We start from the raw sequence: 57,671 nt of genomic DNA, 5'->3' as shown, positions 1-57,671 counted from the left end.
TGGCCGGATCGCGGCGTCGGGATTTGCACTGATAAGTCGATCTGTCGAACCGCATTACCTTGCATGCGCGCCTGACAGAGACGCGCTAATCTTCCCGAACACCGTCGATGATCTCGCGCTTACGATCGGACCTCAAAGCTTTCGTTTGACGACATCCGCTCGCCCATTGTCCTCGGACCAATGGCGGACAAAGACCTCGCCATTTCCTTGTCGAGCATCAGGTCCGCGACGGTTGTTCAGGGCAAATCATCCCCCGGATAATTTGCTTTCCCCTCCAACTCTTCAAACGCCGGTTCTCGTCTTTCAACTCGCGCAGTTTCTTCATCTCGGACGGCATCAGACCTGCGTAATTGTTTGGCGGGAAAAACATCCACTGGACGCTTTTCTTGTCCGCCTGCACTCCAGTTGAAGTAAGTCGCCTGGCCCCCCTCTCGGCGATTGCTTTAAAATGACCTGCCGGTCAAAGGATCCCAGCCTTGCGACAGATCTCCGCAACTGGCGTGCCTTCCTCGCCCTGCTTTACAATGAACGCCTTTTGCGGGTCCTTGAATTTGGATGCTTTCATCTTCATCGCTCCTCCCCAGCCCAAGGAAAACATGAGCGAAGACTCTAATCTACAAATGGTAGGAAAATCGGGTTTCAGAGCAATTCTCTCCTGGTCGTAAACTGACGGATGTCGCCATTCTACGAAGCACTGAACATCGAGTGTCGACCTGCAGCATAGTCTGTGCATACATGGTAATTGGGGGTACAACAGCGCCCAAATATGCTTAGGATCTGCCTCATGAGGGTTCGGTAACGCAGGCTGGCGCTTGTGGTGCGGACGGGCCTTGTTCTGACGCTCGATGGCGGATGCCTGTCCGCGGAGCAGCGCGCCGAGCTTACAGTCTGTTGTGTTTTGATCGCGCGTCGCAATGTCTTTGCAGTGTGTGTAACCTGACAAGGGGATTCTGTAAGTGGTGCATTCGGCGTCGACGGTTGGCTCATTTCCCGCTTGATCGTGATTGTTTGTACCTGCAAGCTTTTTTGGAAGAAGGCCAATTTGGAGTGCCGGAGCAATTGAAACCAAACGGATTGAGTAGCGCCGTGTTCTCGCCCGCCAAAAAACGCAAAGCTGTTGCCTCTGGTGACTGCGAGGCTCGCAACGGGGAACCTGTGATTGGTCCGGACTGCGCAGTCATGGTTTCAGATGCGGTTCCACCTCACACGGAAGTCGAAACTGGCCGGATCTTGCGCGAAAGACGGACGGGGCAAAATCCATACTTAGGACATGGAGGAATGCCGGATGAGCGATAAGCCCGATCAGACCTTTGAGCTTTACAAGATTTACCTCGCAACTGCCGAGAAGGTCAGTGACCGCAGGGCTGCGGCGAATACCTGGATGCTCAGCGTCAACAGCGCGATTTCCGCGCTTTATGGCTACTTGAAGATGGGGGGCGCTTCGGTCAGCGAGTTCGAGCAGGGCTTCTGGCTTTTGGCCATTCCAGCGGCCGGCATTATCGTGTGCTTCGCCTGGGCGGTCCTGCTTGCCTCATACTCCAAGCTGAATGGCGCAAAATTCCAGGTTCTGCATGAGATGGAGAAGAGCCTGCCGGTCGCGCCTTTCGAGCGCGAACAGAAGATCTACAAGGCGATGGGCCGACGGTCCTTCACTGGGCTTGAGAAATGGGCGCCATTTGCGTTTATCGGTCTCTATGGAATTCTCCTGCTGGCCTCGGTGATCCAGGCACTGCGGTGACCAAACTCATCGAACAGGCGCATCCAGAGTTCTCTCCCAATAGGATCTTTATCTCCTACTCGCGCGCTGACGGCAGGGAATTCGCCGAGGACTTTGAAAAGCGTGTCGCGGAGCAGGGCTTGACGTCCTGGCGCGATCTCAAGGACATCGAAAGCGATGATGTTCGCTTTCAGGCATTGAGGGCGATCGAACAGGCGGAACACCTTGTGCTGGTGCTGAGCAAGCGGGCGCTCGTCTCAGACTGGGTGAAGCGGGAATACAGACATGCCTGGGCCAAGGGGAAGAGGGTCAGCCCTGTGCTGGGCGATGCCAGCCTGCGCAAGCGCGATCTTCCCCTTTGGCTGCGCAGAGCGGAGGTCTATGATCTCAGCGAGCCCGAGCGCTTCATCACGCTTCTCCGGGTTTTGGAAGGCCCTGGTGAGCGGCGGCGCGTGCCCTTTCATCAGGGCCACCTTCCGTCTTCCTATGTCCGGCGTTCGACCGAGTTCGGCGCCCTGAAGACATCTGTTATGGCATCCGGAGGCGGCTCGGTCGCGCTCGTCGGCTCCGGCGGCTACGGCAAGACCGTCCTTGCCAATGACCTCTGTCGCGACGAGGAGGTGCGCTTTCAGTTCTGGGACGGAATACTCCGCGTGGAGATCGGCAAGGAACGTCCCAGCGTACTGGGACTGGTCAACGATCTCATCGAAAAGCTAGACCCCGACGGCGCGCGTCCCGGTTTTACCGATGAGACCATGGCCGGTGAACATCTCGGAGGGCTGATCGGCGAGGCGTCACTTTTGCTTGTGATCGACGATGTCTGGTACGAAAGCCAACTGCGCCCGTTTCTCTATGGTGGACCAAACTGTGTCCGCTTGATCACAACGCGGAAACCGTCGGTTCTACCCCAGGATTGTACGCCGATCCGGATCGACGAAATGCGCCAGACTGAGGCACTTCAGCTGCTGTCCTGGGACTTGAACGTTGTACACCCCGCCACGCGCGTCGCTTTCGACAGTCTCGCGGGCCGTCTCGAGGGATGGGCGCAGCTCCTCGACATCGCCAATGGCTTCGTCCGCTCCCGGGTCGCGAAACACGAGAGCGTCGACAAAGCTCTTGGGACGTTTCAGGACCGCCTCGACCGCCGTGGCCTGACCGCCTTCGATGCGCGCGACGAGGATCAGCGAAACCGCGCGATCGGGCTCTGCGTCGACGCGAGTACCGAAGACCTCGATGATGCGCTTGAGCGGCCGAGGTTCCGCGAGTTGGCTGTCTTGCCCGAGGATGTTGCGGTGCCCATCGACATCATCGATGCTCTCTGGAACCAGAGTGGTCAGTTCGATCTGCTCGAGACCGAGGAACTCCTGGAACGCCTCGACGGGCTGTCGCTTCTTCAGGAACTGGATCTCGGCACCCGCACAGTGCGTTTGCACGATAACATGAAGTGGCTCCTGCGCGACCGGCTGGGAGAAGATGGGCTGACAGAGGCCCATAGCAAGATGGTGGAGGCCCTGGCCGCGTCTTGCGTCAGCGACTGGGCAAGTATGCCAAAGCAGGCGTCCTACGGCTGGCGTTTTCTCATCGATCACCTGCGGGCGGCGGGCCGCGGTGCGGAGGCTGATCGCCTGCTGACCGACTTCATTTGGATCAAGACAAGGCTAGCAGTGACCGGCGCACAAGGTTTATTGGCTGCATGGCATGACGAGCCGGAGGATCCCGCAGCCCAGCTCGTCGGACGCGCTGTCGCTTTGTCGATCCCGGCACTCGCGCAATCGCCGGACCAGCTGTCCCACCAGATTTGGGGCCGGCTTGCCGACGCCGGACTTCCGGCGGCTGTCGAAGTTGCTCGGTCGGCACGTAGCACCCCATCGCTGTGGCCGGTCCCGACATGCCCCCGTCTGACCCCGCCTGGCCAGCTGCGGTTCGGTTTGGTTGGGCATACTATGGCGATCCAGAGCGCCATGTTCTCTCCCGACGGATCCCGTGTCTTTGCCGCTGCGGGAAGTGAAGTGAAAGTGTGGAATAGTGCTACCGGGGTCGAGATTGCATCTCTCCCGGCCTATGGCGCTTGGTCACCGATAGTGTTCTCGCCTTTTGGCAATAGGGTGCTGACTTTGTCGAACGACGGGACGGCACGTGTTTGGGACGTCGCGAGCGGCGCTCAAATAGCGGTACTCGAAATGCCAGGGCTGACGAACGCAACTTTTTCACCCGATGGCACACGGGTCCTGAACCGCTCAGAGGACGGGACCGTCCGCCTTCATGATGCCGCCAGCGGAGTCGAGGCTGCAACGCTTGGAAAATCTGCCAAGGCGGTATTTTCCCCTTATGGCTCCCGTGTCCTGACCTTGTCGCCAGGGCACGGCAATCCGATGCTTTGGGACACGGTCACCGGAAACGAGACCGCGGTGCTTGGGGTAGGAGAGGCTTGGGTAAAGAACGCAGCATTCTCGCCCGACGGTCATCAGGTATTGACCGTTTTCGACGAAGACCTTGGTCGCCGGGAAACGGCTGACCCGGCTCTTTGGGATGCCGGCGATGGCGGTCTTGTGAGGGAGCTGAAGGGACACGCGGCCAGTGTTCACATTGCGGTGTTCTCACCAGACGGAACCAGGGTCTTGACCGCGTCCAAAGACCGGACCGCCAGACTTTGGGATGCTAACACAGGAAGAGAGACGGGCGTACTGGCATGCAAGTTCGCGGCGCAGAGCGTCCAATACTCACCGAACAACGATCGGGCGTTTGCGACGTTTGGGGATGGCACCCTTGTGCTCTGGGACACAATAAATGCCACGGAGTTAGCATCCCTGAACAGTGGGTCCAAGAGGAGCTGCACTGCGTCCTTCTCGCCTGATGGCAGATACATCCTTGCCCGTGGATGGGACTGTGCGCTGCTCTTGAATACGACCAACGGACACCCGGAAGCAGAGCTGGGCGGGCACGGGGAGCAGCTGAAAGACGCGCAGTTCTCGCCAGATGGGCGCCGCGTCTTGACGAGTTCGACCCACCTTGCGCGTCTTTGGGACGCTGACACGGGTGCATCGGTCGGGACACTGGATCGGCATGAGGGTGATTTGACAGCCGCCGTCTTCTCTCCGGACAGTCAGAATGTGCTGACGGCGGCCAATCACGGTGCCTTGCTTTGGGACGCAAACAGCACCTATCCAACGGACCGGCCCGGACACCAGCGCACAGTCAAAAGCGCAGTGTTCTCATCGGACGGTCGTTTAGCCTTGACGACGTCCGAGGATGGCACCGCGCGATTGTGGACGCCCTCAACCGGCAACCAGTCGTCGGTTCTGCAGGGAAAAAGCGGCGTCGTGCGCGCATTGATGTCGCCCGACGGCACGCAAGTTCTCACGATCTCGGACTACCACGACCGCGACCCTCGTCTCTGGGATGTTGGCAGTGGTTCTGAGGTAGCCCTTCTGCAAGGGCATGAGGTAGGCCTGCCCGATGCTCAGTTCTTGCTGGGTGGAAAGCGCATTGTCACCGTCTCGGGAGGCGTCGCAAGACTCTGGGATGCGTTCTCGCGCGAAGAGGTTAGGCGGCTAGGCGCAGGCGATGCGTCCGTTGTTGATGCCGTGTCCAGCCCAACGGGCGACCGCTTCCTGACGATCTCACAAGACCACGCCGTCCGGCTTTGGGACGCAAACACTGGATCAGAGGCTGTGACGTTACACGGTCACGGGCGCCCAATTGCGAATGCGGTCTTTTCTTTCGACGGTTTGAAGGTTCTGATTACTTCAGAGGGTGGTGCTGCGAAACTTTGGAATACAGACGTACAACAAGAGGCCGTGGTGTTTCAGCCGAATGGGGAAACGATACGCGAGGCGCTTCTCTCTCCAAAAGGCAAGCGGGTCGTGACGATCTCAGTTCCCGGTCTAGTCGCTCGGCTTTGGGACAGTGTCAGTGGTTCTGAGATTGCGGTACTGGACAGCGAACACGGCGGCGTAAAACACGCGGTTTTTTCGCCTGATGGCGCCACTGTGCTGACGATTACACTCCAGCAAGTTGCTGATCTTTGGAACGCTACCACGGGTGACAAGATTGCACAGTTGCCGCACAAGGTAGAGAGAGCGGTCTTCTCACCAGATGGCGCTAGACTTGTTACGCTACAATCCCGAGGCAATCCGGTTCTCCTTTGGGATGTTGCAAAGGGAGCAGAGGTCGTTTCATTGAGCAGACATGAAAGCTGGGTGGAGAGCGTGGTTTTTTCGCCAGATTCAAGGCATCTCCTGACGATGTCACGCGATCGCTCGGCACGTCTCTGGGATCCCATCACCGGGACCGAGACGGCAATCCTGACCTTCGACGCGATCGTGACTGCGGCGTCATTTCATGTCTCAACAATGCTGCTTGGCGACGCGATTGGTGGGGTGCATTTTTTCGACCTCACGGAAACTCCTTTGTCGGGATCGGGTCATTCGTGAGACGGACATCTGGAGAGACAAGGGTGAATGAATGGAGAAGGCCGCCCGATTGACGGCTGTGAGCCCGTGCTGCTGAGCATTCGGGAGTGGCCAGCGGCCACTTTCATCTTGAGCTGCCGGTTCATTCGGAGCAGGTTATGCGCAGGCCTTGCTCGGGCCTCCGCCCTCCGTCCGGGAAGCATCCATCATGCGGAGCCGAATTGTCTCAACTTGTCTCATTCGAGCGCAAGCATAAGGAGGGATTGCAGAAGCAGCTCGAAAGAGGAGGAAGACACATGCAGTTATCTGCTCCCATTTACGTGTTAAAGCGGAATGCCAAGCTATTGGCGCGGGACATCGATATCGCCTTGCATCAGGCTCTGGATAAGGTCGCCATAGACGAGGGCTTTCAAAGCTGGAGCCATCTCGTGTCGTCGCCGCTGAACAAAAGTCCGGCACGACCTATTTTGCGGCAACTGGAGCCCGGCGATCTGGTGCTCGTCGGAGCACGACCAGGGCAAGGCAAGACGCTTCTCGGGCTTGAGCTTGCAGCGAGGGCATCGCAACTCAGCCGCAAAGGCTATTTCTTCACGCTGGATTACCATGAGCGCGACGTAGCAGATCGGTTGTCAAGCATTGGTGTTGATCCAAGCTCAAGCGATAGTGCGGTGGTTATCGACACATCTGATGAAGTTTCTGCGGACCATGTCATCAGCCGCCTAATGGCCGAAAGTGAGCCTGCGCTCATCGTGATCGATTACCTTCAGATCCTGGATCAGAAGCGCACCAACCCAAGCCTCGATGATCAGATCAAGTCCCTCCAGAAATACGTGATCGGCTCAGGTGCAATCTGTGCCATGATCTCGCAAATCGACCGGTCGTTCGATTTGAGTGGCAAGTTCATGCCAGATATCTCTGATGTCCGATTGCCAAATCCGATCAATCTGTCCGTCTTCCGCAAGCTCTTCTTCCTGCACGACGGCAGAATTCAATTCGATCAGGCTGCTTAGCCTGATTGTAAGTGCTTCGCGCACCTTCACTGAGGTTCGCGAAGCGCCGCCTTACAGAAAAACGACTGAGTTGCAGCGCAAAAAAGAAGTGAGCCCATGTGTTGCTGTCATCGAGCTGTAGCAATCCCACTAAGTGGCGTGCGACATCGCCAAGACCCGCCAGTACGACATGTAGATGAAGATCAGAAAGATATTTGAGATCCTCTTGGCGCATCTCAAACGCATCCTTTGGTTGGAACGGCCGTCATGGGGGTGGAAGGAACCTGGGATCAAGCCGTTCGGAGTTGACCTGCGCCAGGCCTTCCATCCAGGACCCGGCCCTTACCATTGCGGTCCTCACCTATGCCTCTCGTGACTTCGGATCGTCGGCCACAGGGCCCGTACGCGCGAGCCGTGCGACGATGAGGGACTGGGTCGTTCACAATCAAGCCGCTGCGCAGGCCATGTTTTAGAAGACGATCCCCGAAGTGCCGTCGTGGGTCATCGGCTATTCGCCAGGTGCACTATGCCTGCCGTTCCAGGATGGCGCATCGCGCGTGGAACGTCTGATTGCCGCTGCATCCGGGGCGGTTCACGTGCTGATCAGGTACGGCATGTGACCGGCCTTGAACTCGGCGTAGCGCCTGGCCAGTTCCACATGATTGAGACCTATGCGGATGCGGCACGGGCTGTGCAGGACGGCGCGGTCAGCGCTTTTGCCAGTGTCGCTCGCGCGCATCAAGGCTTCCTCCAAACGAGCGTTGCCGATCGCCTCGCCGTTGTGAGCGTCCCGATTCTGGAAAGGGCTCCGGCGTTTGGGTGCTTCGCGTTCGCGCTCTCCGCAAATGACCTTCGAAACCGCATTGATCGTGTTCTGAATACCTTCATCGGTGATGCTGAGCATCGACGATTGATGAAGGCGTTCAGGTTGCAGACGCTGATGTTGATCGCGTCCTTTGACCTCAGCGAAGAGGGGATCGCCCGGGAATGCAGAACCCTTTCATATCCACCGACATCAGTCGACAACCTGATAAGCACTGGAAAGTTGAGCCAATGTCTCACGTGGGTGAATGTCGGCGAAGATTTCGATGGTGTTATGCTCCGGGTCGCGGAAAAACGATGTCCTGTGGAGCCACTCTTGGTTTGCCGGTGGCTCGATAACGTCAATCCTGTCTTTAGCCAGCGTGTCATACGGTCCGGTCGGCTATACCCAGAGGCATTGATGCCACTTTAGCGGGAGGACTAGTTCATCCACCTGTTGCATTCCATAACTTTTGAAGAACATCGGCGATCTCGCTCAGGTAGCCAAAATAATCAAGCCATTGAGTATGTGGCCTCCAACATCTTCGGAAAGTAGCTCTGAGGTAACTGCAAAAATGAAGTAAGAGGGGCTCCTCGCAGTTGAATTCCTAAAATGGGAATTCAGCTGTGGTACCGAATTCCTTTCGCAGCGAATGGACGGTTCGGCGTGCTGCGGTCGCAGTAAGAGACGCTTGCTCAGGTTCACCTGCGAAGCGCTCCTGCATTGCACGCGATTTTCGTGCTTGCGATGGTCTGTCAGTACAGTCATGTCTCCGGCCGGTTTGCGTGGCGGTTGTCACTGGCCATGCTGAGTTCCGCAAGCGAGGTTCCTATCGGCTAGAAGACCTCAATGGCAGCGACAATGGTCGGAGTGTCCTTACTCTAGGGAGACTTCGTTTCGCATTGCTGAAGGCAAAAACCGCCAGAATGACAAAGGGTGTTGTGGGCACAAACGGCAGAACCACCCCAACAATGCCGCAGGCCAGTGCAACCGCGCCAACTGAAAACCAGAATAGCTTTTCGGCGGAACGGTCAGTCATTTACTCGATCACCTGACTACGCAACCGGTCGGCGTGGAACCACTTCCCATCTGAAGCTGCAAAACCGATCATCTCGCTGCATCAGCAGGCTGCAGTCCTCTGCAGGCTTGCTTTAAGGCTGAGGTCTGCCTTGGAGTGTTTGCGCAAATCCTGCGCAGTGGTCTCTTCATTCAATATCACAAATGCGTTGTCATCGAGCGTCGCAATGCCAACCCAGCAGCCATCGGGTTCAGCGATAAAGGGCTGGTAAAAGCTCCTTTCCTCGACCATGAGCGCATCGGCTGTGTCGGCACCAACGCCATATTTCTGGTCATGTTCAATGTGACCGACAAACCTGCGTGGCAAGGACTCAGCCGTTTGTGTCCGAACAAGGGTACGCGTCTTGAGGTTATGCACGCGCTAACCTTTCCAAAGGTGAATTTGGCCTGGCCTTCATCTGAGGCGTCGACCCGTCTGGCCGTTGGTCTTAAGCGACGCCGAGAGAGGCTTATGGTTCTGTCTCCCCGCCCGTTTCATCGCCAAGAGCTGTCCAGGCAGGATAGTCATAAATCACACCCAACAGCCGTTTGCACAGATCATGCAGCTGGTCTCTGTTCGGCGAGTGTTGCAGGCGGGACAGGCTGAACAGGCAGGCAATCGTGAGCTCGTTCTGCAGCAGCATGAAGTCTGGGATGACTTTGGCGGGTGGGCTCTGCCCGAGCCGGCTCTGCAAATCATGGATCCGGCTGAGCACCTCGCGCTTATGTTCGGCCTCTAGTGCCAGCAGCTGCGGTGACGTGCTCATCGCCCACCGCAGCTTCCAGTTCTTCTGTGAGTTCAGCTCCGGTTCGGTCAACGCATCCAGGAAAACGGCGATGCAGTCTTCCTTCGAGGCGTCCGGGGCCAGACCATCGCGGATGTCATCCAACGCCGCCAAGGTACGCGACAGCCAGTCCCGGAAGAGCTCGTAGAAAATCGCCTCCTTGTTGGGAAAGAACTGGTAAAGGGTGCCGACGCTTATACCCGCTTTCTCTGCGATCTTGTTGGTGGTGATCTGATCCGCCGGACCCTCCGACAGCATGTCCATTGTCGCGTCGAGGATCTGTTCGACCTTCTTACGAGAGCGTTTTTGCTGGGCTTCTCGGCGCGGGGAAAGGGGGCTGTTGCTCATCTGTTCTAACCTGATCCTGCCGCTGTCGAGGTGGGTGTCATTTGGGGATGATGTGGGGTTTTCCTGAGTGAGGGTCGGTCAGGATGCTGCAGTCAAGCCCGTAGATCTGCTGCATGGTTTCAAGTGTGATTACTTCAGCGGGCGGGCCGTTGTGCAACAACCGTCCGTCCTTCAGTGCCATGATCCGGTCCGCGTAGCGCGCCGCGAGGTTGATATCGTGCAGGATCATGGCGACGGTGAGGCCACGTTCCTTTTGCAGTTGCTGCACAAGGGTCAGCACGTCGCGCTGGTGTGGCAGATCGAGATAGGTGGTGGGTTCATCCAGCAACAGGATATCGGTGTCCTGCGCCAGTACCATGGCGATCCATGCGCGCTGACGCTGACCACCAGAGAGATCGCTGAGCAACCGGTCGGATTGATCTGCCAGCCCGACAGCGGCGAGCGCGTCGGTGACAAGGGCCTCGTCCTCAGCGCTCCATTGCCGAAATGGGGATTGGTGCGGGGTTCGGCCATGTAGAACCAGCTCCTGCACCCGCATCCCGGCGGGGGCAGTTGTGGTCTGGGGCAACAGTGCGATACGCCGGGCGACATCGCGGGTTTTCAGGCTGTCGATGGGGGCTCCGTCCAGAAGAACACGACCATTTGTGCGGGTTTGCAACCGGCTGAGGCAGCGCAAGAGGGACGTTTTGCCCGAGGCGTTCGGACCGACGATGGCGCTGATCTGGCCGCGCGGCAGGGCGACTGTGACGTCGGTTAAAACGGGCTTTACCCCAAAGCTCAAAGATAGATTTTCGCAGGAAAGGGGAGGGGTCACAAGCGATCTCTTTTGGCAGACATCAACAAGACGGTCAGCAGGACGGGCGCACCGACGAGAGCTGTGAACACCCCTGCGGGCAGGGCCAGAGCGGCAGGCAAAGACTGGCTGGCGGCATCGGCGCACAGCACCACGAATGCGCCGACAAGAGCAGCAGTGACAAGGCTGGGACGCGGCGCGCCGTTCAGACCATGAGCAATGGGGCCCGCGACAAAGGCGACAAAAGGCAGAGGGCCGGTGGTCGCCACGGCAAGCGCCACGAGCGAGACGGCCAGAAGCAGCGTCATGACCCGCCACCTGGTCACGCGCATCCCGAGGCTGACGGCGAGGTCTTCTTCAAGGGCGGTGCGGCTCAGCGTGAACTGATGCAGCAGGGCAAGGGGCACGAGCAGGGCCAAACCGACCCAGAGCAGGCCTGCCTCCTGCCAGGTTGGCGCGGCCAAGGAGCCGACCAGCCACTTGACCGCATCGGCAGCAGAGGTCGTGTCGAGCCGTGTCATCATCAGGTCGGTCATGACCCCAAGCGTCAGGATGATGCCGATGCCGGTCAGGATCAGTTGGCCGGGCGACACACCCCGGCGCCAGCTGAGCGCGAGCACAAGGCTTGCGGCCAGAAGCCCGCCGACAAGCGCACCGGGAGCGACCATTGCGGTGCTGCCCAAGAGCACAATGGACAGTACCGCGCCACCCGACGCGCCGGCCGAGAACCCGATGATATCGGGGGAGGCCAGCGGGTTCCGGAGCAGTGTCTGGATCATCTCGCCCGCGAGACCGAGAGCTAGGCCAACGCCCAGGGCAGTGGCGAGCCGTGGCAGGCGATACTCCAGCACAATCATGGATAGGATCGGATCGCTGTCACCGGTGATTGTCGTCCAAATGTCCTGTGATGTGATGGGATAGGCGCCTCGGAATAGCCCGAGACCCGCCAAGGTCAGGACACACACCATCAGGAACGCGTTGACTGCAATGAGCCGCCAGGGCAGACGCGCGGACAGGCCGAAGCCGCGCAGGGTCAGGGCTGTCATAGGGCCACCCCTCGCCGGAGACGCACCAGAAGAACAAGTGTCGGCCCACCGATCAGCGCCATCATTGCGCCTGCTTCGATCTCCCGCCCCGGGAGCAGGACGCGGCCAAGGGTATCTGCTGTGATCGCCAGAAGAGCGCCTGCGAGGAACGACCCCAAGGCCAGCAGACGCACATCGGCCCCTGACAGTGGACGGATCAGATGCGGCACAACGAGGCCGATGAAGGCAATGGGGCCCGCCAGCGAGACCGTTGTTCCGCAAAGCCCAACAATCGCCAGTATTGTTATAACGCGCGCCAACCCAACCCGAACCCCAAGCGCTCGCGCTGTATCATCGCCCAAAGTCAGCGGATCAAGGAGCAGCGCGGCCGCAGCGGCCAACGGCAGGGCAATCGCAAAAGCTGGCCAGAGGCTGAGAAGATCCGCCATGCGAATATCACTGAAAGCGCCAAGCACCCAGAAGCGATAGACGTCGAGGCTCTCGCGGCTGAGGATCAGGATGGCCCATGTGAGGGCAAGAAAAAGTGCGCTCACAGCAGCCCCCGCGAGGATTAGTCGCATCGGGTCCGGCCCTTGACCACGTGGTGTACCGCCCAGCAGGAACACAAGGGCAGCCGCAACGCCTGCACCGCCGAGCGCGGGCAGGATCAACCCGGTCTGCGAAGAGATGCCAAGCCCCCAGATCCCCAAGACCACACCCATGGCCGCGCCCCCATTGACGCCCAGAAGGCCCGGGTCAGCCAGCGGATTGCGTGTCAACACCTGCATCAACGCTCCGGCCAGACCCAGAGCACCACCGCAAATCAGGGCTGCGAGGGTCCGAGGCAACCGCAGTTCCCACACCACCAGATGGGCTGTCGTCCCGAGCTGATCACGCCCAAGCGCCGAAAGCACATTCGTCCAGCCAAGATTGCGCACGCCAAAACCGACAGACAGGGGGATGAGCGCAAGCGTCACGAGAGCAAGGACCGCAAGAGCGATCAACCGCCGGTGTGTGTGCGATCTCATGGCGCGACCCCTTCTGCCACCATGCTGGATACCGGAGTGCTGGGGTCACCGTCCATGGCCGCGTCGATCAGCGGAACGAGGCGATCCAGCGCATAATTCAGAGACAGCGGGCTGGAGTGCGCTAGCGCGGCGGTCAGATTGTAGTCGATATAGACCTCGCGCCCTTCCCGGTAGCTGCGCATGGTGCGACGTAGCACAATCCCGTCCAATGCTGCCTTCAGGTTGCCCGTATGCACCCAGAGCAACAGGTCGCTATCGAGGGGGGACAGATCCTCCTGCGGCAAAGTGACGAAGAACGCGTTCCCGCCGGACATCGCATCGACCGCTAGCGGTGAGACAAACCCGAGATTGTGCAGAAATCGGCTGCGCAAGTCGTGGCTGGTAAAGACGCCGATCTGAGGAGGCCAGGCCACGACGGCGGTTTGCCCGGCCCAGTCCGGGTGGGCTTGCCGCAGATCCTCAAACCGGGCGTTCAGCCGATCGATCACGGTTTTGGCCTCGTCGCGTTTGTTCAAGGCAACACCCAATCTTTCGGTCACCGTCTGCCAGGACGAGCTGTAGTCGCTTTCACCCGGCTCGGGGGGCAGTGTCGGCGCAATCCGGGACAGCAGATGATACTGGCTCTCGGTCATGCCAGACCATTGGCCGACGATCAGATCCGGTTTGAGCAAGGCAATCTGTTCGATATCAATGTCGCCGTACAGCACTGTTGGTTCGGCATCGCCCAAGGCCTCTGACGCCCAGGGCCAAACGCCAAAGGGATGATCGCCGTACCAAAATCGCAAAGCCACCGGTTTGACACCGAGGGCGAGCAGGTAGTCATGGCCGATGAAGGACAGCGAGACGACCCGCTGCGGCGTGCCGTCGATTTCGGTGATCCCGTAGCGATGTTCTATCTGACGCGGCTCGGCCTGTCCCGGCGATGCGGCGTTCAATGTCGCAACCGCGATGAGAGGCAAGAGCGTGCGCCACATTGGTCAAAAGGTCCGTTGCACGGACAAGGCAATCTCGCGTCCGGCGCCATAGACGCAAGATCCCGAGAATTGGTTGAGCGGGTTGCCAGCAGGGGGCAGGCTGAAGAACGCATCACCACAAAATCCGATGTACTCGCGGTTGGCCAGATTGCGCCCCGAAAGGCTGATCTGCCAGTCATTGACCTTGTAGCTGACGGAGGCATCGAAGAGCGTGACCGACGCGACCTCAAGCTCGTTGCCGATGTCAGAGAAGCGAGAGCCGGTGTAGCGCGCGCCAACGCCAAACGAGAGGCCATCAACCTGCGGTACTTCATACTGGAGGAAAAGGGCGGCCGACAACTCAGGCGCCCGTGCAGGCCGGTTCCCGGCAAAACTGGCATCCCGCGTGATTTCTCCATCCACATAGGTCATGCTGCCGAAGAGGCTGAAGCCATTCTGGAAGTCATGGGTCATCTCCAGTTCGACCCCACGGGTCCGGACCTGTCCAACTTGCGTAAAGACCAACGGGGCGGTGGTGCTGGGATCATCGAAGGCCACATCGTTCTTGGTGATCTGGAACAGTGCGGCATTAAATCCTGTATTGCCGTCGGCAGCGGTGAACTTCAGCCCAAGCTCAGCCGATTTCGCGCTTTCCAGATCGAGTGCAGCACCGGAGGATGTGGTCCCGCCCGGCGGAAGATCGAAGGATCGCGCCAGGGATCCGTAAGCCATCAGATCAGGGGTGACACGATAGCCAAACCCGACATTCACCGAGTTGGCACTTTGCTCGACAGCCGTGTCGAAATTCAGCACGCCCGATAGGCCGGTGGTAAAACCCCGCTGTTTGAAGCTGACACGATCATGGCGCACACCGCCGGACACGATGAAGCGGTCGTCAATTTCCATATGTCCCGTTGCGTAGAGGCCCACTTGATCCAACTCGGTGCGTCGTTCTGCGGGTAGCTCTGCGGGAACGCTGGCTGCCAGGAAATTCGTGATGGCGCCCGTCAACAGGTTGCGCTCTCCCCGGTAGCCGTAGCCAAAGGCGGTGTCGCTGTCGAGGTCGAAGTAGTCCAGACCAAAGGCCATCTGCCCGCGCGTCTGACCGGTTTCGAAGCGGTAGCGCAGCGCGTTGTCTGCACTGCGCTGCCGCAAATCCTGATCCACGTCGAATTTCGTCATGATGGCCGTGTCGATGGCCTCGGGCTGGGCACCGGGCAGACCCAAAACGCTGTTCAGATTGACGAAGGCCGCAGGAAATTCGGTTTCATTGTTCCAGTCATTTTCGGAAACGCGGAGCCGCGACATCAGGCTCCAGGACGACGACAGGCGGTGATCCAGCTCATAGCCCAGATAATTCTGGGTGCTTTCGACGGTATTGGTATCAGGGTTGCCTGTGTAGGTTCCCGGCCCGAACTGCCCCGTCGGGTTGGGCAGAAGCGAGCCATATTGCGGAACAAGTACGTAAGTGTCGCCGATGTCATCCTTTTGATACTGTCCGTAAACGGTGAGCGTGGTGGCATCCGTCGGCGCGAAGGTGAGAGAGGGGGCCAGATAAGTGCGGCCCGTGTCGACCTCGTCATAGACCGTGCCGGACCGGTTCAGCAGACCAACGAAACGGTATGCCACCGCGTCTGAGAGCGGCCCGGTGACGTCCAGACCGATTTCGGTCCCCCCCTCGTTCGTCACAGTGGTTTGAACAGTGCCGCCAAAGCTGAATTGCGGGCGTTTCGTCACACCGTTGATCAAGCCGCCCGGCTGGTTTGTGCCATAGAGGTCGGACGTCGGGCCTCGCAGGATATTGACGCTTTCCAACCCGAAGGGCTCCGTTCGCCAGGCAGCCCAATCGAACGTGCGTAGCGGCATGCCATCGCGGTAGGTGCCGCCGATCTGAGCCTCAAATCCACGCAAGATGTATTCGTCGTAGCGGTTGTCCTGGCCGAAGGTCTCCGTGGCAATGCCCGGCGAATAGGCAACGGCTTCCTCCATCGTGCGCGCGCCCTGGGCTTCGAATAGTTCCCTTGGCAGGATCGTGACGGAACGCGGCAGGGCGCCTGGATCAACCGGCACGCGCGCGCCGGCGGAGTTCGCAGCCTCGACATCAGAGACACCCTCGCCGCCGTCATTGATGGCTTGTATCACGATGGTTCCAAGAAAAGCTTCGTCATCTTGGTCCTGCGCCAGCGCGGGCCAAGAGTAGGAAGCGATAAGGGTCACCATAAGCGCATGGTGCAAGCGGGCAGTGTCGCGGGTCAAAGTGGTCTCCAGCAGTCATACGAAAGGGGCCGCGCCCTCACGTGAGATCGCGGGTTTTCAATGAAAGCTGGGAGGTGAAGTCTTCGACCGACCTGGCAGGTATCGTTGATCTGCAATCCGGCTAATATGAATAATTGCTCATGTCAAGCGTGCCCAGCTGGCTCTGGCAATCCTCTCACCGGACAGCTGAAGCAGTCAGCAAAGCTTGCCTTTCTCCATGGTATCAGAAGACACTTAAGGCCATCGCGGTATCGCCAGCCTATTGCCCGCTCTGCACTGCGTGCTTCACTAAGTGAGTATGCCGCTGTCACCTAAGGTTTGGTAGATGACGTCGCTCTTGGGTGCTCTTTTGGCTTTGATTGGCTGGTCTGTCCTTCTGATCATCCCTGTAAACTTTGCAATGGATCCCTGGCTGTTCACCTTCAATCAGATGATGGTCGGTGGGATTTTTCTGATCATGGTCTCGGGCAAAGTGCAGTGGCGTTCGTCGGTGCTACAGCAGCCAGCGATATGTATTTACGGCAGTTTGCGGCTTGCGACGGCGGCTCTTTTCACGGCCGCCTTGGTGTGTGCCACTTCCACGACTGTCGCATTCCCGGCCATTTTGCCTGTGCCAACAAGTGCGCTTGTCTTTGTACTGGCTTGGTCAAAAACACCCAAAACCCCGGGAATTGTCTGGGCACGATCTCATCCTTGTTGGCCTGATCGCACGTGCTGCCACTTTGCCGGATGGATTTCGCAACCCAGCCCTTGTGTTCATGACCATGAACGAGCCCCTTCCTCTGGCCAGTGCCGGTACGATCCTATTCGCTACAATGGCTTTGAGCGGTCCGGCGCAAATCATACCGGATGCGGCGTCAACTGAGGCCAGCATACCAAAATGCGTTGAGACCCCTTTGCTGATCCTCGACCCCATACTACGGATCACGGTCATCTCGCTTGGTGTGCTCCTGACTGCGCCTTCTGATGATTGGCGGATCCCTTGTGGTCCTGGTGGCGCGCGCCGTTTGGTAAGGCGCTTCCAAATCCGTTTGCGCAGAAGCTGTGAGGCGAAATCACCCATCCTTTTGCTGGCATCCGTGATCCTTCTGCGGTTACTGAAAGGCGTGCTCACCCAGCCTTTTCAGTGTCGTATTTTCCTGCGGCACGCTTGAACAGCAAGACCCGCGGCGGCATTGGCTCGGTCAGGTCGAGAGACTGTGATCGAGGCGAGGTGGCCACAGCCGGGAACCGCAAGTCCTGCTCGATGGCTTTTCGGAGCAGCGGGTTCAACCCGCATCCGTACTGATGCGACAGCTGGTCTACTGACAAAAGATCAATCAGGGTTTTGCTCATCTCAAAAGGTACCCCGATCAAGGATCTCGAAGGCTCTTGGGGTGGTGCGAGGATCCAGAACCTTCATCAAATCAGCGAGCCGATCAAGGGCGAGCCGCGTGGAGTTACCTTCGCACAACATCATCAATTGCAATTGTGCCTGTTCAGGCCGCCCCAACCGGAAGCTCTGGATCGCACTGATCAATCGTCGTTCATGTTCGGTCAGAACGCGGGCACATCCGTCGCAGTCGGGATTGCTGAACATGAAAACAGACCGGCGGCTGCACCGAACCGCTTGCAGCAGCAAGATCAGCCTCCGCGCAATGACCGGGCCTTCGACGATACCAAAAGCATCATCTGCCTGACCTAAGGCACGCATCCAGTTTTGCGATTTCGGCTCCGCAAACGTGCTGATGAAAAGCCGCAGAATTCCGAGGCAGGCGATCTCGCGGGCATCAAGCCCGGCGTTTTCGACCAGGTCTTCTTTTCTGGCTGCGTTGCGATGGCAACCATCGCGTTTGCGGGTCAATTTCAAAAGCGGGCCCTCCTGCAATTGAAGTGTCAGTGCGTACGCCGTGCGGCTAAGCCGACAAGGCAGCAATGTGATGGAAGAACCCACATGGATTCTCACGGGATGATCACCGGGCGAATCCGAGTAGGGAGGGCTGGGTCTCCATTACTTGACAAAAATAATAAGATAAAGCAAGTGTGTGCGTCAGTAATGAAGTGATTACCGCAAAACGGCTCTCTCTAGCGCCAACAATCCGGATGCATGACGCGTCTTGTCGGCGCTTTCGAAAGTGGTCATCGGGATTGGAGCACTCTTGATCTACGCGGTCCTGCTCAGGCCGAACGACGGGTCTATCACTCAACCTTCGGAGAACCGCGTCGCGTGTATCTGATATCCTTGCAGCTTGATCCTTTGGCTTGGTCCACATTACTGTCGGTCGACCCATTGTGGAGTTGGGGGGCGCCATGGAACGTCGAGAGAGAGGGCAAATCAGCCCGCATGGCTGCTCCAGAACCGGCTGCAGCTTGGTATGACGGAGGCAAATAACTCGGTGCAAGGGGTGACATCCGTGATGCCGGGTTTCGGAGCAGAATTGGCGAACGCCTCTGTTCTGATCGTGGATGACGAACCGGGCATGCGCAATTTTCTGGACAAGACACTGTCCCCGTCCTGTGCCCGCGTCGACGTGACAGGAGATACCGAAGAAGCCTCGGCTTATCTTGATCGCAACAACTATGATGTCGTGGTGCTCGACAACATCATGCCCAATCAAAGTGGGCTGGACTGGCTTGCGGCCCAACAACGCATCGGCCTGCATTCCGATGTGATCCTGATGACAGCCTATGCTGATCTTGATACGGCGATTTCCGCAATTCGTGCCGGGGCATCAGACTTTTTGCTTAAACCCTTCCGCTCCAATCAGATCCTGAACGCCATTTCGCAAAGCCTGTCGCGCATCAAACTGCGGCGGCAGAACTCGGTCCTGCGTCACGAGCTGGAGGTGGGCAACGACCTTTTGCGTCAACGCGATGCGCTTCTGGGGCCATCCGGGCCGATCGAGGCCGCACGCCAATCGATCCAGATGGCCGCCGCCATCGAGGCCCATGTGGTGATCCGGGGCGAGGTTGGATCTGGCAAACAGATCGCAGCGCGTATGCTGCATTCCTATTCGTCTCGCGCCGCGCAGCCTTTTGTCTGGCTGCAGTGCTATGGCGTGACGGAACCGGAACTGCGCACGCGTCTGTTTGGCCATATCGGTGCTGGCCCGGATGGTCGCGAGGCCAGACAGGATGGCATGCTGCGCAATGTGGCGGGTGGTACGTTGTTTCTGGAGGATGTTGATCAACTGGACGCGCGGTGTCAGAATCTGCTGATGGAGCTTTTGTCGACGTGGCGCTACCGGCCGGTGGATGCGGAGCGCAGTTTCCCGCTAAACATCCGGCTGGCCTGCTCGACCACCCGCGCCCTACATGACAGTGTTCAGGCAAAACAATTCCGCGCCGATCTGTTCTACCTTCTCAACGTTCATGAGATCACATTGCCGCCCCTGCGGGAACGCGCAGAAGATATTCTGGAACTTGTGGCTTTCTTTCGGGACACACTGGCGTTGCGGATGGGCATCGCGCCACCCGAAATCAGCGAGCCTGAACGGCGCAAATTGATGGCCCATGACTGGCCAGGCAATGTGATGGAGTTGCGCAATACGGTGGAGCGTGCGCTGATACAGGGTAGTTTTGAAAAGGCGTTGGTCACCGCCAATACGCATGAGACGGAAACTTTGGCCTCCATGGAACAGCGACATATTCTGAACGTACCTGAGGCCTGCGAAGGAAACCGGGCGGAGGCTGCGCGCAGGCTAGGCGTTGCGCGCAAGACAATTGATCGCAAGTGTCAGGCCTGGGGCCTCTAGCCGGTGATGACCCGCATCCGGCTCAAGCTGCTGTTGCTGGCCTTGCTGCCGTTGGTTGTGCTTCTGCCGATGCTCCTCGGTATCACCATGATCCGCTGGATCAACAAGTTCGATGATCTCCTACTGTCGAAGGTGGCCAGCGATTTGCGGGTGGCCGAGCAATACTTCGAACAGATCGAAGCGGGTCAGGCAGCGGATCTTGTAGCACTCGCCAGATCGGCTGCCTTTGAGCAGGCGCTTGCAGAGAGTAGCGCAGCCCTTGATCGGCATCTTTTGTCGGAACGGGACCGGTTGGGTTTGGATTTTTTTATCTATGACACCGGGCTCGTGCCTGATTTGCCGGCGGCGGCGCAGACGATTGTGACCGCCGCCCGCCCGGATGCGCCACAAGCCGGCCTTTCAGTTTTATCGGAGGCAGATCTGGTCGCGATATCGCCTGAGCTTGCCGCCCGCGCGGCCTTGCCCCTTGTCCCAACCGAGGCCGCGCGCCCGATCTCGCGTGAGGCGGAGACCCGTGGCATGGTCATTCTCGCGGCGGCACGAACCGAAGACGGCAGCGCTGTCCTGCTTGGCGGGCGACTGCTGAACAGAAATCTGGACGTCATCGATACGATGAACGACCTGATTTATCGTGAGACGGCGGGTGGTGAGGTGCGGAGTGGAACGACCACCCTGTTTCTCGACGACGTTCGAATCTCCACAAACGTCAGGCTGTTCGAAGGGGCCCGGGCACTTGGCACCCGGGTGTCCGAAGCCGTCTGGCATCAGGTCATGGATGTGGGCGAGCCGTGGTTCGACCGCGCCTTTGTCGTAAACGACTGGTACATATCGGGCTATGTGCCGTTGACGGATGCCGATGGCGCACGCATCGGGATGCTCTACACCGGATATCTCGAGGCACCCTTCATCAATCAGCGCAACACGACCATTTTCTCTCTGATCCTCGCATTTGTCGCTGTGGTAGGCCTTTCGGTACCCCTGTTTTTGCGTCTGGCGCGCGGTGTGTTCGCCCCGTTGGAGCAAATGACCAAAACGATGGCCCAGGTCGAGGCAGGTACACTTGACGCCCGAATTGGTCCGGTGTCCGCAAACGATGAGATTGGGACCGTGGCTCGCCATCTCGACCGGCTGCTGGATCAGGTCCAAGACCGCGACGAAGCGCTGCGCGGATATGCCACCAATCTCAATGAGCTGGTCGACAAACGCACGCAAGAGCTGAGCGAGGCGAACAAGAAACTGGAGGCGACCTTCGCACAACTCGTACTGGCGGAAAAGCTCGCCTCACTGGGTGAGGTGACCGCCGGGGTGGCGTATGAGATCAACAACCCCGTTGCGGTCATTCAGGGTAATCTGGAAGTGTTGCGGGCAGGCCTTCCTGCCGAGGTGGCGGAAGAGCTCAAGACAGAGATTGAGCTTATCGACGCCCAGACGCACCGGATCAATGTGATCGTCGGCAAGCTGCTGAAGTTCTCGCGGCCCAGCGAGATTTCTGACAGTGCCAGCCGCGTGGACGTGGCCAAGGTGGTCGAGGATGCACTTGTTCTTGTCGCCGCTGATCTGCGCCAACACAGCGTCTCAACCGAAACCACCCATGATCCTGCGCCTGCCATAGATATTGTCGAGACCGAACTTACGCAGGTCCTGGTCAATCTGATGATCAACGCCAGTCAGGCTATGGGGTCTGGCGGTGTTTTGTCCCTGCAGACCCATGCCTGGACCCATGATGGTCAGTCGGGCGCCGCCATAAAGGTGCGTGACACGGGCAAGGGTATTGCGAAAGACAAGATCGAAAAAATCTTTGACCCGTTCTTCAGCACAAAGCCCGGCGAGGGCAGCGGGTTGGGCCTGTCGATCAGCCAGGCGCTGATTGCCCGTGCAGGCGGATTTATCACCGTTCGCAGCGATGAGGGCAAAGGGTCAGAATTTTTTATCTGGTGTCCTGCCGCGGACAATCTGTCCGACACGCCCGACACCCCTTGAGAAAAAGTGGACATTTTGTCCGTCGCTGTTCGAGCCGCGTGCTTGCGTCAGGGACATATTGACCTTTCCGCACTGCAGCATAAGTATTCTAACATACTGTTTTAAAACATTAAATATGTTGACAGATACAGGTTTCAAGCGTCAGACAAAAAGTTAATCCGATGCATGCGATTGTAGACAGCCGCAGATCGTATCGGAGGATCTGAGGGCGAGGAGGCCCTCTTAACTTGAAGCGGGAGGTCTTCTCATGTCGGACGCAGCACATGGCCCATTGGGGTTTCTGCGAAAGGAAAACATCGTCGCACCTGAAGGATACAACAGGTGGCGTGTGCCCCCTGCTTCGATTACGATTCACCTGTGCATCGGCTCGGTTTATGCGTGGTCGGTTTTCAACCCTGCGCTGACGCGCGAGCTGGGTGTTGTCACCTCCTCGGGCAGTGACTGGACGTTGTCATCGGTGGTCTGGATTTTTTCAGTGGCCATCGTCGTACTTGGCCTCGCCGCTGCCTTCGGTGGCAAATGGCTTGAAAAGGTTGGTCCACGTTACGTCGGCGTCGTCGCGGCGAGTCTCTGGGGTGGCGGGTTCCTGATCGGCTCTGCGGGCATCGCAACACATCAGTTGTGGATGGTTTATCTGGGCTACGGCGTCTTTGGCGGCGCAGGTCTGGGTCTTGGATATGTCTCCCCTGTCTCAACACTGATCCGCTGGTTTCCGGACCGGCGCGGCATGGCAACCGGCATGGCCATCATGGGCTTTGGTGGGGGCGCCATGATCGGAGCGCCGTTGAAACAGTGGTTATTGAACCTCTACCAAACGGCCCCCGATTTCCTGGGCGCGGCGGGCGCGGTCACATTGGTCACCGAAGGCGGGCGCCGCTTCGCTGAAACTGCAGCCGGTAAGGTCGAAGTGGTCGTTGCCTCAGCGCAGCAAGCTGCGGTGTTTGGTGGCGAGGCGGGTGTGTATGTGGTGGGCACCGGCAATACGGGTGCTGCCGCGACCTTCGCCACACTCGGCGTCGTCTACTTCTGCGTCATGGTCTTTGCGGCCTTCCAGTACCGGGTGCCGCGTGACGGTTGGAAACCCGAAGGCTGGGAGCCGAAACCGGTGGCGTCCGGCATGGTCACGCGCAACAATGTGCATATTGATCAGGCGCTCAAGACCCCGCAGTTCTGGCTGCTCTGGGTGGTGCTGTGCTTCAACGTGACGGCTGGGATCGGCGTGATTGGCGTGGCGAAGACCATGATCAATGAGATCTTTGGCGATCTGGCGCTTGTGACAGCCGCCTTTGCAGGCACCTACGTGCTGATGATCTCCGTCTTCAACATGGTGGGTCGGTTCTTCTGGGCCTCCACGTCCGACTTCATCGGCCGCAAGAACACGTACCATTGCTTCTTCATCATTGGCACGATCCTCTATTGCACCATCCCCTTCTGGGCCGCGTCTGGTGGCCTGACGGCGCTGGTTGGCTTCTACATCGCCACCATGATTATCTTCACCATGTATGGCGGCGGGTTCGCGACCATCCCGGCGTACCTCGCGGACATCTTCGGCACCATGCATGTAGGCGGCATTCACGGGCGTCTGCTTACAGCTTGGTCCACCGCTGGGGTACTTGGGCCCTTTGCGATTACCTACTTGCGCAATATCTCGACAGAGAACGCGATCGCAGATCTCGCATCAGCGGTCGATCCGGCGGCCTTTGTCGAGAAATTCGGGGCGCCTGTCTCACAGCTTGGTGATCTTGTCGCGGCAAATACGGTGACCATTGCAGGGCTCATGGATCTGGCCCCTGCGGGGACTGTCGACCCAACGGCCACGCTTTACAACACCACGATGTACTGCATGGCCGCGCTGTTGGTGATCGCCTTCTTTGCCAACCTGATGGTGCGCCCGGTGCGTGATCACCATCATGTGGACAACACGCATCCGGAAGCCGTTCCGGCGGAGTAACGCTCCCTGTTCTGTGGCCTCTTTTGATGAGGCCGCAGGCCTGGCGGGTGTCTCGTGCACCCGCCCTTTTTCCCAAACTTGAAAGCGAAGGGGACAGTGCGATGGACCAGATCGCCCCAGCCAAATTCAAGCGCCGCGACCCGTCGCTGCCCAAGGGCCGCCAGATTTCGGATGAGGATGTGGCTGAAATGGCTGCACTGCTGGGCGATATGCCGCGACGCCGCGATATGGTGATCGAAGGGCTGCATGTCATTCAGGACCGTTTCGGCCATATCTCGGCCACCCGTATCGCGGCAATGGCCGAGGTGTTTCGCCTCGCACAAGTTGAGGTCTATGAGGTGGCGAGCTTCTACCACCATTTTGACGTGGTCAAAGAAGGCGAGACCCCGCCACCACCGGTGACAATTCGTGTCAGCACCTGCGTCTCCTGCGAGCTGGCTGGCGCATATGAGTTGATCAAGGGGCTGGAAAAGGAGGTCGATCCCGCGCAAGTCCGCATCGTGCCTTCGCCCTGCATGGGGCAGTGCGATGGTGCACCTGTCGCCTGGATCGGCAAGCGCATTTACCGCCATGCAACCGTCCAGCGCCTGCTACGCGCGACGGTTGAGGACAACAGCACCCCGCAGTTGCCCGACTATGAGGGGCTGGCCCTCTATCGTGCGGAAGGCGGTTATCACGTGCTCGACAAGATCATGTCAGGCCAGATCAGCGCCGATCAGGCGACAGCGCAGATGTCGGATGCCGGGCTGCGTGGCCTCGGCGGCGCGGGGTTTCCTGCGGGCAAGAAATGGGGCTTTGTCAGGTCTTACGCGGGTCCCCGGCTGATGACCGTGAATTGCGATGAGGGCGAGCCCGGCACGTTCAAGGACCGTTGGTGGCTGGAACGGCACCCGCACCGCATGCTGGAAGGCGCGCAGATCGCGGCCCATGTGGTAGGCTGCGATCGCATCTACATCTACGTCCGCGATGAATACCCGAACGTTCTGGAAGTCCTGCGCCGCGAGATCGACGCGCTGGCCCGCGCAGGTCTGATGGTCACACCGATGGAGATCCGCCGCGGGGCAGGGGCCTACATCTGCGGCGAGGAAAGCGCGATGATCGAGAGCATCGAGGGCAAGCGTGGTATTCCGCGCCAACGCCCGCCCTACATCGCGGAAGTTGGGCTTTTCGGACGTCCGACGCTCAACCACAACGTCGAAACCCTGCTGTGGGTGCCGCAGATCGTCGAGCACGGGCCGCAGTGGTTTGCAGCGCAAGGCTGGACCGAGGAGAACAAGGGCGTGCGCTCCTTCTCCGTCTCGGGCCGCGTGAAAGAGCCGGGTGTGAAGATCGCGCCTGCGGGCATTCCGCTTATTCGCCTGATCGAAGACTATTGCGGCGGCATGGCCGACGGGCATGAACTGAAGGCCCTTCTTCCGGGCGGTGCGTCGGGCGGGATTTTCCCGGCGCATATGGCGGATCGGACCATGGATTTTGGCACCTGGGAAAAGGAAGGCGGGTTCATCGGCTCACATGCGGTGGTGATCCTATCCGATCAAGACAGCGTGCGCGCGGCAGCGCTCAACACCATGCGGTTTTTCAAGCACGAAAGCTGTGGGCAATGCACACCCTGCCGCTCCGGCACCGACAAATTTGTCCGCATGATGGAAGCGCGCGAACAGAACCGCGAGCTTTTCGATGACCTGCTTGAGGTAATGCGCGACAGCTCCATCTGCGGGCTCGGTCAGGCGGCAGGAAACTGCGTAAAGCACCTGATGCAGCATTTCCCGGATGAATTCGCCTGTCAGGAGACAAACTCATGAGCCTTGATCTCACCAACATCGACACTGTTACCTTCACGCTCGACGGCGAAGAGGTGACCGCCTACGGCGAAGAAACAATCTGGCAAGTGGCGAAACGGCTTGGCCAGCACATTCCGCACCTCTGTTACAGCGATATCCCTGATTTCAAGGCGGACGGAAATTGCCGCGCCTGTGTGGTTGAGATCGAAGGGGAGCGGACGTTGGCGGCCTCCTGCATGCGCAAGCCGAGCGACGGCATAGTCGTCAACACCGGCAATCCCCGCGTGCAAAAGAACCGCGAGATGGTGTTTGAACTCCTTGCCTCCGACATGCCCGCGCGCGATGACAGCCCCGATCCGGACAGCCATTTCTGGCAGCAGTTCGATCTTGTCGGTCTATGTGATGGCCCGCGCTATCCGTCGGGTCGACCCGGCGCGAAACAAGAGATCCCCGTCGACAGCGTTTTTCATGATGCCTCGCACCCGTCCATCGCGGTCAACCTTGATGCGTGCATTGCCTGCCGTCTATGTGAACGCGCCTGCCGCGACGTGCAGGTGAATGACGTGATCGGCATGGCGGATCGCGGCATGGCGGCGGGCCCCGTGTTTGACGTGAACGACCCGATGGGTCTGTCCAGCTGCGTGGGTTGCGGCGAATGTGTGCAGGCCTGCCCGACCGCCGCCTTGATGGAGAAGACCCTGCTGGATGACAGTGCCACTCAGCGTGCGGTGGTTGCGGAGGAGATAAAACCCTCGGTCTGTCCGTTCTGTGGTGTTGGCTCTCAGACGGACGTGAGCCTTGTGGGCAATGACATCGTCAAGGTCGATGGGCGCGACGGGCCCGGCAATCGGGGCAAGCTTTGCATCAAGGGGCGCTTCGGGCTGGACTATGTCATGTCTCCGGAACGTCTGACCCGGCCGCTCATTCGGCGCGACGGCGTGCCCAAGGACCCCAAGGCGGCGATGACATTTTCCGACATCGACGATGTTTTCCGCGAAGCGACGTGGGAGGAAGCGCTGGATTTGGCCGCAGGTGGTCTGACCAAGATCCGCGATACCAAAGGCGGGCAGGCGATTGCGGGCTTTGGATCGGCCAAGGGCACGAACGAAGAAGCCTATCTCTTTCAGAAATACATCCGGCAGGGGTTTGGCACCAACAACGTCGATCACTGCACGCGGCTTTGTCATGCCTCATCGGTGGCGGCATTGATGGAGGGGGTCGGGTCGGGCGCTGTCTCGGCACCCTTCACGGCTGCCGATGACAGTGACTGCATCATGACCATCGGCTGTCGGCCTGAGCAAAACCACCCCGTCGCGGCGACCTACTTCAAACAGGCAGCCAAGCGCGGTGCCAAGATGATGGTGTTTGATCCGCGCAAACAGGAATTGATGCGCCATGCCACCCATCCGGTGCTTTTTGAACCGGGCCGCGATGTGCCCATGTTGAACGCGATGATCCATACGATCATTCAGGAAAAGCTCTATGATGAACAATATGTGCAGGCCAATGTAGACGGGTTCGATGCGCTGGCGGAAAAGACAAAGGACTTCTCGCCCGAGGCCATGGCCGACATCTGCGGTGTGGAGGCAGAATATCTCAAGGATCTCGCGCGTACTTTTGCCACTGCGGAGCGGGCCATCATCTTTTGGGGGATGGGCGTCAGCCAGCACGTGCATGGCACCGACAATGTGCGTTGCCTGATCGCGCTCAGCCTGATTACCGGGCAGATCGGCCGCCCCGGGACGGGCATCCACCCGCTGCGCGGACAGAACAACGTGCAGGGCGCTTCCGATGCTGGGCTGATCCCGATGGTCTATCCCGATTACAAATCGGTGGAAGACCCGGATGTCCGTGCGAAGTATGAAGATGCCTGGGGCCGAAAACTGGACCCGGCCAAGGGCCTTACGGTTGTCGAGATCATGGGCGAGATCGAAGCCGGCACGATCAACGGCATGTATGTGCAGGGTGAGAACCCAGCGATGTCGGACCCCGACCAGAACCATGCACGCAAGGCGCTGTCGATGCTCGATCATCTGGTGGTGCAGGACATCTTCTTGACCGAAACCGCGTGGTTCGCCGATGTGATCCTGCCCGCCTCGGCGCAACCGGAGAAACCGGGCACCTACACCAATTCCAACGGCCAGGTGCAGATTGGCCTGCCCGTGCGCAAACCGCCCGGAGAGGCGCAGCAGGACTGGAAGCTGCTGCAAGAGATGGCGCGGCGGTCAGGCCTCGACTGGACCTATGAGGATGTTGGCGAAGTCTATGCCGAGATGGCGAGCATGATGCCCTCGCTCGACAACATCAGCTGGGCGCGACTGATGCGCGAAGGCGTTGTCTGTTACCCGGCCAAATCCGAGGACGGGCCGGGCGAGGAGATCATCTTCTATGACGGCTTCCCGACAGCGGATGGGCGCGCCAGGCTGGTGCCAACCGATCTGGTGCCGCCCGATGAATTGCCAGACGAAGACTATCCCATGGTCCTCACAACAGGCCGCATGCTGGAACATTGGCACACCGGCGCGATGACCCGCCGGGCAACGCATCTCAACGCGCAGGAAAGCGAAGCGGTCGTCTCAATGCACCCCAAGGATATCGGGCGCATGGGGTTTGAGCGTGGTCAGAAAGTCAGCGTGGAAACCCGCCGAGGCGCGATTGAGCTCGCCTTGCGCGCGGATCGAGATGTCACACAGGGGATGCTGTTTATTCCATTTTGCTTCGTCGAAGCGCCTGCGAACTTTCTGACCAACCCGCAGCTTGATCCCTTCGGAAAAATCCCGGAGTTCAAATATTCGGCGGCTCGTGTGGTCGCACGCGACTAGGCTGATGACTTACGATCAGACGGCAATCAAAGCCCTCCAAGATTTCTGGATTGGTTGGCTAAAGGGCCTGAGACTTGGACTGCCTTACCATTTGTAGGTCAAACGCGCCTGAATTGTCCGACCGTCACCAAACCGGCAGCCAAAGCCACTGCAATTTGCCAGATAGGTTCGGTCCGTGACGTTGGTGACATTCAGCGACAGATGCGCATCATCGGTGAGCTTGTAGGCCAGTTGCAAGTCAATCAACTTCACGCTTTCCAAATCAAACGTATTTTCGGCATCACCAAACCGATTTCCGATGAAGCGTGCGCCTCCGCCAAGTGTCAGATCCTCAAGAGCCGTCCCTTTCGGAAAGGTATAGTTGGCCCACAGACCTGCGAAGTGCTCTGGTGCATTCGGAAACTCGTTGCCCAGATTATCTCCTTGGGTCAGCTCCGTCTCGTTGTAGGTATAGGCCGCGCGGATGTTCCAGTTTTCGGTGATGCTGGCGGAGGCTTCGAGTTCCAATCCGCGGGACCGGGCTTCACCAAACTGCTCAACACCACCTGTGACCGCTGAGGTCAGGTTGCTTTGCGTCAGGTCGAAAATCGCCGCGGAGAAGAACCCGTCAAACCCAGCCGGCTCATATTTTACGCCGACTTCCCACTGCTTGCCTTTGGTCGGTTTGAGCCGGTTCGCGCTTACATCAGTTCCGATGAGAGGATCGAATGACGTCGCATAGCTGATGTAGGGCGCGACGCCATTGTCGAAGAGATACAGCAGCCCGGCACGCCCCGTCGTGGCTGCATCCGACTGGTCGACATCCTGTGGAGTCCCCACAACGCTTGAAAATGTTGTACCCTTTTCGTTGGCCCAATCGCGCCGCAGAGCGAGCGAAGCGCGCCAGTTGCCAAAACTCATCTCATCCTGCGCATAAAGGCCGATCTGCTCCAGTTTTAGATCGTTGGACCCGATAAAGGTTGCAGCCCCGACGTTGGCGCCATTGTAGACAGGGTTCAGGAAACTGATGGAATCCGCTGAGCGAAATACCGTCATATCCTCGACATCGTACTTGCGCAGGTCGAGCCCCACCAACAGGTCATGATCCACTGCACCAGTCTGGAAGCGGCGGCCCAGGCGCAGATCGAGGTTGTAGGTCTCGCTCTCCTCGAACTGGTCGATGGCGCCTCGATTGATCGTGTTCAGATTTGGCACCGCGTTCTGAACAAAGAAACCCCGGTAGTCCCAATCGAAGTTCTGATAGCGAAAGCCTGCATTCAGCGTCCAGTCGCTTTCAAACCTATGCTCCAACTCAAAGCCAAGGTTGACCGTCGTTCGGTCGCTGCGGTCATCGGTCGGATCGCCAAAGTAGAACTCACGCAGCTCATCCGCGTCGACCAGCCCGACCAGGCCAAAGGGGGCTCCGGGGGGTGTGATCGGATTGTCCTGCTGGTAGGAGCCCAGGAACTGCAGCCGGGTGTCCCGCGTCGGTGTCCAGAGTGTCGCAAAACCAAGATAGCCGCGCGTGTTGCTGAGTTCGGAAATGTCCTCTTCGCTGTCGCGCACCACCGACGTGAACCGCGCGGCGAACGTATCGGAAAACGCGTGGTTATAATCCACGAAGGCTTCGCTGGCATTTGGGTCGCCAAAGCCGATGCCGGCTTCGCCAAAACTCAGCGGCTGCGCTCGTTTCTGAACCTGATTGATCAGCCCCCCCGGGAATGCCTGAGCCATAAAGTACCGAGGCCGGCCCTTTCAGGATCTCGACCCGCTCCAGCGAATAGATCTCGAACGAGGGCGCGCCGAAGTCGCGCAGGATACGCAGCCCGTTGAGGTACTGTGCATTGCCCGCGTCAAAGCCGCGGATGGTCGGGCTGTCAAATCGGGGGTCGGTGCCGAATGGCTGTCCAAGGACACCTGCGCTGTAATTCAGCGTATCGCCCAATGTGGTGGCCCCCTGATCCTCGATCTGTTCACCTGTAACGATCGAGATGGATTGCGCCGTCTCCAGCACCGGTCGGCCCGACTTTGTCGCGGTCTGCGCAGTTGGCGCGACATAGCCTGCCACAGGCGCCGTGGGATCTGCGGCTCCTTCAATGACCAATTCACCCAGATCAAACAGATCCGCCGTGGATTGTGCCAGACCCCCTGTTGCGAGACATGCGACACCTATGCCCGAATAAAGTGCCAGCTGCGTTGCCGTCTGCATGGGGACTCCTTCCGTTAAGACGCCTTTTATCTGTCTTAGCGGGATAGCAGCGGGGCTGATTGTACCAGACTGTCGTGTTTTGAACGATCCGCGCGCATTCTGGACTGTCGCCAGGATCCCGGCGTCTGGCCGGTGAACCCGCGAAAGGCCCGGGTCAGATGCGCCTGATCTGAAAAACCGGTGATGACGGCGATCTCCGCCAGATCAAAACCGCTCTGCTGCATCAACTCCTGGGCCGCCATCAGTCGCTGTCGTTGCACCCAACGTTGCGGGGTTGTGCCAAGGGTCTGCTTGCAGGCCCGGGTAAACCAGCTGTCCGACAGCCCTGCGACCTCTGCCAGCTCCGACACATTGATGCGTCGATGCAACCGCATGTTGACGTACTTCATCAGGCGCGCAACCTGATGAGGGGGCAGCCCACCGGTTTGCGGTCGATCCACCCGCGCGTTGGAGCGCAGATCAAACACCTCGGCCAGCAAGGCAGAGAGTAGACCATCAAGGATACAGTCCGGACGGGCTGGTATCTGGACTTCGCCCACGATCAAGCGGGCGAGCGCATCAATCGCGGGGCTGCCTCGCAAGAACTGCGCGGCTGATGCTGCCGATCTTGCACCAAAGCGATCAAGCCGCTGCTCCAGCCCCCGCGCCTCCAGATGGATATCGAGGTGGGTGTAGTCACACTCTCGCACAATTCGGCCCCACAGCGGCTCACCACCGGGAACGTAGAACGCCTGAATATCATTCATCCAAGCCGTCTGAGCCGGAGTGCGAAGGAGGATCAAATCCTTCGGCTGATCCAAAAACACAACCAACCGGGGATCCGGCGACACATAATGCCCGCCGCCATCCAATTGCCCGCGCGCATGCCAAACGTCGGCCACAACCCCGGACCATGACCGCCATTTTAAAGGGCGAAGCACCTCTATGGCACGCGTCTCTGCCGTCATTTTTGGAACAAAGGTCATGGCGTATCGTGCTTCCCCCAAGCCAGATGATGTCACCTGGCAGGCACCGGAAAGGCTGATCGCTTGGTGCAATAGTTTAAAGAGAAACCGCTTTGACGAGTCAATGCTGCCTTCGGCCTGCGGTCTTCAACGCTGCACAGACACCGCGGCGCCTTCACCCTCTGCGCTTGCTGTCAAAGCCAGCCGCACCCTCACAGCCGACGGGCTTGGATCTATCGCCCAGTGATCCGGATTTGAAACTGACGTTGCGCGCCTGAGGGCGGTGCCGGGAACGGTGCTGCACGTTGGATCACCTGGACGGCCGCCTGGTCAAGGCGGGCCGAGCCCGAACTCTGCGCCACCGAAACAGTGCCCAACCCACCGTTGTCCGCCACTCGGAACGCGATCACTGCTGTTCCGCGCGTGCCGATCCGGGGGTGGCGCACCCCGCGGATCTTTCGCGCGACCTGACCGGGGTAGTTCGACACGGCGGCATTGCCCGCGTCGGCCCGCGCCGTTTGGCCCGCTGTGTTTCGCGCCTGTGGAGCCGTTTCCCGTCCGTCCGCCTGACCCGTGCGTGCATTCGTCACGGCCTGGTTTCCCGCCGGGGCAGAGGCAGTCTGCCTGCGTCGTTCCGCCTCTCGCAGCCGGTCTTCGCGCGCCTGCGCGGCGATCGATGCTGGGCGTAGTTGCGGGCGCGCAACAGCGGTGTCCTCCTCGGCAGCGGGATCCTTGGCTGTGAGCGTGTCAGTCGGTACCGATGGTGACACCGTCTGACGCGGGCGTGCCGGCAGCGCAGGCGGTAAAGCTGCCTGAACCTGCGGCTGCGCGGAGGGCGTTGCGGCCCGTAGAACCGGCACAGTGGGCCGCGGCGAGCGGGCCGTTTCCGGAACAGGCGTCGGCACCGCCTGGGCTTCAGTCGGGCGCTGCACCTGGTTCGGCGCTCGCGGCGCGGATGTCTCAGCCTCGACATCCACGGGGTCTACCCGGGTGTCCACCGGTGGCTGTCGCGTTTCCCGGCCGACAGGCACGGGCGATATCTCATCAGGTGGTTTGACCGTATCCAGCGTTTCCGTCGCCTCGATTGGTGTCAGCGTTCCCGCGGCGAGATCAGCAAAGGAATCCCCCAGAGACGCTTGCACGGAACTGGCGGATCCACCTGCAATTTCGATATCGTCGGTGATATCCCATTGAACCAACCCGCCAGCATGCAAACACGCCGCCGCAATCAGCGCAAGACAGCCTATGCGGTGAGAGCGAAGGATCATTGCAACCCCCGTTCGGTGATAATCATCACCTGTCCTGCGCCACCTCGCGACAAAGCGCGACCCACTGCGACCAAGGTTGCGGCTGGCAGGTCGCGATCCGGCAGAATGCGGACAACCGCGCGCGCGTCGTCAGATAGAGACTGCACGTAGGTTTCGGCGTCTGACTGATCCGCGCCTCGAAAGCTCAGCGTGCCATCGGAGTGGATGATCAACGCATCCGGTGGAGGCCGCCCCTCAAGATCGCGGGTCTTGACCAAGCTCAAAGACGGATCAAGCGGTGGCGCAAGCGTGCCTGCAACGAGGAAAAACACCAGCATGAGAAAGACAATATTGATCAGGGCAATTGTCGGCTCCCGCTTGCGTCTCAGAGGCGCTTTGCGCATCAGACGCCTCCTCCCAGAACAGTCAGCGTGAGGCCTGGCACCTGCCGCAGGATGACAAGCAGGTCGGTCAACCGCTGTGCGCTGACCTCGCCTTTCAGACTGATCAAAACGGAGTGCGGGGTCTCGCCAGACGCGCGCGCGCGCAAATCAGCAGCAAGGCTGTCAAGTGCAACGGCGCTGCCATTCAAGGTCACCACCTCCGGTCCCACTTGCAGGAAGATTGGCGGAACATCTGATGGCGCAGCCACGGCGCCCGACCCACCTGACACCAGTTCGACCTCCGAGAATTTGGAAAACGTCGAGGTCAGCATGAAGAACAAGAGCAACAGGAAAATCACGTCAATGAGCGGCGTCATGGACAGACGCCGCCTCGCGCGCGCTGCCCTAGCCATGGGCTGGTACCATGTCGGGGTCAGGCGCGGCTGTAGGCGCCCGCCCTTTCGGTGACAGGGCCGTCAGGATGAAGGTATCACAAACCACCCGCTCTGCATCCATCCTGCTCTCGAACCAGGACAGAACCACCGAGGTTGGCATAGCAACCACGAGGCCCACGGCCGTTGTCAGCAAAGCAACCCAGATCCCACCTGCAAGCAGCGAAGGGTCCACTTGTGACCCGGCTGACTGCAACGCCTGAAAAGCCTCGATCATGCCAAGAACGGTGCCGAACAATCCCAGTAGGGGCGACAGCTGTGCCACGGAATCGAGAAACCGAAACCCGCGCTCCAGTGTGGCAAACCGCTCCTCGGCCTGCGCTTGCAACCTGTCCTTACCATGTGCTCCCGCATCAAAGGCCTGTGCGACGACCGGGGCGAGATAGCTCCTTGAGCGCGTGAGCTCGGCGTGCGCGCGGGCTCGATCTCCGGCATCCCAGGCAGCAACCGCCGACCGTAACGCGCCATGTTTGCCCACATGCGCAACCGAAAATTGCCAGAGTTTGTAGAGCACGACAGCCAGCGTCAGCACAGAGATGGCAAGCAACAGCAAGACAACTGGCCCGCCAATATCAAAGACTGCAACAAGTTGGGCTCGGAGGGTATCAAACATCAGCTCAACACCTCGATCTCTGTCCGTGTCGTCGCGCGCAGCTCGGTCGCGCAGGCCTCCGCGCTCAACCCATCGGAGCTGCAGGTGTGCGTGCCATTGAACAGGATGCGCCCGAGGCTTCCGCAGGTGGTTTCGGGCACCGCAAACTGCCTGACACGGGGTCGTCCGGCAGGCAGTGCTCCAAAGTCGAACAGGGTCAACTGCTTGACCCCGCCGCTTGCGTCAAAGAGCACTGTCTCGAAGATCAACTGATCAATCCCGACCGGATGATTGTTTTCGATCACGAACGTCAGCGTGCACCCGCTTGTGTCGTCTGATACGGCATTCAGCTCGATGGCAATGGTGCCGCCGGCAGCCATTTCATCCGCCATCATAGGCGTGGCGCAGAAAGCTGCTGCCGCCAATCCTGTCAAAAAGCCCAGGCCAAATCTGTCCATGTCGCACTCCCAAGTCGTGTGCGAGCGATCTGGCGGTAGCTGGAAGCTCGTATGTGCACGAAAAATACATGTCTGTAAAAGCGGCGCAAGTCCCATCGGAAGGATGCTCTATGGGACAGGTTTTTGATGTGAGCGCCACCGCTGTGCGCGTCTTCACGGGGCGCATAGCGCGATCACAAGCCTTGGTCGCGGAAGCCATCCCGCACATTCGAAATCAACCCGAAGATCGTTGCCAAATGATGCTACCCAAACCGTTGAAGACTGAGAAGACCGAACCGAAAGAGCCATGATCAACTGCGCAGCCACCTCTGAAAGTCGGGGATCAGAGTCAGATTGAGCCATCCTCGATCCGATCCCGGAGATGCGGAGACCGAACAACAATTTCAGACCCATCACTTTCTCAATTCATTGGCTTCGCGCAATGCGAGCGCGGCACCAAAGCATGAAACCACGGCACCACCGAAGAGCAGAGGCACCAGACCGACCTGATCCACGCCAGAGACCGCCACTCCGGCGATGACCAGAAAACACATCGCCTCAACACCAACAAAACTGGCCAGATGGGTTGCCTGGTGCCCTGCCGCACACAGGGGCATCAGAACGGACCGACTGGCGGTGTAGGCACCAAACACACTGAAATTTGCGAAGAGAATGAGGCCGACGATCGCGATGGGATTAAGACCGAAGGTCAGCACATAGGTCATCGACGCAACCACTGTCGCATTGAGAACAGCCAGACCCGCCAACACGCGCATGCCTCCCCAACGCTCTACAAGCGGGCGCGCCGCCAACGCTCCGACAAAGCCGGTTGCGTTTCCAGCAACGACTCCGATCAGGCCGCTTTGAGAAATCGTAAACCCAGCATCGATGAGCAAAACGGATTTGGTCGCATAGGGCAGAACCGAGGCGGCGCTGGCAGACAGTGACACCAGCAACAGGCGGCGGGCGCGCCTTGCTTTGAAAATCGAAAACTGATCCCAGAGTTTGGGAGGCTTGGCAGATACATGTTTGGCGCGGTGACTGAGATTGAGGGCAAAGCCTGCAAGTCCTGCGACCACGACGCAAACCGCAAGAAGTGCCAGAACAACCGGTCCCCACCCCAAGGGGCCGAGTAGAAACAGCACGGCACCGCCCAGAACCATACCGGCCAAAGCTGACACAGCCGCCTGAAGCGATGCCCCCCTGGGATAAAACAGCTCCGACAACCCTTCCACCAGCAGCCCGCCGAGCGCTGTTTGAAGGGTTCCAAGCACGACCATACCGAAGCTGACGCAGACCAAGATCTGTGCCGCATGGCGGGCTGGTTCGAAGAGCCAAAGCACACACAGGACAAAGCAAAGCGCCAGACAGCACAGGTATATCCATCGCTCGAAACGGCCCCCGCCGCCGAGGTCGTTGCGATCAATGACCGGCGCCCAGACGAAGCGCAGCGTGTAGGGGATGGCGGCCAGGTAAAGCAGGCCGATCACCGCAGAAGACACGCCCGCTTCCCGCAGAAAAAGAACCACGCCCTGCGCAAAAAACTGTGCGACGAACCCGGCAGCAAAGGTGAGAAGGGCGACGCTCCAAAGAACGTCGCGTTCGGCTTTTGTCGGCCCGGCTACCATCGACGTGTCAGCGTGATGCCAACCGTGCGCGGATCCGTGACATCGGCAAACTGTGCCGCGCCGATAAATCGGGTCACGCCGGTCTCATCGAACAGGTTTTTCACGTAGCCGCGCAGCTCCATACTCCCCATCCGGGCCGTCAGACCAACATCCGTGATCCAGTAGTCACCGACCTTTTCTGTCGATATGTCATTGAAGTCATTGAAGCTCTCACCACGGTAGGTCGCGCGGGCGTCAACGCTCCAGACATCGTTTATCCGGTAGTCTGCGCCAACGGAGAGCGTCAGGTCGGGATCCTGACCAAATGAATTCCCTTTAAGGTCGGGGCGTCCGTCCTGGGCTTCGGTGATCTCCGTATCGAGAAAGCCCAAAGCCCCGCTCAGCAGCAGCCGCTCCGTGGCCTGCCAGTTGCCGTCAAATTCCAGCCCATAGCTCCGCCCTGCCTTTTGATTGACGACCTGAAGCGTCGCGCGTCGTCCGGGTATCTGCTCCGCAAAGAGTTGCGGGTCGTCAAAGTCGTTGTAGAAGGCTGTGATGCCAAAATTATACCGCCCGTCGAGGGCCTCTTGCCGGTATGTCAGCTCTGCGGTGACAACGCTTTCGCTTTCATAGGTATAAGGCGTTCCGTCAAAGATATTGACCGAAGACCCGGCGGGGTTGAAACCGCTGCGCACCGATCCGCTGAGCACCCGGGTTTCATCAAAATGGTAGGCCAGACCGACAGCAGGCAGATAAACTGTCTCTGCCTCATCATAAATCTGTGTGCCCGTGGTCGCTCCAAACGTCGATACCTGAAAACGCTCGTCTTCGTAGCGCTGTATTCGCATACCCCCGAAGAGCGTCAATTGATCACTGATCCCATAGCGGAGATCTGCAAAAACAGCACTCGACGTGGTCTCTACATCACTGGAAAACGTAAACAGCCCCCCGATCCGGGTATCCTGTTTCCGGTCTTCATAGGCCAGCCCGACAAGCCCGGAAAACTCTCCGGCGCGCACACGGTCGGTCGGTCCGAATTCATAGAGCAACTCCTGCGTGATACTTTGCTCCTCCACATCGAACGGGAACGGATAGACCTGCTCTGGGATCGAGACGTAACTGTCGTCCACATAGGATGTGATCCAGCGGAGTGTGCCGCGACCGGTCACCAATGCTGCATCAAAGGACAGCACATTGGTTTCCGTATCGAAGGTCCGCGCCGGGATACCCTGGGGTCCAGCGGCGGCGTTCACCAGCACCCGATCCTCGAGCGGACGCCCGGTCAGCAGTGGCGTCATCACATTGTTGCGGGTCTGGGGTGTCTGCCCCGACTGATGCTCTGCCAGCAGGTTCAGCGTCAATTCACCTGCATCAGTTTCGAACTCACCCAGAAGCTTGCCGCGCAGGCGGATATTGTCGTACTCCACAATCCAGTCATCATCGACATCGGTGGCCCGGCGAGGATCAGCGCCATCCGCAAATTCGAACGTCAATCGCCCCGCAACAGTGTCCGACAATGGCCCCGAAAACATGCCATTCGTGACATAGTTGAGACCATGAAAGTCATCATGTTCGATGCCAAACTGGAAAGCGGCCTCAGGATCAAACGTCGGTGCAGCGGTGCTGACAATGATTGCGCCGGCATAGGCAGACCGCCCTCTCAAAAGCGACTGCGGACCTCGTAACACCTCTACCTGCTCGACATCCCATAAAGATGACCCACTGGAGTTCGGCAGAACTGCAGGGCGGGTCACCCCGTCAATCACAAAGGAAAGACGTGGGACGGCGCCTGTCAGGCTGGCGGAAACAGTGCCACCAGGGCCGCCGCCATGAACACCCCGTAGTGATGGCACCTCGCTCTTGCCTTCGACAAACAGGTTGGGCGTCGCCGTCAGTGTTTCGTTGATATGTTCCCCGGCTGACGCATCATCGAGCGCGTCCTCGTCCAAGACAGAGGCCCCGACATAAGTCTCTGAGAGCGGCCTGTCCTTGCGTTCACCGAACACAATCGTACCCAGATCAAAGGCCTCGCCATCTTGCGCGACCACATGTTGCGATGCGCCGATCAAAAAGGTGGCGCCCAACGCCAGTTTCAATCTCATTGTAATCCCCACCAATAATTCCCGATTGTTTTAGTAGGGTTAATTGCCAGGGGAGAATACGATCATCAGCCAACAAAAGAGACATTCAGTCCGACAATTCGGACTCACTCGCCTGACGCAATGCACGCGTGAGAGAATCCGAACTGCTATAGTGCAGCCTGTGCGCCACGTCCTTCACGCCACAGCCGCTTTCCAGCATCTCCTGTGCCAGCCGCAATCGGCGCTCTTTCATGACTGCTCCAATTGAGCGGCCATGAATGCTGCGAAACCGGGCCTTGAGCGTGGTGGGCGACATACGCGCGGCGCGCGCGACATCCGCGATCTTGACATCTGCACCGGGGTTCTGAGCGATGTAGTCCCGCACAAAACTCATTCGGTCATCTTGCAGCGCCGGGCCTTTCAACTCATCAAAGGCCGATGCGAGCAGGTCCATCGCCCCTGCAGCCAACTGCAGCTTTGCCGAACCATGACGGATGTCCGTATCCAGCAAGCGTTGTGCGATGCACAAGCTGTGCTGCGACGCTTGTGCATTTATTAAACCTTCACGTTCCATCAGCGCTGTACAGCGGGCTGCCAACTCCGGCGCCGCGTCGCCCAACCCCTCAATGAAGGGCCCATCGTAAGCAATCGCAACGGTGGCAAAGACCTCTTGCGCGGGGGCCTGTACGTGCCACTGCGCCGGTGTCGGGCACCCTGCGATCTCAAGACTGCCACTTTGCAGGTGCGCACGGCGCGGCCCCCCGATTTCGCGCGAAAGGCTTTCGCCATGCAGCCGCACCTCGACCACCAGCCCTGTCGTCCCGCGGATCATGGCGTCATACGCCGCCTGTCCGCGCAGGTTTGCGCGCATTAATTGCATGCCCGGCCACAACCGAATGCTTTCCAGACGTCCCACGCCCAGCACCGGCCCGCGCGTGTTCAGGGATTTTATCTCGACCGTCTCATCCAAGCTTGCCACGCGCGACAGCGTAAGATCATGCGGAAATTCTGGCATCTTGGACATCGGTCAGCTTCCAAAACCAGGTTTGCCACGCCGCCAGTAGGCCGCGCTGATCTGTGTGGTCTTGTCAAATCCGAGGCCATGCCGGAAATGCTTGCGTAACGCCTGAGCATTTTCGAATTCTCCAGCGAAGTAAGCGTATTCCGTTTCTCCCCGCACCGTCAGCTGCATGGCTTTTTGCATCACGTCTGCTTCGAAATCAGGCGGCGGGACCCGATGTATGCGCAGAGAGGTCGGCGGCAGATAATCCACACCATCCGGCAAGGGTACGACCACATCGCCTTGCGCCGTGGGGGCCAGTGTTTCCAGCAGCCGCGCCACACCTGGCAGGCCAGTGCCGTCGGCAGCAATAAAGTACTGATTGTGATGCGGCAGGACACGCATTCCTGCAGGCCCCATTGCGCCAATCTCCTGTCCGGCTTCAGCCACTTGTGCGAACTGCGAAATCAAACCGTCACCATGGCGCACAATATCAAGATCGACCTCATTGCTTTCTGCCCGAACCTGCCGGATCGTGACAAAACGCGCATGCAGCTTGTCTGCACCTTGTGGCCAGACCGGTGTCCCGTTTGCCCCCATCCTCGGCCAGACCGGCGGTCGGGTCGGGTCCAATGGTAGGATCAACCGCAGATGCAGGCCGTCTTCGTATCCCGCGACCACCTCGGGGCTGTGGACAATCACACGCTGCATGCCTTCAAAGAGTTCGAAGCTATCCAGAACGGTGAGCACATGGAAATTCGGCGGCAGATCCCCTGCGCGGGCGCGCATGCCCTCTTCATCCCAGCGGATCCGCGCAGCGGCGTCTGAATCGATATCCGCAATGTGATGCACAATCTCTTCCTTGAAAAAGATCAGCGCATTTTCATTTGGCCCGGCAAGTCGGACATATAGCCCGTCGTCGCGTACACCAAACTCAATCCTGAACAGCTCTTGTTCGATAAAGTGGGTGCCATCGGGCGCGACGGAGAATTCCATGTCGTGATCGTCACGTGCGTGTGACAAGAACATGTCCAGCAGGTTCTGGGGTTGTGCCGTTGCCACAATTGCTTGGGAGGTGGACGCATGCGTGTTCATCGGAATGATCCTGTCGTTTCCGGGGAGCATGCTGGCACTTTGCAACGCTGAAGCGGCAAAGTTTGCTGGCGGTCATAGCCTACCGCTTTTGCTGCGCCGTCACAACGCTTGCCGGTGGAGGATCAGGTGAGCATGCTTCTCCACCGGCAATGATCAGAATGCACGGGAGTGATGACCCGGAGCCCCCGCCCTCCAATAAGCGATGCTCAACTGAGTGTGTTTATCCAAGCCAAAGGTCTGCTTGAAAACAGTCTCAACAGATTGGGCGGCCTCAAACTCCCCCACCAACGAGCCATAGCTGAATGGCTCAGACGGACATTGCTCCAGACGTTCCGCCATCTCCTTAGAGAACGCATCCGGGTTCAGCGCGCAAACCCTCATTTTCGATTTTGGCAAATGGGCCTCCAGTGCTGCCTGGCTGGGTGCTGCCGCAAAGACATGGCCTGTGATCTCTCCGACTACACTCTTTGTCACGTGGGCAATTTGGGGTAGCCCGTTTGCGTCACCCGCAAGGATGACATTTTGGGCGTGGGTATCGACCGCGATGTCTTGGGTACTGACCGAAAGCACCGCGATCAGCGCGATAAATAGCGGAACGAGGCTGCGCCCGGAGTACGTGAAGGCCAAGCGACGATGCCACGGACATGGATGACCGACAGACGGATCATTTAGGATGCGTATCGATGACGTCCGAGCTTACAGCGATCAATGAGGGCTGCCCATCGGAGCTTAACGACGTATGGGATTGCCGCAAATTGAACCAGACCAATGGTTGTCCCGGAATGGCTTTGCTGACGCAGGACATCTGGCAATGCCAAAACAGCATAGAAAAAGGGATTGAACTGGGCGGAGTAAAGAAGCCCGATCACAGAGAGGATGCGCTACCGCACTATAGCGTCCCCTTGGTCATTTGCGGTCTCACGTGCTTGGCCACGCCATCCGATTGAGGGGTGAGATTGTCAGAAAAGCCACGTCGCCGCCACTCCTACTGTCCTTGGCTTTCCAGCGATAGTCAGCCCGCCAAAATGCGCCGCCGCTGTGAATGTCTGATAGCGCTCGTCAAGAGGTTGTTGACGAAGACGCCCATCCTGAAGATCTGATTGTGAGCCAGCTCCGTCTTATCGCCTGTTGCCACACCGAGCACTATGAATGAATCAAGTTTGGTTAATGCGGATCCAAGCAAGAATACTTTGCGACAGAACCGTGAAGCGTCTCATGGCTTCCCGTCCCAAGACTATCAGAAGTTACCTTGCGACGGCTTCGCCCACCACAGGGACCCGCGCGCGGAGGGCTTTGCCGGGCAGGTAGCTGAGCGGAAGGCCTTCGACCTCAATCACCTTGATCATATCAGCCGATGCGCCGGATTTGATTGCCTGAGCGATGGCGGCGGATTTTGCGCTTTCAATCGCTTCCTCGCGGCTCACATCGCGATAGATGCGGTCGGTCTCACCGGAAGTCTGGGCAATCGCAGCACCCACGGCGTTTGCGACGGCTTCATGCTCAAAATGAACTACTTCATTGATGCCGGGCATTGTTTTCGGGATCAGCATTGCCCCACCGCCCACAGCCAAAAGCGGAACAGGCATCGCATCGGTTTTCATCCGGTCGACGGCCTCGGAAATGCGCTCGCGAACAGTCGCCAAGGCCCTCTTTGCAAGGTCTTTGTTCAGATGCTTGACCAACGACCTGTCGCCCACATCAGCAAGTCTGGCTGCCACGGCGATATCGGTACAGGTCAGGGTCTGACCACCAAAAACCAACGCGTCCGAACCCAGTTTGTAGCCGACGCTATGGGGCGATCTCACGCGCATCGGCTGATATTTTGGTACCCCCACCCATCGCGATCGAAAGGAAGTCCGGTATTCCTTCAAACGCACGATGGAGATCCACGAGGGTCCGGCCTGGATGCTCGAAGGCTTTGTGTCACCGGACAACATCAAGGCCGTTGATGCGACAACTGTCGAGTGTACACTCGACACCCCCTATGCCGCCTTCCTGTCGTTCCTGCCTTGGTGGTACATCGTCAATCCCGCAGTGGTCGAAGCCAACCGGGGCGACGACCTCGGCAGATCTTACCTATTAGAAAATGCCACTGGCTCAGGCCCCTATATGCTTGAGCGGTTCGAGGCAGGCAACTCTTGCGTCCTGAAACGCAATGAGGATTATTGGAAGGGATTTCCCTACGACAACGACCGCATGGGAGGCGTGATCTATCGTCTGATCCGCGAAAGCTCGGCCCAGCGTGCCACGCTGCTGAAAGGCGAAGCGGATCTGGTCACCGGCCTTGGTGTCGAGGAGCGCCAGGCCGTCTCCGACAATGACGACATCACGATCTCGACCATCCCGTCGCTGACGTCTTTCGGGATTAAGATGAACACGCAGCAGGGCATCACCGCAGATTTGAATATCCGCAAGGCCCTCGCTTATGCGTACAATTACGTCTCGTCTCTCCAGATCCTGAACGGTGAAGGCAAACTGCAAACCAGCCCCTTCACCGAAGCCATCAAAGGCTATGTGACAATCGACGACATGCCAAGGCGGGATATCGACGAGGCCAAGGAACACCTGGCAAAGACTGACTAGCCCGACGGCGGTTTCGAGGTTGAGTTCGTCTACGTCAAGGGATTTGAGCTGCAGCGCCAGATGGCCCTTTCCATGATTGACGCCTTTCGCGACATCAACGTCGAGGTCAAGCTGACGCCGCTGACATGGCCAACATGGTTGCACGTGGATCGTCACCGGAGACGTCTCCCAATCTCATGACGATCTTTACGACTCCGGTCTCGACGGACCCGGATGCGGTAGCGATCCGGTATCATCCCGTGTCTTTTGGCAAATCCTACGGGTCGCATTTCCTTGAGGACCCCGAGTTGATCGCCATGATCGAAGCAGCCCTGGCCGAGACCGACTGGCCCGTGCGCGAACCCATGTATGCAGACATCCAACAAAGGATCGTTGACCTGCAGCCCGAGATATTCGGCATGATGCGCAATCGCGGCACGGTGCATCAGACTTGGGTCAAAGGCTATACCGACAGCCCGATCCGCATGGAAGGCGAGATTGATTTCTACCGGACATATCTCGAACCCTGAGCACAACTTGTCGTGCTGATTTGGGGCAGCTGTGTTGAGCCGCCTCACTTGCCAATCAAAAAGAAGACACTCGTTGCGCCGCCTGATCCTCCGTCGTCTTGTGACTATAGCTTTCATGCTGATCGGGTTCATGGCGATCGTCTTTGTCATTGCCTGTATCGCGCCCGGTGACCCTGCACGACCGGCCGTCGGACCGGATGCCAGCACCGAACTGGTCGAGGTGATCCGGCTGGATCGGGGCCTGGAAAAGCCGCTGATCGTTCGCTTTGGTTATTACATCGGGAACCTTGCAACCGGTGATCTGGGTACCTCGCTGTTGACCCGAAGACTGGTCCTGGACGACATCGCGCGCTTCTTCCCCGTCACGCTTGAGATGGGTCTTGTGTCCATCGGGCTCGCCGTCATCCTGGGTGTGCCGCTTGGCATGCTGGGCGCAGTCTATCACAACAAGCTGCCGGACCAGACCATCCGCCCGCTGGCGATTTCCGGTGTTGCTTTGCCGATATTCTGGCTTGGGCTCATGCTCATGCTGCAAGGGTATCTGTCGTTGGGGCTTGATCTCTTCCCCCTGGGCGGGCGGTTTGGCATCATGACGCCGCGCCCTGAGGTGATCACCGGCCTGATCACCATTGACGCGCTGCTCGCAGGGCGGCCCGATATCGCAGCAGAGGCGCTCTGGCACATGGTCCTGCCTGCCATCGCGCTCAGCTTCTCTGCGCTTGCCTCCATCATCCGCGTGACCCGGGCTGAGATGCTGGAAACGCTGGATAAGGACTACATCCTGAACGCGCGCGCGAGGCATCGGGTCCTTCCGCATCGTCGCAGCCTATGCGCTCAAAAACGCGATCCTGCCGACGCTCACGATGATCGGCCTACGAGTTGGCCGGATGCTGGGCGGCACGGTTCTGGTCGAAGGCGTCTTCGACTATCCCGGGCTTGGTCTCGATGCGACCAATGCGGCGGTCTCGTCCGACTTTGACCCGATCATCGCCGTTACTTTGGTTCTTGGTGCGTCCTTCATGATTGTGAACCTGCTGATCGACCTCGCCTATGCAGCCCTTGATCCGAGGGTCAGGGCGCAGATATGATCACAGCCGATCATTTCGCCAAACCGGATCGCTGGCGCGAATACCGCCGCATGTGGGTCACCTTTCGACTCTCGCAGTCCGCGATCCTGGGCCTCTGCATTGTCTCGGGCCTTCTGACCCTCGCCGCCATCGGTCTGTGGATCCTGCCCTTTCCAAAAGACACCTACGGCGCGGTGCATTTCGAGCGGAAACTCCAGCCGCCGAATGCCACCCATTGGTCCGGCACCGATGAGGTCGCGCTCGACATCTACACCCGCGTCATCATTGGTGACCGCACGACGCTTTGGATCGGCCTCACTGTCACTGGGATCGCCGTGCTGATCGGTGCGCCCTTGGGACTGCTGGCAGGGATGTCCGACAGCTGGTTGTGTGAGGTCATCATGCGCGTCACAGACGTCTTCCTGTCGATCCCCGGCCTGATCCTTCCCATCGCAATTGTCGGGGCTCTGGGACCCGGCATCATGAATGCGATGTTCGCCCTCGCACTGGTCTGGTGGCAGGGCTATGCGCGGCTGGTGCAGGCCAAGGTCCTGTCCGTGCGCAATGAGACTTGTGTGGAGGCGGCCCGCTCGATCGGTGCGTCTCAAACCCGGATCGTCTTTTCTTGCACGTCCTGCCAAACTGCACCTCGCCGATCATCGTGAAAGCATCCATGGACATGGGGGTCGCGATACTCGGTGCTGCCTCTCTCGGCTTTCTGGGCCCCGGCGCACAACCGTCATACCCGAATGGGGTGGCATGATCTCCATCGGCAAAAACTACCTGCCTGATTGGTGCTAGTACTCGCTGTTCCCGAGCCGTGCGATCTATCTGACGCTGCTTGGCTTCAATCTGCTTGGGGACGGGTTGCGCGATATGCTCGATGCGAAACAACGCTCATGAGCCTTTTGTCGATCAGGGATCTGTCGCTCCAGTTCCGCATTTTCGATTGAGTCTACAAGGCCGTCGACACTGTCTCACTTGACCTCGCGCCGGGAGAGACCTTGGGCATCGTCGGTGAAACGGGCTGTGGCAAGTTAGTGCTGACCCGTGCCGCCTTTGGTCTCGTGCCCATGCCGCCCGCCACCATCACCGGCGGGATGGTCGACTTTCTCGGGCGCAGCATTCTGGGTCTGCCGCCAAAGGACTTGCGCGCTATGCGCGGATTCGACGTGGCGGTGATGTAGGCTGGCCAGATTGTCGAAGACGCGTCCGTCGCCCGCATCTTCGGGCACCCTGCGCACCCCTACACCCGAGGCCTTCTGGCCGCGGTGCCCCATCCATTCCATCCCGCCGCCTCGCTGAGCGGTATTCCCGGCACCCTTCCAAATCTCTAAGAGCGGCCCGTGGGATGCCGGTTTGCCGCGCGTTGTGCGCAGGTCAGCGATGCCTGCTGCAGGGTCGGATCACCCCACGCCAGATTGCTTTGAAACATGCTGTCGCTTGTACACTGCACGAGGACCACAGCGCCCATGTCTGACGCGATGCTGACCTTGCAGGATCTGGAGATCCACTTCCCGACCAAAGGCGGGATCGTCCGGGCCGTCGACGGGATCAGCCTGTCCGTGAAGCAGGGCAATATTCTTGGGCTGGTTGGCGAAAGCGGCTCAGCGAAATCCACCGTGGGCAGGGCGGCTCTGCGTCTGGTCAATCCGACCGGGGGAAAGGTCAGAATCGATCGCGTCGACATCACCACCGCGAAATCGCGCGACCTGAAAGATATGCGCACCAAGGCGTAACTGATCTTTCAGGATCCGCATTCGTCGATGAACCCGCGCGTGACAATCAGACGGATCGTCGGAGAACCGCTGATCATCCACACCAAAGTCCGCGGCGGGGAATTGGACAACACGGTCGCACAACTTTCGGAACGTGTTGGCCTGCCCCGGCCGTTTTTGCATCGCTTCCCGCACGAATTGTCCGGCGGTCAAAGGCAGCGCGTTGCGACCGCCCGTGCGCTGGCCGTTGACCCTGATCTATTGCTTCTGGATGAACCGACCTCCGCTTTGGACGTCTCGGTTCAGGCGCAAATCCTTGAGTTCCTGAAGGAGCTTCACGCAGAACGTCCTCGCATGACGTCACTGTTTATCTCGTATAATCCCACCCGACGCGACTTCCGGGATAAGCTCAGCGAAAGTGTCTCAGGCGACCCGATCCCGGAGACCGTCTTCGCACCGCTGATCAAGGTGGGTGAGACAGTCTGCAGTAAGACCACCGACCTTGTTACCCGGATCCAGACATACGCACAGGCATGCCCGCTGGAGGCGTCTGGCACAGGTGCCCGGGGTCGGGCCCATCGTTGCCCTGAGCTCTATTGCCGCCATCGACGATGCAATCCGTTTCCGGCTGCGCGGTGGATGTCCGTGCGTAACTTGGTTCAACGCAGGACCTTGCCAATCGGGCGAGATCGATTGCTCCGGACGAATATTCCCGCACGGGGACTGCAGCATGCGCAAACTGCTCCATGACGCGGCGACCATGCTGATCCGGTATGTCACGCTTTCAGCTCGTCAAAGGGTTGGGCAGTGCGGTTTGGACAACGCAGTGGGCTCAAAAAGGCGACGATCGCGACACCGCCCGAGACCACGGTCATCCTGACGCGCCTCTGGCAGGATGGCACAGTGAGCGTGGCCGGACACAGGAGGCTTTGTCCGTATGACATGGAAATGCGGAGTTCCGCAAACCGCGGAAAACTGGCCCGATTGGGGCGGAGGACCTCGTGATGCAAAGTCGCTGCGCCTTATCATCGGAGCTCTGAAAGGCCTCCTGTCACCAAAGCCCTCATGGGGCGGCACGTTCGATCCCGGCAAGCACCAAACTCAGCGCTCAAAACCCACCCCGCAGAGAAAGAACGATGCACAGTCGAAAAGCTGCGACGCCGGCACTCGCAAGCGCCGCAACGAAAAGGCCGGACACAAGACCGAACTCGATCACTCGTCAGCAAAGGTCAGAGACTTCCCGTCACTCGGGCGGCACCCACAGAAGTTCGAGGTGACAGCTGATCCAGATCGTTCATGATCAGAACCTCGCCGAAGCTCGGCGGCGTGATTGGCCGGACGGGGACGGCCCATAAAACCGAAGCGGCGCAGGCGCGGCCTGTCGGGGCATCTAGGTCGGTCAGCACCACGATCATAGAGGGATCCAGCGCCCCCGCCTCGTCGAGTACCGCCGCGAAATCTGTCCCGCCGCCTTGACGCATCTTTAGCGCAGAGAGCGCATCGGCGCTGCGCAGATGGTGCCTGCTGTGCACCTCGCTGTCGAAACCAAGGAGATGCGCGTCGGCACCCGTCCGGCGGATCATCGACATCGCCTCTGCAGCAAACATGTCCAGTGTGGTGGAGTGGATCGAACTGGAGGTATCGAGCGCGATGACAAGACGCGGTCTCGGCGTGGCGCGCGTGCGCACGGGCTCAAACGCTGGCTGCACGCCGCCCGTCTGCCGGGCGAGCGCATCCCGAGCCAGCCAAACACGGGCCGGGCGGCGATAGCTGAGGCGCGGGTGCTGAGCGAGCGCCCTGCCCAGCAAGCGCCGCAACCGGATGTCCCATGGTATGACCGCCTTCGGCAGATCCCCGAACCCGCTCAGCGCCGCACCGATGCCGCTCCCCGCACTTCGGCCCGCCTGCATCGCCTGTTCCACTCGGCCTGACCACACGTCGGCCTCGCCCGTGTCGGATGCGCTGCCCTTCAGATCGGGTACAAAGCCCTGCGTCTGTGCGTAGCGCGCCACCGGGTCGCCGTCGCCGCCTGCGCGTTCCGCTGTCTGCGCGGCAAGCACTGCATAAAGTTTGTCACTGTCCAAATCCGCCAGCACATTGTCGGGCCGCTCGTCCGCGGGCAGCAGCGCCACGATCTCCGCCGCGCGCACCGCGGGGCGTGGCAGCGCATGTCCCCCTTGCAGGAGTGCTTCGTTGACCAGTGCGTCACACGCGAGATCGTAGATTTCTGCACGGAAATGCGGCCCATAGCGCTCGCGCGCTGCCTCCCGCCGCGCGGAATGGCGCAGGGCCACATGCAGCACATGATGCGCCATCAATCCCGTCTGTTCCGAGACGGGCAGCAGGGGAAACTCCGGTCCCAAATGGATGGTCTCGCCCTGGGTCGTGGTGGGCCAGTCGCTATCACGGTAACTGCACCAAAGCGCCAGCGCCGCAATCGCCGGGTCGATCTCCGGCAGCCGGGCGAGTGCTTGGCTTGCGCGGACCGAATGCATCATTGGGACATCAGAGCGCGCCTGCCTCGGCGCGCTCCGCGGCGTACTCCCGGTAGGCTTTGGACGTTCTGAACGCCTCGGCCAGCCCTTCCGCCATTGCTTTGCGGATGAGGATTTCGAACCCGAAGGTACTCAGCTCAGTCAGTGGCAGGCCGGGCGCCTCGACCTGTTTCAGGTCGGCCATGATGTCGATCACGCGACCGATGGTGTCTGCATCGGTACGCGCCACCAGCGCATAGATCAGACCCACCAGACCGTTGATCGAGGTAGGGTAGAGCGCCCGGCGCTTGGCCGGTGATGTGTCCAAGATCTCCTGCACCGACACCAGCGCCTCGATCTCGGCGGCGATCTGCGCGAACTCTGCGGCGGCAGCCGTACCGACGGTCCCAGCGATCATCGCGTGGCGCAGGCGCCTGTCTTCGATGGCGGAGACTATGTCGCTCACCCGCTCCCAGGACCGCGGTGTGCAAGCGATCATCTCACCGCGGCGCAGCGCGCCTTCGGTCGTGTCCAGAAGGTCCGGCCGCGCGCGCAGAAATGCCGTCACCATCGGCGACAACCCGCGATCCACCGCATAGCGTTCCAGCCAATCCTTGGCATCGGCATTGACCTGAAGATGGATCAGCCGGTCGGCTAGCGCCGTGCCCATCTCGTAGGCGATGGCACCGTCATCGACCGTATTGCCCGCCGCGACGCTGAATACCGAGGCAGGCAGCTGGTGACGGCCCACGCGCCGCTCCTGCAAAAGCCCGTAGACCGTCGGTTGCAGATGGGGCGAGGCTGCCGTCAGCTCATCGAGAAAGAGGATCGAGGGCGCGCTTGGATCATCCGGCAGATCTTCGGGGCGGTACCAGACCGTCTTGTGCGCGTCGTGATCGTAGTAAGGCAGGCCGCGCAGATCCTGAGGTTCGATGGTTGTCAGCCGGATGTCGAAGAGCCGCGCGCCGATACGCTGGCCCAGCTCGGTCACCAGCTGGGTCTTGCCAACACCCGGACGCCCGTGCAGCATCCACGAAGCGGTCAGATGCCCTTTGCATTGAGCTTCCCAGCCGGCCAACAGCGTCTCCAGCGCATCACCGGCGCTGACAATCTGGGCGTTGACGCTCATACTGGCGCCGGTTTCTCGGGCGCGTCCAGAAACGCGGCCAGACGTGCGTGCGCCGACACGCCGCGCGCCTCGAACGCCACGGAGCGCAGCGTTACCCCCTCGCGTTGGTTGGCAAGATGAAGCTGGCGTTCGGTGAATTCCGCATCGAAAAGTGTGTCGCGGATCAGCGCACGCTCCTCGGCGCTCAGCGGGATCAGCCGAGAGGTGCCGTGATCAAGCTGCAGGCTGACTACCGTCATCGGCGGGATGCGGACCATGTCCGATTGTTCGATCACCAGATAAATCGTCCCGGTCTCAATCCCGCGTCGCGCAGCGAATTGCGCGAGGATGCGGCGGCCGCGAAATTGCAGAGTATCGAGCGCACGCGCTGCTTCGGCTTCGGTCGCCATGCTTTCGCGCTTTTCCCGAGGGATGCGCAGCACGCGCAGCTCCACAAACCCGATGACAATGAGCATGGCGATGGGCGCTTGGCTGACGGGTAGAGCCGCCGCTGGCCAGACCACGGCCGCGACGCCAAAGGGCAAGAGCGCCACGAAAAAGCGCAGCACCTGATTTTCAACGATCACGCGGCCGATAAAGCCCCAGCTGACGTCGCGCCGTGGCAGGATCATCCCGCGCTCCAGTATCTTGCGCGGTGCGGTGGGAAAACTGAGGATACCGGGGTTCCATACCGTGTCAGGGGAGAGCACGAAGAGGCTCATTAAAGGCTCGCGACGGCGAAGAGCGGGGTGGAGGCGGCGACGGCCCAGGCAAGCATGACGCCCTTGCCGATGGCCACGGCGCCAGCGCCGCGGCGTGCGGCGATCCAGCGGGCGATCGTGCCGTAGACGAGGAAGAATAGCACGAGTACGGGCAGCGTCGTGAACGCAAGGCCGAGTTGGGTGGGTGCTATGGCCATGGCACCCGAGAGCGTCGCGAGGAAAGAAAGCCGCGCCAGCAAGCGGCGCAGGATCGACGCGCCGTGAACCAGCATCGTGTCAGCCATCATCAGGGGCACGGTGCCGACCAGCAGACCAATGAAGACAAGCGCGCGCGCTCCTGAGGGCAGGAAAGCCGCACCGTATCTGTCGAGCGCCACCGCAAAGGTCAGCGAAAGCCCCAGATAGATCAGCGTCCCCGCAGGGTCTGGCTGCGCCGCGTGGTGCCCTGCGCGGTGCAGGATCACGATTTGCGTCAAGCCCCAGGCACCGAAGATGGCGCCCAGCGTCCCAAAGCCCGCATTACCCGCGATCCCGAAGGTGGGCATGAGCGCGATGAGCAATGCGGCGGGAACGGGTACGATGAGACAGAAGAAGAAGGTACGCCGCGGGACCGGTTTTAAAGCGGTGGTTGACCGGCGGGGCACCAGCGATGCGGCGGGCCAGGCCAGAAGCACCAGCCCCGCAAAAAGCACTGCCGCCACCCAGCCACTGCGGTCAAGCGGCGCAGGCGCGCCGGTCGACGTGCTCTCGCGCAGCCAGCGGGTGATCTCCGTCAGCGATATCGGCGCGTAAAGTACACCGAGATGGCCCACGTAAGGTGCGACTGCCGTTCGGCGTATCACATCATCGCGGCGAACGGTGTTGCCTTCGCGGGCCAGCGGATCGACCAGCCGGACAGCATCAAGCCCCGCGCCGCGCAAGTGCCCTTCGGTGGCGCCGCTGACGATCAGCAGCGCACGCGGCTCGGTTGCCGTTACCGCAGGCGAGTACATCGAGATGGCGACGACGCCTCCGACATCCTCACGCGCCCGAGATGCGCGGATGACGACATCCGTCGCCATGGAGTGTCCTACGAAGGAGACCGGCCCGACCGTATCATCCCGCGCCGCGATGGCACTGGCGACCTCTTCTACGGTGCGTACCAGTTGTGCGGTCGTCCCGTCGAGATTGTTGATGTCGGGGGAAAGCCGCCCGTCGTGTCGGCCGTGACCCGGCAGATCGAGCGAGGCGACCGCGAAGCCCTGGCGCGCCAGCGACACCGCGATCTGGTCCATCATCTGGCGCGAGCCCGCAAAACCGTGTGCCACGATTACGGGCGGTGCCGACGCAACATCCGGCAGGCGGTAAAAAGTGACAGGGGTTTCACCGACTCGGATCTCGTCAATTTCCAAGTCGATAAAGCGCGCCTCAAGCAAGGCGATGCACGCGATAACCACGACTGACAGCAGAACCGCGCAAACCGTTCGGGTGTGGGCGCCGCTCCAGCGGGAGGCCGCGCGGCTGGGAGGGTCAGTAAGCTCGCTCATGTTCCGCAGATAGTTTTCGTTAGCGCCGTGGCCAGCGGTCTGCGGCGAGCGGTCACAAGAGGCTGGGCGCCTCAACAGCAGTCGAAGACGCGGGATGGTGATAGCCTGTGGCGACGCGCTCTAAAATCTATCGCCGTTCGACATTTCGGATCCGCGGAGCGTGTACGTGCGTGCGGATGACGACCGCCGCCGTCGCTCCGGCCAAGGCGCCGAACAGGTGGGCTTCCCAGGACACACCAGGCTGCCCGGGCAGCACCCCCCAGATGATGGATCCGTAGAGAAACCCGACCACCAAAGCTGCGCCGAGCGTAACGGGCGAGCGGTCTACCAGTCCGCGCACGATGAGAAAACCGAACCAGCCGAACACGAGACCGGAGGCGCCGACGTGGATCGCAGAACTGCCGAATAGCCAGACCAGCCCGCCGCCGAGGATGACGATGATCCCGTTCACGACCACCAGTGCGCGTGTCGCCGTCGCCGCCAATAGCGCACCCATGAGTAACAGCGGCGGCGTGTTCGACATCAGATGCGCCGCGCTGCCATGGAGAAAGGGCATTCCGATGATCCCGTCCGCACCGTCGATTTGCCGCGGGATGAGGCCGATGGCCAGATTCAACTGGTAACCCGTTGCCCAATTCAGCGCCTGGACGACCCAAAGGGCCCCGACAAACAGGCTGAGCGCTGCAAGCCGCGCAAGAACCACACGCATGTCTCTTTGAACGATCATCGTTTAAACATTGATCTCCGTGTGCGCGGTATCAGCCTTGCCCCGTCTGACGCGAGATGTAGCAACAGCACGCTTTTGTCTAGCAACTGTATTTCCCATGCCGGTTGACGTGTCCACTTCTGGCGAGCTTTGCACGGGGCATTTGCGCGTCTCGACCAGCCGGGCCCGTTTCGAGGTTAGCGCTCTGAGAAGACGCAATTCTATATGTGGAAGGGTGCTCACTGGATCTGGCTTGTGGTATTTAATCCTTGTCCTGCGCTTCCTTCGACCCGGGATGGGCGCGTGCCCGAAGCCACCCTTCTTGAAAGGCGCGGCATTGGATAATGACCGGTTATCTTTGGGTTTCGCAGCCAGCATCACGAATTTCGGCCCTCGCGGTTGCAGTGAGCGCGATCTTTGTGCGTGGTCGCGGGATCAGAAACTTGGTTCACCGCGCGACGGCTCGTGTCGTTCCGGCGAGACACGTGTCCCTGGCGCAAGAGCAGTCGGCAGTGAACCGAATGCGGCGGGGTGAACGAACGTCGGCTTCAGCGAGGTCGCGCGGTGTTTTGGCGTCGTTTGCCGTAGGGCCCCGGCTCACTTGCTTGGGCGTTTTGCAAGCAAGGCAGGAAGCAAGTAAACCGCTGTAACCATGTCACAATGCTGGCTTGGATGATGCAACCTATCGATCCGATGCACCGTCGGCTCCTGCCAGCAGATCCGCGTTCGCTTTGACGGTCCGCTCTACGAAGTCCGAGACGGCCCTCACGCGACCTGATGCGGTGAGATCGGTGTGGACAGCGAGCCAGAGTTCTTGAGCCATCATGTCTGCCTGGCTGGGGATGTGCTGTAACATGGGCTCGCTGGCAGCCATGAAGCAGGGCAGGACGGCAAGCCCTATGCCGTGCCGAACAGCGACTACCTGCGCATAGAGGCTCGTCGCGACGAGTGCAGGCGGACGCCCGTCCAAGGTTCGCTCGATCCACTGCGCGGCCGGTAGGTCCGCATAGGTTTCGGACCAAGCGATCAGATCGTCTGCCTCGAAGCGCGACCGGTGGTCGGATCGCACCGCGTTCCGCGCTCGCTCGGTTCTGCGAGCGATGTAGTCCGCCGACCCATAAAGCCCGTAGCGCATGGTCCCTACGCGCTTGATGGAGACGTTGCCCTGGGTCGGGCGCACAACCCGCAACGCAAGGTCCGCCTCGCGTCGGTGCAAGTTGGCCGTACGTATGTCGGTGGCGATCTCAACCGTGAGGTCGGGATGGCGGGCACGCAGGTCGGGCAGCGCCGGGATCAAAACGACGTTCGCCAGATTCTCCGCAGTCGCCAGTCGGACGCGTCCCTGGACATGGTCGCCGGTATCCGCCCGGCGTTCAAAGGCGACGGCGGCCGCCTCGATCCGCTCGGCCCTTTCGATCAAGTCGCGGCCTTCGTCGGTCAGGGCGAAGCCTGTCTGCGCACGCTGGAAAAGCCGCGTGCCGAGGGTTGCCTCCAGCGCCTCGATCCGTCGTCCCACGGTGGTCGGGTTCACTCCCAGCGTCGCCGCAGCCCGGTTCAGGCTGCCGCTGCGCGCAACGGCCAGGAAGTCGCGCACGGCATTCCAGTCTAACGAGGCTCGGTACTGCATTTATGCAATGTAAAACTGCGCCCTTCGGCGTTCAACGCATGTTTGCGCAGTAGTAGGCTCCCGATATCGAACCAACCCGCCACCGGAGACCGTCATGCACGCTACACCCCCCGACATTGTCGCAACCAGCCGCCTCGGTGCCCTTGAGGTCTCCGCCCTCGGGCTCGGCTGCATGGGAATGAGCGAATTTTACGGCGCACGCGACGACGCGCGGTCGCTCGCCACGTTGAACCGCGCCCTTGATCTGGGCGTGACGTTCCTCGACAGCGCCGAGACCTACGGGTTGGGTCACAACGAAGATCTAGTTGGACGCTTGATCGCGGAACGGGGTCGGGACGCTGTGACAGTCGCCACCAAGTTCGGCATCCGCCGCGAGCCAGGAGCCTATGCCCGCGGGATTTCAAACGATCCTGCTTATGTGCGCGAGGCGTGCGAGGGGTCGCTGCGTCGGCTTGGAACGGATCATATCGACCTCTATTACATTCACAGGGTCGAGGCAGGCCGACCCATCGAAGAACCGATGGAAGCACTCGCCCGTCTCGTGGAGGAGGGCAAGGTCGGCCATGTCGGCATCTGCGAGGCGTCCCCCGCCACGCTTCGCCGCGCGCACGCCGTCCATCCGATCGCAGCGCTCCAATCCGAATACTCGCTCTGGACACGCGACTCTGAAGGCGAGGTGATCGACACCTGCCGTGAGCTTGGTATCGGCTTTGTTCCCTACGCGCCGCTCGGGCGAGGCTTCCTGACAGGGGCGATCACGTCCACGGACGGACTTGCGGAGGATGACTTCCGCCGTACAAATCCACGCTTCGCGGACGACGCGCTGAGCGCCAACCTCGCGATCGTCGAGACCTTGAAGGCGATAGCGATGGAGAAGGATTGCACGCTTGCACAGCTCGCGCTCGCATGGGTAATCGCGCAGGGCGAGGTTCATGGTCTGCCCGTCGTGCCCATTCCCGGCACGAAACGTGCCTCTTATCTGGAACAGAACGTCGGTGCGCTCTCGGTCCGGCTGACGGCTGATGATCTGGGCCGCCTCCACCGAGCGATCCCAGTCGGAGCTGCCACGGGCGAGCGCTATACGATGGAAGGTATGAAAGGGGTGAATGTACATTGATGACGCGGGAATAATACCGGCAGCTGATCATTTGATCCTGCTTCGAGATGCAAGACGCTTGATGTGATAACTTGAAACAAGGCCCCCCCCAAGAGTAAGGACACTCCGACCAATGTCGCTGCCATTGAGGTCGTTTAGCCGATAAGAACCGTGCTCGCGGAACTCATCTATTGCCCAGCAGGGCATCGCGGAGCACGGTTCTGAGAGGGCAGGTCAGTGGCAACCCCGCCGCAAACAGGCCGACACATGGCTGCGCTGACAGACCATCGCGATCAGGGAAACCTCTTGCTATGCAGAAGCCAACGGCATGGATACCACCGCCTTCGAGCGGTGACGATCGCACATTTGCAAAGCACGGAGACATGTTACGGAAACCGCGCGGATTGGATCTGGCGAAGGCCGTCTTTGACGTCCATAGCGTCGACGCTCAAGGCAAAGTGGCCTTTAAAGAAGACAATGCGCCGCGATACTGTTGTACGGTTTTTCGCTTATTTGCCGCTTTGTATAACTGGCATGGAGGACTGTCGCGGGTCGCAACCGTAGGCGCGGATGCGGTTAGATCCTTGGCACGAGTTTCGCCCGGTTCCACCTTAGTTCGTGAAGCCTTACGTCAAATCCCACAAGAATGACTGTGAAGATAGTGGAGCGAATTCTCCACGACGTCAAAACTACCGACCGACCTTAAGATCGGCTGACCAGCATTGTTGTCCACGTCCGATTTGTTTGCGAATTTTGGAAGGATTTAAAGAAGCTCATTACTGTCCGAAATACTATTCCCTATTCTTCGGAGGATATAATTGGATTTTCCAAAACTGGTCCGGCTTCGAAATACCCAGACCTGACCTGTATTCGAACAGTCAAGGCGAAGCGATAGCTAGCTGGAGTTCGACCACCCAATACACCCGGAGAAAAACTCGAGCTGAACAAGTCAGAGCGAAACCAAAAGGATCTTCTTTCGGATTTCGGGAACTCGATAGCCGCTTATAGCAAGTATAGTACGGATATGAGCCCCAAAGACATCCGAACTCCAATAGCTGCCTATCTGGTCCATTCCAATCCATATCATCCGGGTTGGCTCGATCACAAATCGGGGAGTCATCACTGGTAAAACAGGAGTTGGCTATGTGGGTGCCGTACTTGTCCATTAAGAAGGTCACAATCTTGAGCCAAAGAACTAAGGTCCGGACTCCCAGACACTAGATAACAGTCGCAGAGAGTGCGACGGCGGACGGTAGACCTTTGGGCATCTGGCGTATCGGGTTGCCGCGCGCTGCCGGCCTGGACATATACCTTGCTGTGGTCAAACGCGGTCAAATCGAAATTGAAATGCTCATACGCGGCACTCCAGCCGTAGATCGGTCTGTCAAAGGTGTACATGTAGCAGTCGAAGCCGTTGGCTTCGAATTTAGGATGCCCCTCAAACACAGCCTCGACCACGGGACGGAGAAATTCAGGATCACAGAGCCACGCGTAGTCTTCGAGCCAAGCGCCGCGCCCATTCTGGACCCAGAAATCAAGCAGCCCGTCCGGTAGTCGGCCGCGATACCTATCTGCTTCTTCACGAACCACGGGCATAACATGGGTCATTGGCCTAGGTCGGTCAGAATTTGGCTGAACGGTCGCGCTTCATCGGTTGACGATAGATCGTCGAAATCAATGCCTCCAAAGTCGAGATCGCTACTCATTGCGGTGCTCCAAGCGGTTGTCCATTCGGGCTCATACAACGCCCTTCAGAAACGCGTAGCAGAGCGTCTCGCCGTCCCGTTAGCAGAGCACGGGCTTGGTGCCGGGACCGGTCTTGCCGCAGAGGTAGATCGCGTTCTCCGACAGCCCCTGCATATCAAAGAACTGGATGTTGCGGGATGGTGGCGATCGAAGTGAGTCGGCGATACTCTACTCAATCCACTCTTCAGAGCCGAACTCAGGTTCTCCATTGCCGCTGAGCGCATCCTCTCTATCTCGGCGTCTTTGAGCCTCCAGATCGAAAAGCACTGCATCCGTCAGCATGTGCCAGTTGTCTCGCGCCGCGCGGATGAAAATTTGTCCACCAGCGCCG

At 59.6% G+C, this 57,671-nt stretch carries 49 protein-coding genes and 4 pseudogenes (1 of these 53 running past the window's edge); 19 read left to right on the top strand and 34 right to left on the bottom strand.

Going from position 1 to position 57,671, the window contains the following annotated elements; genetic code table 11:
- Positions 1 to 565 (bottom strand): annotated as a pseudogene (locus Q1A53_RS20740) (IS3 family transposase); its annotated part reaches 598 nt to the left of the window's first position; the annotation flags it as partial.
- Positions 566 to 1,285: 720 nt separating this feature from the next.
- Between Q1A53_RS20740 and Q1A53_RS20735 the strand changes: the two are divergent.
- The 3 genes from Q1A53_RS20735 to Q1A53_RS20725 all read left to right on the top strand — a co-directional run bounded on the left by Q1A53_RS20735 (position 1,286) and on the right by Q1A53_RS20725 (position 7,139).
- The gene (locus Q1A53_RS20735; RefSeq protein WP_299970360.1) at positions 1,286 to 1,738 is read left to right on the top strand and encodes a hypothetical protein; all 453 of its coding nucleotides are present in this window, start codon (positions 1,286 to 1,288) and stop codon (positions 1,736 to 1,738) included.
- On the top strand, positions 1,735 to 6,150 hold the full coding sequence (locus Q1A53_RS20730) for a TIR domain-containing protein (RefSeq protein WP_299970357.1): 4,416 nt from the start codon (positions 1,735 to 1,737) through the stop codon (positions 6,148 to 6,150). Before Q1A53_RS20735 ends, Q1A53_RS20730 begins: the two co-directional genes overlap by 4 nt.
- A 275-nt stretch (positions 6,151 to 6,425) precedes the next feature.
- Positions 6,426 to 7,139, top strand: a complete 714-nt coding sequence (locus Q1A53_RS20725) for a DNA helicase (RefSeq protein ID WP_299970354.1) — start codon at positions 6,426 to 6,428, stop codon at positions 7,137 to 7,139.
- A gap of 571 nt (positions 7,140 to 7,710) precedes the next feature.
- Here the strand turns inward: Q1A53_RS20725 and Q1A53_RS20720 are convergent.
- From Q1A53_RS20720 to Q1A53_RS20685, 10 genes are all read right to left on the bottom strand, one after another.
- Complete coding sequence (locus tag Q1A53_RS20720) at positions 7,711 to 8,022, bottom strand: hypothetical protein (protein ID WP_299970351.1); 312 nt, start codon at positions 8,020 to 8,022, stop codon at positions 7,711 to 7,713.
- 111 nt (positions 8,023 to 8,133) lie between these two features.
- Positions 8,134 to 8,301: a hypothetical protein gene (locus Q1A53_RS23490; protein ID WP_366873025.1), complete on the bottom strand. Its 168-nt coding sequence runs from the start codon at positions 8,299 to 8,301 to the stop codon at positions 8,134 to 8,136.
- 448 nt (positions 8,302 to 8,749) lie between these two features.
- Positions 8,750 to 8,959 (bottom strand): DUF454 family protein, encoded by a 210-nt coding sequence (locus Q1A53_RS23485; RefSeq protein ID WP_366873018.1) that lies wholly within the window; start codon positions 8,957 to 8,959, stop codon positions 8,750 to 8,752.
- Positions 8,960 to 9,040: 81 nt separating this feature from the next.
- A complete protein-coding gene (locus Q1A53_RS20715) occupies positions 9,041 to 9,355 on the bottom strand; it encodes a hypothetical protein (RefSeq protein ID WP_299970348.1) in 315 nt (104 codons plus the stop codon).
- Between the two features lie 91 nt (positions 9,356 to 9,446).
- Complete coding sequence (locus tag Q1A53_RS20710; protein ID WP_299970345.1) at positions 9,447 to 10,109, bottom strand: TetR/AcrR family transcriptional regulator; 663 nt, start codon at positions 10,107 to 10,109, stop codon at positions 9,447 to 9,449.
- A gap of 37 nt (positions 10,110 to 10,146) precedes the next feature.
- Complete coding sequence (locus Q1A53_RS20705) at positions 10,147 to 10,890, bottom strand: ABC transporter ATP-binding protein (protein WP_299970342.1); 744 nt, start codon at positions 10,888 to 10,890, stop codon at positions 10,147 to 10,149.
- A gap of 29 nt (positions 10,891 to 10,919) precedes the next feature.
- Complete coding sequence (locus Q1A53_RS20700; protein WP_299970339.1) at positions 10,920 to 11,948, bottom strand: iron chelate uptake ABC transporter family permease subunit; 1,029 nt, start codon at positions 11,946 to 11,948, stop codon at positions 10,920 to 10,922.
- Positions 11,945 to 12,955, bottom strand: coding sequence for an iron ABC transporter permease (locus Q1A53_RS20695; protein ID WP_299970336.1), 1,011 nt, complete (start codon positions 12,953 to 12,955; stop codon positions 11,945 to 11,947). The genes Q1A53_RS20700 and Q1A53_RS20695 overlap by 4 nt, the downstream gene beginning before the upstream one ends.
- On the bottom strand, positions 12,952 to 13,929 hold the full coding sequence (locus Q1A53_RS20690; RefSeq protein ID WP_299970332.1) for an ABC transporter substrate-binding protein: 978 nt from the start codon (positions 13,927 to 13,929) through the stop codon (positions 12,952 to 12,954). Before Q1A53_RS20690 ends, Q1A53_RS20695 begins: the two co-directional genes overlap by 4 nt.
- A gap of 3 nt (positions 13,930 to 13,932) precedes the next feature.
- Positions 13,933 to 16,125: a TonB-dependent siderophore receptor gene (locus Q1A53_RS20685; RefSeq protein ID WP_299970329.1), complete on the bottom strand. Its 2,193-nt coding sequence runs from the start codon at positions 16,123 to 16,125 to the stop codon at positions 13,933 to 13,935.
- A 364-nt stretch (positions 16,126 to 16,489) separates the two neighbouring features.
- On the opposite strand from Q1A53_RS20685, the gene Q1A53_RS20680 reads away from it, so the two are divergent.
- Entirely contained in the window at positions 16,490 to 17,029 is a 540-nt protein-coding gene (locus tag Q1A53_RS20680) for a hypothetical protein (protein ID WP_299970326.1), read from the top strand.
- A 245-nt stretch (positions 17,030 to 17,274) separates the two neighbouring features.
- On the opposite strand, the gene Q1A53_RS20675 is transcribed toward Q1A53_RS20680, so the two are convergent.
- Together Q1A53_RS20675 and Q1A53_RS20670 are read right to left on the bottom strand one after the other, a co-directional pair.
- Positions 17,275 to 17,499 carry a hypothetical protein gene (locus Q1A53_RS20675; RefSeq protein ID WP_299970323.1) on the bottom strand — a complete coding sequence of 75 codons (225 nt, stop codon included), beginning with the start codon at positions 17,497 to 17,499 and terminating at the stop codon, positions 17,275 to 17,277.
- A gap of 1 nt (position 17,500) precedes the next feature.
- Positions 17,501 to 18,097: a hypothetical protein gene (locus Q1A53_RS20670; protein ID WP_299970321.1), complete on the bottom strand. Its 597-nt coding sequence runs from the start codon at positions 18,095 to 18,097 to the stop codon at positions 17,501 to 17,503.
- A gap of 421 nt (positions 18,098 to 18,518) precedes the next feature.
- Between Q1A53_RS20670 and Q1A53_RS20665 the strand changes: the two genes are divergently transcribed.
- The 5 genes from Q1A53_RS20665 to fdhF all read left to right on the top strand — a co-directional run bounded on the left by Q1A53_RS20665 (position 18,519) and on the right by fdhF (position 28,432).
- On the top strand, positions 18,519 to 19,898 hold the full coding sequence (locus Q1A53_RS20665; RefSeq protein WP_299970318.1) for a sigma-54 dependent transcriptional regulator: 1,380 nt from the start codon (positions 18,519 to 18,521) through the stop codon (positions 19,896 to 19,898).
- 6 nt (positions 19,899 to 19,904) lie between these two features.
- Positions 19,905 to 21,878 (top strand): cache domain-containing protein, encoded by a 1,974-nt coding sequence (locus tag Q1A53_RS20660; RefSeq protein ID WP_299970397.1) that lies wholly within the window; start codon positions 19,905 to 19,907, stop codon positions 21,876 to 21,878.
- Positions 21,879 to 22,125: 247 nt separating this feature from the next.
- Complete coding sequence (locus Q1A53_RS20655; protein WP_299970315.1) at positions 22,126 to 23,829, top strand: OFA family MFS transporter; 1,704 nt, start codon at positions 22,126 to 22,128, stop codon at positions 23,827 to 23,829.
- A 101-nt stretch (positions 23,830 to 23,930) separates the two neighbouring features.
- The gene (locus tag Q1A53_RS20650) at positions 23,931 to 25,631 is read left to right on the top strand and encodes an NADH-ubiquinone oxidoreductase-F iron-sulfur binding region domain-containing protein (protein WP_299970312.1); all 1,701 of its coding nucleotides are present in this window, start codon (positions 23,931 to 23,933) and stop codon (positions 25,629 to 25,631) included.
- Complete coding sequence (gene fdhF, locus Q1A53_RS20645; protein WP_299970307.1) at positions 25,628 to 28,432, top strand: formate dehydrogenase subunit alpha; 2,805 nt, start codon at positions 25,628 to 25,630, stop codon at positions 28,430 to 28,432. Before Q1A53_RS20650 ends, fdhF begins: the two co-directional genes overlap by 4 nt.
- An 84-nt stretch (positions 28,433 to 28,516) precedes the next feature.
- Here fdhF and Q1A53_RS20640 read toward each other — a convergent pair whose 3' ends face one another.
- From Q1A53_RS20640 to Q1A53_RS20605, 8 genes are all read right to left on the bottom strand, one after another.
- Positions 28,517 to 30,088 carry a TonB-dependent siderophore receptor gene (locus Q1A53_RS20640; protein ID WP_299970395.1) on the bottom strand — a complete coding sequence of 524 codons (1,572 nt, stop codon included), beginning with the start codon at positions 30,086 to 30,088 and terminating at the stop codon, positions 28,517 to 28,519.
- Positions 30,021 to 30,620, bottom strand: a complete 600-nt coding sequence (locus tag Q1A53_RS20635) for a TonB-dependent receptor plug domain-containing protein (protein WP_299970305.1) — start codon at positions 30,618 to 30,620, stop codon at positions 30,021 to 30,023. The genes Q1A53_RS20640 and Q1A53_RS20635 overlap by 68 nt, the downstream gene beginning before the upstream one ends.
- 35 nt (positions 30,621 to 30,655) lie before the next feature.
- Positions 30,656 to 31,366 (bottom strand): AraC family transcriptional regulator, encoded by a 711-nt coding sequence (locus Q1A53_RS20630; protein ID WP_299970303.1) that lies wholly within the window; start codon positions 31,364 to 31,366, stop codon positions 30,656 to 30,658.
- A gap of 431 nt (positions 31,367 to 31,797) precedes the next feature.
- Complete coding sequence (locus Q1A53_RS20625; protein WP_299970300.1) at positions 31,798 to 32,832, bottom strand: TonB family protein; 1,035 nt, start codon at positions 32,830 to 32,832, stop codon at positions 31,798 to 31,800.
- Positions 32,829 to 33,215, bottom strand: coding sequence for a biopolymer transporter ExbD (locus Q1A53_RS20620; RefSeq protein WP_299970297.1), 387 nt, complete (start codon positions 33,213 to 33,215; stop codon positions 32,829 to 32,831). Before Q1A53_RS20620 ends, Q1A53_RS20625 begins: the two co-directional genes overlap by 4 nt.
- Complete coding sequence (locus tag Q1A53_RS20615) at positions 33,215 to 33,607, bottom strand: biopolymer transporter ExbD (RefSeq protein WP_299970295.1); 393 nt, start codon at positions 33,605 to 33,607, stop codon at positions 33,215 to 33,217. The genes Q1A53_RS20620 and Q1A53_RS20615 overlap by 1 nt, the downstream gene beginning before the upstream one ends.
- Positions 33,600 to 34,259: a MotA/TolQ/ExbB proton channel family protein gene (locus Q1A53_RS20610; RefSeq protein WP_299970292.1), complete on the bottom strand. Its 660-nt coding sequence runs from the start codon at positions 34,257 to 34,259 to the stop codon at positions 33,600 to 33,602. The genes Q1A53_RS20615 and Q1A53_RS20610 overlap by 8 nt, the downstream gene beginning before the upstream one ends.
- On the bottom strand, positions 34,259 to 34,696 hold the full coding sequence (locus tag Q1A53_RS20605; RefSeq protein WP_299970289.1) for a hypothetical protein: 438 nt from the start codon (positions 34,694 to 34,696) through the stop codon (positions 34,259 to 34,261). The genes Q1A53_RS20610 and Q1A53_RS20605 overlap by 1 nt, the downstream gene beginning before the upstream one ends.
- 110 nt (positions 34,697 to 34,806) lie before the next feature.
- On the opposite strand from Q1A53_RS20605, the gene Q1A53_RS20600 reads away from it, so the two are divergent.
- A complete protein-coding gene (locus Q1A53_RS20600) occupies positions 34,807 to 34,986 on the top strand; it encodes a hypothetical protein (RefSeq protein ID WP_299970286.1) in 180 nt (59 codons plus the stop codon).
- 102 nt (positions 34,987 to 35,088) lie between these two features.
- Here the strand turns inward: Q1A53_RS20600 and Q1A53_RS23480 are convergent, their stop codons facing one another.
- From Q1A53_RS23480 to Q1A53_RS20570, 6 genes are all read right to left on the bottom strand, one after another.
- Positions 35,089 to 36,303 (bottom strand): MFS transporter, encoded by a 1,215-nt coding sequence (locus Q1A53_RS23480; protein WP_366873013.1) that lies wholly within the window; start codon positions 36,301 to 36,303, stop codon positions 35,089 to 35,091.
- The gene (locus tag Q1A53_RS20590) at positions 36,297 to 38,384 is read right to left on the bottom strand and encodes a TonB-dependent receptor (protein WP_299970280.1); all 2,088 of its coding nucleotides are present in this window, start codon (positions 38,382 to 38,384) and stop codon (positions 36,297 to 36,299) included. Before Q1A53_RS20590 ends, Q1A53_RS23480 begins: the two co-directional genes overlap by 7 nt.
- A gap of 85 nt (positions 38,385 to 38,469) precedes the next feature.
- Positions 38,470 to 39,342, bottom strand: coding sequence for an AraC family transcriptional regulator (locus Q1A53_RS20585; protein ID WP_299970277.1), 873 nt, complete (start codon positions 39,340 to 39,342; stop codon positions 38,470 to 38,472).
- A 48-nt stretch (positions 39,343 to 39,390) separates the two neighbouring features.
- Positions 39,391 to 40,458 (bottom strand): siderophore-interacting protein, encoded by a 1,068-nt coding sequence (locus tag Q1A53_RS20580; protein ID WP_299970275.1) that lies wholly within the window; start codon positions 40,456 to 40,458, stop codon positions 39,391 to 39,393.
- A 153-nt stretch (positions 40,459 to 40,611) separates the two neighbouring features.
- Complete coding sequence (locus Q1A53_RS20575; RefSeq protein ID WP_299970272.1) at positions 40,612 to 41,085, bottom strand: SIP domain-containing protein; 474 nt, start codon at positions 41,083 to 41,085, stop codon at positions 40,612 to 40,614.
- Between the two features lie 617 nt (positions 41,086 to 41,702).
- Positions 41,703 to 42,335: a hypothetical protein gene (locus Q1A53_RS20570; RefSeq protein ID WP_299970270.1), complete on the bottom strand. Its 633-nt coding sequence runs from the start codon at positions 42,333 to 42,335 to the stop codon at positions 41,703 to 41,705.
- A gap of 1 nt (position 42,336) precedes the next feature.
- Between Q1A53_RS20570 and Q1A53_RS20565 the strand changes: the two genes are divergently transcribed.
- The 8 genes and pseudogenes from Q1A53_RS20565 to Q1A53_RS23465 all read left to right on the top strand — a co-directional run bounded on the left by Q1A53_RS20565 (position 42,337) and on the right by Q1A53_RS23465 (position 47,215).
- Entirely contained in the window at positions 42,337 to 43,041 is a 705-nt protein-coding gene (locus Q1A53_RS20565) for an ABC transporter substrate-binding protein (RefSeq protein ID WP_299970268.1), read from the top strand.
- A gap of 176 nt (positions 43,042 to 43,217) precedes the next feature.
- A complete protein-coding gene (locus tag Q1A53_RS20560; RefSeq protein WP_299970265.1) occupies positions 43,218 to 43,550 on the top strand; it encodes a hypothetical protein in 333 nt (110 codons plus the stop codon).
- A gap of 31 nt (positions 43,551 to 43,581) precedes the next feature.
- Positions 43,582 to 44,638, top strand: a pseudogene (locus Q1A53_RS20555) (ABC transporter permease).
- Entirely contained in the window at positions 44,635 to 45,282 is a 648-nt protein-coding gene (locus Q1A53_RS20550; protein ID WP_299970259.1) for an ABC transporter permease, read from the top strand. The pseudogene Q1A53_RS20555 and the gene Q1A53_RS20550 overlap by 4 nt, the downstream one beginning before the upstream one ends.
- A 315-nt stretch (positions 45,283 to 45,597) precedes the next feature.
- Positions 45,598 to 45,804: pseudogene (locus Q1A53_RS20545) on the top strand (hypothetical protein); the annotation flags it as partial.
- A 9-nt stretch (positions 45,805 to 45,813) separates the two neighbouring features.
- Complete coding sequence (locus tag Q1A53_RS23475) at positions 45,814 to 45,954, top strand: oligopeptide/dipeptide ABC transporter ATP-binding protein (RefSeq protein WP_366873024.1); 141 nt, start codon at positions 45,814 to 45,816, stop codon at positions 45,952 to 45,954.
- Positions 45,955 to 46,050: 96 nt separating this feature from the next.
- A pseudogene (locus tag Q1A53_RS23470) lies at positions 46,051 to 46,608 on the top strand (dipeptide/oligopeptide/nickel ABC transporter ATP-binding protein); the annotation flags it as partial.
- 199 nt (positions 46,609 to 46,807) lie between these two features.
- A complete protein-coding gene (locus tag Q1A53_RS23465; protein WP_366873023.1) occupies positions 46,808 to 47,215 on the top strand; it encodes a transposase in 408 nt (135 codons plus the stop codon).
- Positions 47,216 to 47,564: 349 nt separating this feature from the next.
- Here Q1A53_RS23465 and Q1A53_RS20535 read toward each other — a convergent pair whose 3' ends face one another.
- The 6 genes from Q1A53_RS20535 to Q1A53_RS20510 all read right to left on the bottom strand — a co-directional run bounded on the left by Q1A53_RS20535 (position 47,565) and on the right by Q1A53_RS20510 (position 54,498).
- A complete protein-coding gene (locus Q1A53_RS20535; RefSeq protein ID WP_299970256.1) occupies positions 47,565 to 48,833 on the bottom strand; it encodes a VWA-like domain-containing protein in 1,269 nt (422 codons plus the stop codon).
- Between the two features lie 7 nt (positions 48,834 to 48,840).
- Positions 48,841 to 49,938, bottom strand: coding sequence for a MoxR family ATPase (locus Q1A53_RS20530; RefSeq protein WP_299970253.1), 1,098 nt, complete (start codon positions 49,936 to 49,938; stop codon positions 48,841 to 48,843).
- On the bottom strand, positions 49,935 to 50,639 hold the full coding sequence (locus Q1A53_RS20525; RefSeq protein ID WP_299970250.1) for a hypothetical protein: 705 nt from the start codon (positions 50,637 to 50,639) through the stop codon (positions 49,935 to 49,937). Before Q1A53_RS20525 ends, Q1A53_RS20530 begins: the two co-directional genes overlap by 4 nt.
- Positions 50,639 to 52,165, bottom strand: coding sequence for an alpha/beta fold hydrolase (locus tag Q1A53_RS20520; RefSeq protein WP_299970247.1), 1,527 nt, complete (start codon positions 52,163 to 52,165; stop codon positions 50,639 to 50,641). Before Q1A53_RS20520 ends, Q1A53_RS20525 begins: the two co-directional genes overlap by 1 nt.
- A 127-nt stretch (positions 52,166 to 52,292) precedes the next feature.
- A complete protein-coding gene (locus Q1A53_RS20515; RefSeq protein WP_299970244.1) occupies positions 52,293 to 52,892 on the bottom strand; it encodes a rhomboid family intramembrane serine protease in 600 nt (199 codons plus the stop codon).
- 661 nt (positions 52,893 to 53,553) lie between these two features.
- Positions 53,554 to 54,498 (bottom strand): LysR family transcriptional regulator, encoded by a 945-nt coding sequence (locus Q1A53_RS20510; protein ID WP_299970241.1) that lies wholly within the window; start codon positions 54,496 to 54,498, stop codon positions 53,554 to 53,556.
- 94 nt (positions 54,499 to 54,592) lie between these two features.
- On the opposite strand from Q1A53_RS20510, the gene Q1A53_RS20505 reads away from it, so the two are divergent.
- Positions 54,593 to 55,615: an aldo/keto reductase gene (locus Q1A53_RS20505; protein ID WP_299970238.1), complete on the top strand. Its 1,023-nt coding sequence runs from the start codon at positions 54,593 to 54,595 to the stop codon at positions 55,613 to 55,615.
- Positions 55,616 to 56,713: 1,098 nt separating this feature from the next.
- Here Q1A53_RS20505 and Q1A53_RS20500 read toward each other — a convergent pair.
- Positions 56,714 to 57,202 (bottom strand): GAD-like domain-containing protein, encoded by a 489-nt coding sequence (locus Q1A53_RS20500; protein ID WP_299970235.1) that lies wholly within the window; start codon positions 57,200 to 57,202, stop codon positions 56,714 to 56,716.
- Between the last annotated feature and the right edge of the window lie 469 nt (positions 57,203 to 57,671).

Origin of the sequence: uncultured Roseobacter sp. (assembly GCF_947496515.1) — a bacterium.
GTDB lineage: Bacteria > Pseudomonadota > Alphaproteobacteria > Rhodobacterales > Rhodobacteraceae > Roseobacter.
The sequence above is the reverse complement of the archived record's forward strand: the minus strand, read 5'-3'. Positions and strand labels throughout refer to the sequence as shown.

Coding starts and splice junctions, on each gene's coding strand:
- Q1A53_RS20735 (WP_299970360.1), top strand. CDS start 1,286: ATGAGCGATAAGCCCGATCAGACCTTTGAGCTTTACAAGATTTACCTC.
- Q1A53_RS20725 (WP_299970354.1), top strand. CDS start 6,426: ATGCAGTTATCTGCTCCCATTTACGTGTTAAAGCGGAATGCCAAGCTA.
- Q1A53_RS20720 (WP_299970351.1), bottom strand. CDS start 8,022: ATGCTCAGCATCACCGATGAAGGTATTCAGAACACGATCAATGCGGTT.
- Q1A53_RS23485 (WP_366873018.1), bottom strand. CDS start 8,959: ATGACTGACCGTTCCGCCGAAAAGCTATTCTGGTTTTCAGTTGGCGCG.
- Q1A53_RS20710 (WP_299970345.1), bottom strand. CDS start 10,109: ATGAGCAACAGCCCCCTTTCCCCGCGCCGAGAAGCCCAGCAAAAACGC.
- Q1A53_RS20700 (WP_299970339.1), bottom strand. CDS start 11,948: ATGACAGCCCTGACCCTGCGCGGCTTCGGCCTGTCCGCGCGTCTGCCC.
- Q1A53_RS20695 (WP_299970336.1), bottom strand. CDS start 12,955: ATGAGATCGCACACACACCGGCGGTTGATCGCTCTTGCGGTCCTTGCT.
- Q1A53_RS20690 (WP_299970332.1), bottom strand. CDS start 13,929: ATGTGGCGCACGCTCTTGCCTCTCATCGCGGTTGCGACATTGAACGCC.
- Q1A53_RS20680 (WP_299970326.1), top strand. CDS start 16,490: ATGACGTCGCTCTTGGGTGCTCTTTTGGCTTTGATTGGCTGGTCTGTC.
- Q1A53_RS20675 (WP_299970323.1), bottom strand. CDS start 17,499: ATGAGCAAAACCCTGATTGATCTTTTGTCAGTAGACCAGCTGTCGCAT.
- Q1A53_RS20665 (WP_299970318.1), top strand. CDS start 18,519: ATGACGGAGGCAAATAACTCGGTGCAAGGGGTGACATCCGTGATGCCG.
- Q1A53_RS20660 (WP_299970397.1), top strand. CDS start 19,905: ATGACCCGCATCCGGCTCAAGCTGCTGTTGCTGGCCTTGCTGCCGTTG.
- Q1A53_RS20655 (WP_299970315.1), top strand. CDS start 22,126: ATGTCGGACGCAGCACATGGCCCATTGGGGTTTCTGCGAAAGGAAAAC.
- Q1A53_RS20650 (WP_299970312.1), top strand. CDS start 23,931: ATGGACCAGATCGCCCCAGCCAAATTCAAGCGCCGCGACCCGTCGCTG.
- fdhF (WP_299970307.1), top strand. CDS start 25,628: ATGAGCCTTGATCTCACCAACATCGACACTGTTACCTTCACGCTCGAC.
- Q1A53_RS20635 (WP_299970305.1), bottom strand. CDS start 30,620: ATGCAGACGGCAACGCAGCTGGCACTTTATTCGGGCATAGGTGTCGCA.
- Q1A53_RS20630 (WP_299970303.1), bottom strand. CDS start 31,366: ATGAATGATATTCAGGCGTTCTACGTTCCCGGTGGTGAGCCGCTGTGG.
- Q1A53_RS20625 (WP_299970300.1), bottom strand. CDS start 32,832: ATGATCCTTCGCTCTCACCGCATAGGCTGTCTTGCGCTGATTGCGGCG.
- Q1A53_RS20620 (WP_299970297.1), bottom strand. CDS start 33,215: ATGCGCAAAGCGCCTCTGAGACGCAAGCGGGAGCCGACAATTGCCCTG.
- Q1A53_RS20615 (WP_299970295.1), bottom strand. CDS start 33,607: ATGGCTAGGGCAGCGCGCGCGAGGCGGCGTCTGTCCATGACGCCGCTC.
- Q1A53_RS20610 (WP_299970292.1), bottom strand. CDS start 34,259: ATGTTTGATACCCTCCGAGCCCAACTTGTTGCAGTCTTTGATATTGGC.
- Q1A53_RS20605 (WP_299970289.1), bottom strand. CDS start 34,696: ATGGACAGATTTGGCCTGGGCTTTTTGACAGGATTGGCGGCAGCAGCT.
- Q1A53_RS20600 (WP_299970286.1), top strand. CDS start 34,807: ATGGGACAGGTTTTTGATGTGAGCGCCACCGCTGTGCGCGTCTTCACG.
- Q1A53_RS23480 (WP_366873013.1), bottom strand. CDS start 36,303: ATGGTAGCCGGGCCGACAAAAGCCGAACGCGACGTTCTTTGGAGCGTC.
- Q1A53_RS20590 (WP_299970280.1), bottom strand. CDS start 38,384: ATGAGATTGAAACTGGCGTTGGGCGCCACCTTTTTGATCGGCGCATCG.
- Q1A53_RS20580 (WP_299970275.1), bottom strand. CDS start 40,458: ATGAACACGCATGCGTCCACCTCCCAAGCAATTGTGGCAACGGCACAA.
- Q1A53_RS20565 (WP_299970268.1), top strand. CDS start 42,337: ATGGAGATCCACGAGGGTCCGGCCTGGATGCTCGAAGGCTTTGTGTCA.
- Q1A53_RS20560 (WP_299970265.1), top strand. CDS start 43,218: ATGACGATCTTTACGACTCCGGTCTCGACGGACCCGGATGCGGTAGCG.
- Q1A53_RS20550 (WP_299970259.1), top strand. CDS start 44,635: ATGATCACAGCCGATCATTTCGCCAAACCGGATCGCTGGCGCGAATAC.
- Q1A53_RS20535 (WP_299970256.1), bottom strand. CDS start 48,833: ATGATGCATTCGGTCCGCGCAAGCCAAGCACTCGCCCGGCTGCCGGAG.
- Q1A53_RS20530 (WP_299970253.1), bottom strand. CDS start 49,938: ATGAGCGTCAACGCCCAGATTGTCAGCGCCGGTGATGCGCTGGAGACG.
- Q1A53_RS20525 (WP_299970250.1), bottom strand. CDS start 50,639: ATGAGCCTCTTCGTGCTCTCCCCTGACACGGTATGGAACCCCGGTATC.
- Q1A53_RS20520 (WP_299970247.1), bottom strand. CDS start 52,165: ATGAGCGAGCTTACTGACCCTCCCAGCCGCGCGGCCTCCCGCTGGAGC.
- Q1A53_RS20515 (WP_299970244.1), bottom strand. CDS start 52,892: ATGATCGTTCAAAGAGACATGCGTGTGGTTCTTGCGCGGCTTGCAGCG.
- Q1A53_RS20510 (WP_299970241.1), bottom strand. CDS start 54,498: ATGCAGTACCGAGCCTCGTTAGACTGGAATGCCGTGCGCGACTTCCTG.
- Q1A53_RS20505 (WP_299970238.1), top strand. CDS start 54,593: ATGCACGCTACACCCCCCGACATTGTCGCAACCAGCCGCCTCGGTGCC.
- Q1A53_RS20500 (WP_299970235.1), bottom strand. CDS start 57,202: ATGACCCATGTTATGCCCGTGGTTCGTGAAGAAGCAGATAGGTATCGC.